The sequence below is a fragment of the Aminobacter sp. NyZ550 genome (genome assembly GCF_025628925.2).
In the GTDB taxonomy this organism is placed as follows: Bacteria; Pseudomonadota; Alphaproteobacteria; order Rhizobiales; family Rhizobiaceae; genus Aminobacter; species Aminobacter ciceronei.
The window spans coordinates 3,895,425-3,950,203 of the sequence record NZ_CP114190.1; the positions used below are offsets into that span (position 1 = coordinate 3,895,425).

A 54,779-nucleotide genomic window follows, 5' to 3' on the forward strand; every position below is an offset into this window, starting at 1 on the left:
AAAAAGGTCTCGAGAATGTCCTCGCGATGGTGGCCGAGCACCAGCGAGGAACAGCCCTCCTCACGCGCGATGCGGTAGAGGTGCCCTCGCCTGAGCCGCGAGCACAGTGAACAATAGGTGCTGCCCTCCGGCAGTTTCTCGGTAACGACCGAATAGGTGTCGCGATATTCGATGCGATGGGCGATGCCATTGGCATTGAGATAATCGGGCAGCACATTCTTGGGGAAGTTGGGCTGGCCCTGGTCGAGATTGCAGGCGAGCAGATCGACCGACAGCAGGCCGCGCCATTTGAGATCCATCAGGACCGCGAGCAGGCCATAGGAATCCTTGCCGCCCGACAGCGCCACCAGCCAGCGCTCGCCTGACCTGGCCATGGCATAGTCTTCGATCGCCTGGCGCGTCTGGCGCAGCAGTCGCTTGCGCAGCTTGTTGAACTCGACCGAGGACGGGGCATCGCGATAGAGCGGGAATGCACCCTCCGCAGGCTCGGCCAGCGCGTCCTGTTCGTGAATGCCCATCGGTCTGGTCCTTCAATCCACGGCGCGCAGATACGGGACAGCGCTGCCGTCAGCGGTATTCCGCAAATTCAGGCGGCGCGCAAGACATGCCCCCCAAACGAAAAGAGCGGCCGTTGCCGGCCGCCCTTTGAAATTCGATGCTATCCCGTCGCATCGCCAAGATGCGCCCAAGGCAGCGAGATTGAACGCGGCGCGAAGCACCGCGCTCTGGGGATTAGCGTGAATAGAATTCGACGACGAGGTTCGGTTCCATCTGCACTGCGTACGGAACGTCCGACAGGCCGGGAACGCGGGCGAAGGTCGCGACCATCTTGTTGTGATCGACTTCGATGTAGTCAGGAACGTCACGCTCGGCGAGACCAACCGACTCGAGAACGATGACCAGCTGCTTCGACTTCTCGCGGACTTCGATCACGTCGCCAGCCTTGCAGCGGTAGGACGAGATGTTGGTGCGCTTGCCGTTGACGTTGACGTGGCCGTGGTTGACGAACTGACGGGCAGCGAAAATGGTCGGCACGAACTTGGCACGGTAGACGACCGCATCCAGACGCGACTCGAGCAGGCCGATCAGGTTCTCGGAGGTGTCGCCCTTGCGGCGGTTTGCCTCTTCATAGGTCTTGCGGAACTGCTTTTCCGAAACGTCGCCGTAGTGACCCTTCAGCTTCTGCTTGGCGCGCAGCTGCAGACCGAAGTCCGAGAGCTTGCCCTTGCGGCGCTGGCCGTGCTGGCCGGGGCCGTATTCACGCTTGTTGACCGGGGACTTCGGACGGCCCCAGATGTTCTCGCCAAGACGGCGATCGATTTTGTACTTAGCGGATTCGCGCTTGCTCATCGCATTTCCCTTCAAAACGTTGCACCCGGAACTTCACGTTCCAGGCGAGGAAAACGCGCCCTCCTCTGGCCCCCGTTTTCGGAGCCTGACAGGATCTTCCACGCACGCATTGCGGAAAAGGTCCACGGGACACGTCAAATGAAACACCGGGCGTTTCGGCCCGGCGTTGGCGGCTAACTAGGCGAAACCGGCTGCAATGTCAACGCTTCCAAGGCAGCCGGCTCACTTCGCATCATGGAAGATGATGCCGAGCGTGAAGCGCTCGCCAGAGCGGATGCGGCTGACGCCGTGGCGCATCTTTACCCGATAGTCGCCGCGCGAACCAGCCTTGGGCCGGTCGTTGACGGCGAACAGAGCGCCATGGCCGATGCCGAGCGGAACCACCTCGGCGCGCGACTGCATGCGCGGACGCTGCTCGGTCATGACGAATTCGCCGCCTGCGAATTCGGATTGCGGGTCGGAGAGCAGAATCACCAACTGGACCGGAAACAGGTGCTCGCCATAGACGTCCTGGTGCAGGCAGTTGTAGTCGCCGGCACCGTATTTCAGGAGAAGCGGCGTCGGCCTGGTCTGGCCGTCGGCGTGGCATTCGGCAAGGAAAGCGTCAAGTTCGCAGGGATAACGCCTGGCGAGCCCCATGCGCTCGTTCCAGCCATTGGCGAAGGGCGCAAGGTGCTCATAGAAGCCGTGGCGCAGGCCCGAGATCACTTCAGGAAGCGGGTTGGCGAAGTATTTGTACTCCCCCGCCCCAAAACCATGACGCTGCATGACGATGCGGCTGCGGAATTGCGCGTCGCGGTCATAGAGCGCGCGCAAGGCCTGGCAGGTCTCGTTGTCGAGCAGCGGACCGGTCGGCGCGACACCAAACTCGTCGAGCTCACTGAGGATTCGCGTCCAGTCCAGGCGCGAAACGATAGGGCTTGGCTTCATGGCGGCGCTCCGTTGTTGTTGGAGGCCGACGCTATGCGCTCAATCCGGGCGCCGCATTCCGATTCCTGCGCGGCTCAGGTACCGAGATCGAACGCCTCCCGCGCCTGGCGCATGTTGTCACGATTGCTTGCGGCCCAGCCGCCGAGCGACGCGATCGGCACGGCAAGCGACTGGCCGAGCTCGGTCAGCCCGTATTCCACCTCCGGCGGGGTTGTCGGCCGCACCGTCCGGGTGACCAGCCCGTCACGCTCCAGCGAACGCAGGGTGACCGTCAGCATGCGCTGCGAGATGCCTTCGATCGCGCGCTTGAGCGCGTTGAAGCGCACCGGCTGCTCCTGGAGATTGATGATGACGAGGATGCTCCAGGTGTCGCCGACACGGTCGAGCACCTCGCGGATCGGGCATGTGCTGCGGCCGTCGGTTTCGAAGCCGGGGGTGGTGTGAAGCAGCGGCACCGCGGTTGTGGGTTTTGTCGGGGCGTTCATGTGGTTCCTCTGACGTAACCTGGGCACGAAATCATGCGTTCTTTTCGCCCTCTTCGGTTCGATCTATATGGTTATCGTTGGTAACCTGATTACAGATCATACCTGCATTCGCCTGAAATGGCAAAGCAGGCGAACAAGGAGAAGATCATGAAACTCGCTCTCATCGGCGCATCCGGCTTCGTCGGCAACGCGGTGCTCAAGGAAGCCGCTTCGCGTGACCACGAGGTCACGGCCATCGTGCGCACCCCGTCCAAGGTCGCCGCCCTCGACGGCGTCACCGCTGTCAAAGCCGACGTCAACGACATCGACGCGCTGAAGGCCGCGATCTCGGGCAGCGACGTCGTCGTCTCCGCCTTCAATGGCGGCTGGGGCGATCCGGAGATCTATGCCAAGCATCTCGCCGGCTCGAAGGCGATCGTCGCAGCCGCAAAGGCCGCCGGCAAGCGCGTCATCGTCGTCGGTGGCGCTGGCAGCCTCGAAATCGACGGCAAACAGCTGGTCGACGGCCCGCACTTCCCCGAAGCCTACAAGGACGGTGCACGCGCCGCGCGCGACGCCCTTGCGGCCCTGCGCGGCGAGACCGGTCTGGAATGGTCGTTCCTGTCGCCGGCAATCATGATGGCCCCGGGCGCACGCACCGCAAAATTCCGCACAGGTGGCGACCAGCCGGTGTTCGATGCCAATGGCGAAAGCCACATCTCGGTGGAAGACCTGGCCGTCGCCATCGTCAACGAGGCCGAAACGCCTGAGCATACGGGCAAGCGCTTCACCGTCGGCTACTGATCGGCTCGCCGAGGCTCAGTGCCCGACGGGTTTGCCGGACCTCAGTGCTTTGTCCTGTGCTCCGGCAAACCCTTGTGGCTGGTCTCGGCGAACTCCTCGAGTTCCTTTTCGGTCATCGATTCGTACATTTCCTTCGATGCGCCGACGAGTTCGCTCTTCTTGATCTCGCCGCGCTTGGCGGCGAGGGCTGCTCCAGCGGCTTTCTGCTGGGCTTTGGATACGGCTGGCATGGCGTTTCTCCTTACCTCTGGGCCTTTGGACCTCTGGGCCTTTGGACCTCTCGGGTTTGGAAAACGCCTGCCGGGCCGTCATGTTCCTTCGACCGTCAGTCCAAAGCCCTGCATCAGCCGGCGCGTCGCAAAATCGGTGCGCTTCGAGGTGAAGACGGCGATGTCGCGGCCGGCGTCGTCGCGCCACTCGCGCGAACCGTCGAGCAAGGACAGCGCGCGGCGCGCGATCGCCTCGGCCGGATCGATCCAGTCGACCGGCCAGGGCGCTGTCTTGCGCATGCGGTTGACCAGGAAAGGATAATGCGTGCAGGCAAGCACGACGATGTCGGTGCGGCGGCCGTCCTGCTCGACGAAGCACGGGGCGATTTCCTCGGCTACCGCCTGTTCATCGACGAAACCCTCGCGCATGTAGGTCTCGGCCAAGGCTGCCAGCCTGTGGCTGCCGACGAGGCGGACATGGCACTTCGACGCCCATTGGGTAATGAGGTCGCGCGTGTACTGGCGCTTCACCGTGCCCGGCGTGGCCAGCACCGAAACCAGGCCCGAACAGGTGCGCTCGGCCGCCGGCTTGATGGCCGGCACTGTGCCGACGAATGGGTGGTCGGGAAAACGCTCGCGGATCGCCTCGATGACCAGCGTCGAGGCGGTATTGCAGGGAATGACCGACAGCTCGGGCTTGAAGCGCTCGAGCAATTCGTCGAACAGGCCAAGGATGCGCTGCTTGAGCGCCGGCTCCTCCCAGTTGCCATAAGGAAATGCCGCATCATCGGCGACATAGACAAAGCGGCGGTCGGGCATCAGCACACGCGCCTCGCGCAGCACGGTCAGCCCGCCAATGCCGGAATCGAACATCAGGATCGGGCGGTCAGTCATTGTCGAGCCCTCTGCCGCCGACCGGCGGCGTGTCGTCCTCGTCGCTGCCGGCGCCACCCGAATGGGCGGCGAGGTCAACCCTGGCCTTGCGTTCGGGATAACCCTTGCCGCGCGGCTCCTTGGGCGAGAAATAGTCGAGCGAGGCAACGACGCCGCGCAGCACCTTGAGCTCGGGGGAGAAGAAGCCGGCCCGGGTCAGCACCGAGCGCAGATTGTCGACCATCTTCGGCTTCTTGGTCGCCGGGCGGAAATAGCCGCGCGCCTCGAGGGCGGATTCGAGGTGATTGAACAGGCCGTGCAACTCGTCCTTGGTCGCCGGCTTCATTTCCGGGCCAGAGAAATTGGTCTGGGTCTCATCTTCCAGACCTGATTTCATCCACTCATAGGACATCAACAGCACCGCCTGGGCGATGTTGAGCGAGGCAAATCTGGGATCGACCGGGAAGGTGACGATCTCGTCGGCCAGGCTCACTTCCTCGTTGTAGAGACCGAAACGCTCGCGCCCGAACAGTATGCCGGTGCGAAGACCTGACGCGGCGCGGCCGCGCAGCATGCGGCCGGCCTCGACGGGACCGCGCACTTCCTTGAAGCCGTCACGCTCGCGCGCGGTGGTGGCGAAGACGAAGTTGAGGTCGGCAACCGCCGATGCGAGGTCGGGGAAGACCACGACGGCGTCGATGACGTGATCGGCGTTGCTGGCAGCGGAGCGCGCCTTCTCGTTCGGCCAGCCGTCGCGTGGATTGACCAGGCGCAGTTCGCCGAGGCTGAAATTGGCCATGGCGCGCGCCACCATGCCGATGTTCTCGCCGAGCTGCGGCTCGACGAGGATGATCACGGGGGCCGCTGTTGGCATGGGGTTTTCTGACATTGTTGCGATTGAACCGAGAATTGCGCCTTTTGCGCGTCCCTGACATATTCGCGCGCGAAAATGAAGTTCCGGTAAGGGCGAGCCATGGCGGACGATCTCGCGGAACAGATCCTGGCCTTTGTCGGCGACGATCCCAATGTCGGCGAAATCCGTATGTTCGGCGGCACCTGCTTCACGCTCAACGGCAACATGATGGTCGGCACGCTGAAGGACGGCGCCTTGCTGGTGCGCGTCGGTGAGGAACAGGAGCCCGCGGCTCTCGCCTTGCCGGGCGCCAGGCGAATGGACTTCACCGGCCGCGAGATGAAAGGCTTCATCATGGTGGCGCCTGATAAGCTGGACGACCGGGCGATCGAGAGCTGGATCGCCATGGCGTCGCGCTTCGTCGGGCCGATGCCGCCGAAGACGGGCTCAGCCAGGCAAAAATGACCTGCGGCACCAGCGACGGCCAACGTCGCAGCCAGGCATTTCATACAATGTCAGCAAACAGGCCGAAGGTCGCAATCGCAATCATTTGCGCCGTCCGATTCGCTTTGGTATAGGGGCCGCACTCCCAATCGTGAACCCTCCGGGACCGGCTGGTTCCAGGCAAAAAGAGGCAATTTCCTATGGCGAAGATCAAGGTGGCCAAGCCCGTCGTCGAACTCGACGGCGACGAGATGACCCGCATCATCTGGCAGTTCATCAAGGACAAGCTGATCCACCCCTATCTCGACATCGACCTCGAATATTACGACCTCGGCATCGAACACCGCGACGCCACCAACGACCAGGTGACCATCGACGCTGCCAACGCCATCAACAAGCACGGCGTCGGCGTGAAGTGCGCCACCATCACGCCTGACGAGCAGCGCGTCGAGGAGTTCAAGCTCAAGAAGATGTGGAAGTCGCCCAACGGCACGATCCGCAACATCCTCGGCGGCACGATCTTCCGCGAGCCGATCATCATGAAGAACGTGCCGCGCCTGGTTCCGGGCTGGACCAAGCCGATCATCGTCGGCCGTCATGCCTTCGGCGACCAGTACAAGGCAACCGACTTCAAGTTCCCGGGCAAGGGCAAGCTGTCGATCAAGTTCGTCGGCGACGACGGCCAGGTGATCGAGCACGACGTGTTCGACGCCCCGGGCGCCGGCGTGGCGATGGCCATGTACAACCTCGACGAGTCGATCCGCGAATTCGCCCGCGCCTCGCTGAACTACGGCCTGCTGCGCAACTATCCGGTCTATCTGTCGACCAAGAACACCATTCTCAAGGCCTATGACGGCCGCTTCAAGGACATCTTCCAGGAGGTCTACGAGAAGGAATTCGAGGCCGAGTTCAAGGCGCGCAAGCTCTGGTACGAACACCGCCTCATCGACGACATGGTGGCTTCGAGCCTGAAGTGGTCGGGCGGTTATGTCTGGGCGTGCAAGAACTATGACGGCGACGTGCAGTCCGACACCGTGGCCCAGGGCTTCGGCTCGCTCGGCCTGATGACTTCGGTGCTGATGACCCCGGATGGCAAGACGGTGGAAGCTGAAGCTGCCCACGGCACCGTCACCCGCCACTACCGTCAGCACCAGAAGGGCGAGGAAACCTCGACCAACTCGATCGCCTCGATCTTCGCCTGGACCCGTGGCCTCGCCCACCGCGCCAAGCTCGACGACAACGCCGATCTGAAGCGTTTCTCCGAGACGCTGGAACGCGTCTGCATCCAGACGGTTGAAAGCGGCTTCATGACCAAGGACCTGTCGCTGCTGATTGGCCCCGACCAGCCCTGGCTGTCGACCACCGGTTTCCTCGACAAGATCGACGAGAACCTGCAGAAGGCGATGGGCTGATCTGCAAAAAGACAAGGCCGAACCCAGTGCATGCCGTTCATGTGACGTTTGCGACCGCGAACTATTCACAGGCCAGCAAATTGCTAGCAAAGACGGCATGCCGGTTCGGCCTTGATACCGTTGTCTACACACCGGACCATCCTGTGCTGCGCGATTTGGCGCAACGTTACCCGGCCATAATGAGCGCACGACGCGGTGCGGGCTATTGGCTCTGGAAGCCATTTGTCATCATGGATGTACTGAACAGCGTGCCGGATGGCACGCTGGTTCTCTACACCGACATCGCCATGACATTCATCGCCGACCCCGCGCCGCTCATCGCGCTGGCTGAAAAACACCCTGTTTGTCTCTTCCAGATGGGCAGCGCGATGCTGCAGTCGACATGGACAAAGCGCGATTGCTTTGTCGAGCTGAACGCCGACACCGATGAGTTCTGGTCGCTGCCGCAACTCGTAGGCGGCATTCAGCTTTACCGGGCTGGGCCGGAAGCAAGGCAGTTTGTGTCACGCCTTTCCGAAGCCATGACAAGCGAGGCATGTCTCACTGATGCCCCGAACATACACGGGCTTCCGAACCTGCCTGGCTTCGTCGACCATCGACATGACCAGTCGGTGCTGACGATCCTTGCGAAGAGACACAACGCAGCGCTGTTTCCCGATCCGTCGCAGTTTGGTCCATGGCAGAACGAGCCAGGCGAACAGCCATTCGGCGAGACAGTCTTTCTCCATCGCCGGCGGAACCAGCCGCTCCACAAGTGGGTGATCCGGCGGCTTCGCCGTCAATATACCGGTGGCCGCGAGTTTATCTGACGACCGCCGGATTTCCCTGCGCCCCCAACTCAGGCCAACGGCAGGTGGATGTCGGTCAGGAGCTCTGATGGCGCCACGTCGCGCGGGTTGTTGAGGTATTCCTCGAACATCAGCGCGTCGCGCAGTTGGCGACCCGATTTCGGCAACCATTCGGCATAGAGCCATTTGTAGGCCATGTGCATCTCGGCATACGGCCCCTTGTGGCGCAGCACGGCGTATTCGCCGCCCTGGATGGCGCGGCGCTCGAGCGGTGCGGCGGCAGGTGCCGACGCATCGGCGCTGACGCAGGCGACCGAGCGCAGTCTGTCCTCGGCAACGAGATCGGGGTCGTCGAGATAGATACCGATCATGCGCATGTCGGGCCGCGCCTGGCCGCGGGCGTAGAGCGTGCCGAACAGCTGCTCGAAGGCCTTGCCGATCTGCATGTAGGAGCCCTGATGGGGAACGCCGACGAGGCTGGTGTCGGATATGGTGCGGATCTGAACGTCGAACATGTGGGAAGCCTTTCCTCTGTGGGTTTCGAAGAGCTTGTGGCTTCCCTCCCTCCGGTAGCGCGCCGGCGGCATGCCGTAGACGGCCTTGAAGATGCGGTTGAACGACTGGACGTTGGGATAGCCGGACCGTTTCGCAATCTCCAGGACAGTCAGATCCGTCCCCACGATGTCGCCGGCGGCGCGGTGCAGCCTGAGGCGCTTGACCGTGGCGGCAGCCGTTTCACCGTAGATGGCGCGGTAGATCCTGTGCCAGTGGTAGCTCGACATGCAGGCGATGTCGGCCAGGCAGTCCATATCCAGCTCCTCGTCGAGATGCGCGTGGATGTGAGCCGAAACCCTTCTCAGGCGGGTTTCATAGACTGCCCATGCCGTTTCACCGTTCATGCCAAACCCTTTGCAAATCGATCGGCCGGACAGAAACATAGCCTGATTTGACAAATCCTGCTGAGTTCAAACCGGAGGTCCCGCACGCCTGCCGCATGACAATCCCCCAGGCCAGTGGGATAGCGGATGAGGACTGGAAGCGATACAGCTTGAGATTGCAGGCAAACAGCGTTCAGGGGCCAAGCCGATGCTGCATCACGTCGAAATCTATGTGTCGAACCTGGAGAGATCGCATGCCTTCTGGGCGTCTCTTCTCGCGCAGATCGGCTATGAGGAAACCGGGCGCTGGAACGATGGCTTCACGCTCGCCCACGGCAACCATGCCTATTTGACCTTCGTCCAGGTGGCCGAGAAGCACGCCCATCGGCCCTATCACCGGTCCGGCGTTGGCCTCAATCATCTGGCCTTTCGCGTGGAAGACAGGACGACCGTCGACAGGCTCAGGCAGGTCTGCCGGGACAACGGCATTCCCTGCCTCTATGACGAGCGTTATCCCTTCGCCAATGGCGGCAGCGACTATTACGCACTGTTCATCGAGGACCCCGACCGGATCAAGGTCGAATTTGTCGCTGCTTTTGAAGACTGATCCGCTGAAGACTGATCCGCCGGCCAGCGACCTGGACGTCGAGACGGCCAAATGAAAAGGGCGGGTGCCGAAGCTCCCGCCCTGTCGATTCCTCAGCCTGATCCAGGATCAGCCGGCCATTGCCTGGGCGACAGCCTCGACAGCCTCGTCGGCCTTGGTGGCGTCGGGGCCACCGGCCTGGGCCATGTCCGGACGGCCGCCGCCGCCCTTGCCGCCAAGGGCTGCGGATGCGACGCGAACCAGGTCGACGGCACTGAGGCGGTCGACGAGATCGGCCGTGACAGCCACGACAGCGCTGGCCTTGCCATCTTCCGACACGCCGATCAGCGTCACCACGCCCGAACCGAGGCCGGCCTTGCTTTCGTCGGCCAAGCCCTTGAGGTCCTTGGGGTCGACGCCTGACACAACTTTGCCGAGATACTTCACGCCAGATATCTCGCGCACCGCATCGGCGGAACCGCCCTGCCCGCCACCCATGGCGAGCCGCTTGCGCGCTTCGGTCAGCTCGCGTTCAAGCTTCTTGCGTTCATCGACCAGGGCTTCGACACGCGTCAGCACGTCGGCGGGCGACACCTTCAGTGCTGCTGCGACCGTCTTCAGGCGGCGGTCCTGCTCGTCGAGGTGACGACGCGCCGCCTCGCCGGTCAGCGCCTCGATGCGACGCACGCCGGCAGCGACGGCGCTGTCGGAGACGATGCGCACCAGGCCGATGTCGCCGGTGGAGCGGACATGGGTGCCGCCGCACAGCTCGACCGAATAGGGACGGTTGGCCTTGGCACCATGCAGGCCGGTGCCCATCGAGACGACCCGAACCTCGTCGCCATATTTTTCGCCGAACAGCGCCATCGCGCCCTCGGCAATGGCATCGTCGACGCTCATCAGGCGCGTGGTGACGGGGCTGTTCTGGACCACGATCTCGTTCGACATGCGCTCGACTTCCTCGAGCTCCTCGGCCGAGATCGGCTTGTTGTGCGAGATGTCGAAGCGCAGGCGCTCAGGCGCAACCAGCGAGCCCTTCTGCGCGACATGAGTGCCGAGCACCTCGCGCAGCGCCTCGTGGATCAAGTGGGTTGCCGAGTGGTTCGACCGCAAACGCGTCCGCCTGTTGTGGTCGACCTTGAGCTCGACGGCAGCGCCCGTCTTGAGCTTGCCCTTGGTGACCTTGCCGTAATGAACGAACAGGCCGTCGGCCTTCTTCTGGGTGTCGGTCACCTCGACGGCGAAGCCTTCGCCTGAAATGGTGCCGGTGTCGCCCATCTGGCCGCCCGACTCGCCGTAGAACGGCGTCTGGTTGACGACGATGGCGACGATGTCGCCCTCGTTCACGGCATCGACAACGGCGCCGTCCTTGAGCAGCGACAGGATCACGCCTTCGGCCTGCTCGGTCTCGTAGCCGAGGAATTCGGTGGCGCCGGTCTTTTCGCGGACGGAGAACCAGACGACCTCGGTCGCAGCCTCGCCGGAGCCCGCCCAGTTGGCGCGCGCCTCGGCCTTCTGCCGCTCCATCGCATCGGTGAAGCCGGCGAGATCCACCGAAATGCTGCGCTGGCGCAATGCGTCCTGCGTCAGGTCGAGCGGGAAGCCGTAGGTGTCGTAAAGCTTGAAGGCGGTTTCGCCGTCGAGCATGTCGCCCGAGCCCAGCGTCTCGGTGGCGTGCGCCAGCAGGCCCAGGCCGCGGGCGAGCGTCTTGCGGAAGCGGGTCTCTTCGAGCTTGAGCGTCTCGGTGATGAGTGCTTCGCCACGGACGAGCTCGGGATAGGCCTGCCCCATCTCGCGGATGAGTGCGGGCACCAGTTTCCACATCATCGGCTCCTGCGCGCCGAGAAGCTGCGCATGACGCATGGCGCGGCGCATGATGCGGCGCAGCACATAGCCACGGCCCTCATTCGAGGGCAGCACGCCATCGGCGACGAGGAAGCAGGACGAACGCAGGTGATCGGCCATAACGCGGTAGGAAGCGACATTGCTGTCATCCGGGCCACGGCCGATCGCCGAGGACGCGGCATCGATCAAGGTGCGGAACAGGTCTGTCTCGAACACGGTCTCGACGCCCTGCAGGATCGAGGCCATGCGCTCGAGGCCCATGCCGGTGTCGATGGACGGGCGCGGCAGCGAGATGCGCTCTTCCTTCGTCACCTGCTCATATTGCATGAAGACGAGGTTCCAGAATTCGAGGAAGCGGTCGCCATCCTCCTCGGGGCTGCCGGGAGGGCCGCCCCAGATGTGCTCGCCGCGGTCGATGAAGATTTCCGAGCACGGGCCGCACGGGCCGGTATCGCCCATCGCCCAGAAATTGTCCGAGGTGGCGATGCGAATGATGCGGTCGTCGGTGAAGCCGGCGATCTTCTTCCAGTGGTCGGCCGCCTCGTCGTCGGTGTGATAGACGGTGACGAGCAGCTTGTCCTTCTTGAGCCCGTACTCCTTGGTGATCAGGTTCCAGGCAAGCTCGATCGCCTGCTCCTTGAAATAGTCGCCAAAGGAGAAGTTGCCGAGCATCTCGAAGAAGGTGAGATGGCGCGCGGTGTAGCCGACATTGTCGAGGTCGTTGTGCTTGCCGCCGGCGCGCACGCTCTTCTGCGCGGTTGCGGCGCGCGAATAGGAGCGCGTCTCGAGCCCGGTGAAGACATTCTTGAACTGCACCATGCCGGCATTGGTGAACATCAAGGTCGGGTCATTGCGCGGGACGAGCGGACTGGAGGCTACGACCTCGTGTCCGTTCTTCTTGAAGTAGTCGAGAAATGTCGACCTGATCTCGTTCACGCCACTCATATTGCCGCCTTTGATCGCCGCCCTGAACAGATGCACCCCGCCCTTTGCAGGCGGAAATTGGAACTGGCCTTTTAGCCGCCCACCTTAACCCTGTCCAGAAACACCGGACCGGCAATAGCCCGCAATCCGCCGCCCGATCAGCGAAGCAGTCTTCACAAACGCAAACCGCCGGCACAATGGCCGGCGGTCGCTCAGATCGTCTGTCTTGGGTCTGGTCCGACGTTCGCCGGACCGGCCCCGAATGCGCCTACATCGCGCCAGCTTCGTCGCCGTCGTCTTCCTCGCGCGAGCCGTTCTCGAGGAACTTCTCGGCGATCAGACCGGCATTCTGCCTGAGCAGCTGTTCGATCTCACGCGCCGCGTCGGGATTGTTGCGCAGGAACAGCTTGGCGTTCTCGCGTCCCTGGCCGAGCCGCTGCGAATTGTAGGAGAACCAGGCGCCCGACTTCTCGACAACGCCGGCCTTGACGCCGAGATCGACGAGCTCGCCGGTCTTGGACACGCCTTCGCCATACATGATGTCAAACTCGACCTGCTTGAAGGGCGGGGCCAGCTTGTTCTTCACCACCTTGACGCGGGTCTGGTTGCCGACGACCTCGTCGCGGTCCTTGACCGAGCCGATGCGGCGGATGTCGAGGCGGACCGAAGCATAGAACTTGAGCGCGTTGCCGCCGGTGGTGGTCTCCGGCGAGCCGTACATGACGCCAATCTTCATGCGGATCTGGTTGATGAAGATGACCATGGTGTTGGAGCGCGAGATCGAGGCCGTCAGCTTGCGCAGCGCCTGGCTCATCAGGCGGGCCTGCAGGCCGGGCAGCGACTCGCCCATTTCACCCTCGATCTCGGCGCGCGGCGTCAGCGCTGCAACCGAGTCGACGACCAGCACGTCGATGGCGCCGGAACGCACCAGCGTATCGCAGATCTCCAGCGCCTGCTCGCCCGTGTCGGGCTGCGAGATCAGCAGGTTCTCGAGATCGACGCCGAGCTTGCGGGCATAGACCGGGTCGAGCGCGTGTTCGGCGTCGACGAAGGCGCAGATGCCGCCCTTCTTCTGGGCTTCGGCCACGGTGTGCAAAGCGAGCGTCGTCTTGCCCGAGCTTTCCGGCCCGTAGATTTCGATGATGCGTCCGCGCGGCAGGCCACCGACGCCAAGAGCGATGTCGAGGCCGAGCGAGCCGGTGGAGACCGTTCCGATCTCGACAACCTGCTCATTGGCGCCCAGGCGCATGATCGAGCCCTTGCCGAAGGCGCGTTCGATCTGCGACAGCGCCGCGTCCAGAGCCTTGGATTTGTCCACCGAATTATCCTCTACAAGCCGCAATGAATTCTGAGCCATGATACATCACCCCGTGGTCGTCAATGAAGGCCGGCAGATCCGGTGCCGATATAATTTTGTATCTGTTTTGTTCTCATTTGGCAAGAGCAGTCAACTTACTGATATTTATGTTTAATCACATGCGTGTTCTTTTTTTGTTTTAAAGCTGCACGTGATGCGATGTCGCATATGGCGCGACACGCCGCCGTGAAAATCCGCCCGCGCCGCGATTCGGTTGCCGCCCGCCTCGCCAGACACTAAGTTCCACGCCCGAAACCTCTGCCGGACACCTGCATCATGACGTCACCCAAGATCCTTGCCATCGGAGGCGCACATGTCGACCGGCGCGGCCGCATGACGGCACCGTTCGTGGCGGGCGCCTCGATCCCCGGCTCGATGAGCGAGGAGGTTGGCGGCGGCGCTTTCAATGCGTTGCGGGGTGCAGTGCGTCGCGGGGCGACCGGCGCCTTGATGTCGGTGCGCGGCGGCGACGCGGCCGGCGACGCCGTGGCGTCGGAGATCGCGACCAACGGCATCGAGGACCTGTCGGCCATCTTCCTCGACCGGGCGACGCCGAGCTACACCGCCCTGCTCGACCGCGACGGCGACGTGGTCGCGGCACTGGCAGACATGAGCCTCTACGAACTTGCCTTCGCCAAGCAGCTCAGGCGCGCCAAGACGCGTGAGGCGATCGCAGGCACGGATGCCGTGCTGTGCGACGCCAACCTGCCCGAAGCAGCGCTGGCCAAGCTCGGCGAGATTGCCGACAAGCCGCTGTTTGCCATTGCGATTTCGCCCGCCAAGGCGGTGCGGCTGGCGCCGATCCTCGGCAAGCTCTCCTGCCTCTACATGAACCGGCGCGAGGCGGCGGTGCTGGCTGATGTCGCTGCCGATTCCACGCCCGACGCCTTCGCCCGCGGCCTGCGCGCCACGGGGCTCAAGCGCGGGGTCGTCACGGCAGGCGGAAGCTCGGTCTTTGCCTATGACGCCGCCGGCCTGATGGAGATCACACCGCCTGCCCCACGCTGGATCGTCGACGTGACCGGCGCCGGCGACGCGCTGGCGGGGGCAACGACGGTGGCGCTTCTGCGCGGGCTGCCGCTCGAGCGGGCGCTGCGCGAGGGCATTGCCGCAGCCGTGCTGGCCATAGAAAGTGCCTCGGCGGTGCCCGATCTCGCCCAGGCAGACTTTGACGCGGCGCTGGCCCTTGTGCCGCAAGCCCGGGAAATGGCATGACGCGGACCAAGGAGACCAACATGACGCCTGAAACCGCCCGCCCCTTCATCGACATCCACGCGCCCGTCGCCGCAGCTCTTGCCGCCGGCAAGCCGGTTGTCGCGCTCGAAAGCACCATCATCACCCACGGCATGCCCTATCCCGACAATTCGGCTATGGCGGCCAATGTCGAGAAGATCATCTCGGACGAAGGTGCGGTGCCCGCAACGATCGCCGTCATCGGCGGCCGCATCAAGATCGGCCTGTCGGACGGCGAGCGCGAATCGCTGGCCATGACCGGCGGCGCAATGAAGCTGTCGCGCGCCGACATCGCCTATGCAGTTGCCGAAGGCCGCACCGGCGGCACGACCGTGGCAGCGACGATGATCGCGGCCCATCTCGCCGGCATCAAGGTGTTCGCGACCGGCGGCATCGGCGGCGTGCATAAGGGCGCCGAAAAGAGCTTTGACATCTCGGCCGACCTCGACGAGCTGGCGCGCACGCCTGTCATCGTGGTCTCGGCCGGCGCCAAGGCGATCCTCGACATCGAAAAGACGTTGGAAGTGCTGGAGACGCGCGGTGTGCCTGTTGTCGCCTACGGCTCCGACATCGTGCCGGCCTTCTGGTCGCGCAAGTCGCCCTATGCGGCGCCGCTGCGCCTCGACACAGCTGACAAGATCGCCCGCCTGCATGCGACGCGCGCAGCACTCGGCCTCGACGGCGGCCTTTTGGTCGCCAACCCGGTGCCGGAGAGCGACGAGATCCCGACTGAAACAATGGCCGGCTACATCGAAGCGGCCCAGAAGGCGGCCGAGGCGCAAAACATCTCGGGCAAGGCGGTGACGCCGTTCCTGCTGGCCAAGATTCTCGAACTGACCAACGGCGCCAGCTTGAAGACCAACATCGCCTTGGTCGAGAACAATGCGCGGCTGGCGGCCAAGGTGGCGATCGCGCTGGCCAAGGCGTGAACCGCATTCGCAATACACATTAATATTAGCTAGGCACAATATACATTCCGGACAGGCAGGCTTAAGCTGCGGCGCGGCCAGCCTGCCGTCCGGGATTGCCCGGCGGCATCATCGGGGTTTGCGTGATGTCCGACAGTGGCGGGCGTTGCCGACTTCTCAGCATGCAGGTATTCGCGCGCTGCTGCGCTGCCGTAGCGTTTGCGTTGCTGGCATTGTCTGTCATGACCGCCCCGGCTTCGGCGCATCGGGCGGCTTCAGGCTGGAACTATCCGCCGGCCTGCTGCCATGGCGACATCGAACATGGCGAGTGCCAGGCCATTCCCGAGAAGTCAGTCAAGGAGAATGGCGGCGGCTGGTCGATCGTGCTGGAGCCCGGCGATCACCGCAAGGTGACGCACCACAACCGCTATTTCGTACCCTATGGCTCGGAAATCCCCTCGGGCGACGGCAACTATCACATCTGCCTGCATCCGACCGAAGAGCACGAGAACTGCTTCTTCGTGCCGCCCGGCGAGATGTGAGGTTATTTCTTGCTGCGCAGTGCCGCCTCGAACGCCTTGCGCGCCCACACGGTCATTTCATCAGGATCGTCGACAGCGCTTTCGGGGATTGTCCAGTAGGGCATGTTGACCGGTCGCCCGCCGGCATCGGTCCAGCGCGTTGCCCCCGCCGCCTCGAAATCGGGCGCGCTCACCGCATCGGCCTTGAGCAGGATTTCGCCACGCACCTCGACGCCGACGATCAGGCCGTCGTGATAGATGCCCTTGCCGCCGAACATCTTGCGGATGGTGACATCGCCAAGGCCGGAGAAGGTCTCGCGGATGGCTTCGTCGCTCATTGGCTGATGCCTCGCTGAGGATCAGGCCTGCGCGCGCGCTTCGGCGAGCGCCTTGAGGTCGGCGGGCTTCAGCTCGACCGACTCACCGCAGCCGCAGGCCGAGCTCTGGTTCGGATTGTTGAAGGTGAAGCCGGTGCGCAGGGTGGTGACCTCGAAGTCCATCTGGGTGCCGAACAGGAACAATGCCGCTTCAGGAGCGACATAGACATGGGCGCCGTCGCGCTCGATGTGGTCGTCCTTGGGGTTCGGCTCGGTCACCAGGTCGACCGTATATTCCATGCCGGCGCAGCCGCCCTTCTTGATGCCGAGGCGGATGCCCTTGGCATTCTCACGGGTGGCCATGATCTCGCGCACGCGGTCGGCGGCCCGGTCGGTCATTGAGATGACGGCGAAGCGTCCCATGTTTCTTCCTGCTCCATTCCTTGCAGGTTCAAGGCCTGCCGGATGATTCTTCCTTAAGATGGTGAAATGTCTCGCGTGATGCAAGGCATCCAATTTCCAGTTGTTCGGCTAGATTCTGACAAGCTGCACCTTATCGGCGTCGGTTCCAAAATGTGATGCGAACTCCAACACATCCTCTACCGCTTCGCCCTGATGCGCCGTGGTCACAACGAAACGACTTGAATCTGAACCATCGCCGACAACGAGTGCGTCGATCTGATCTTCTACGTCTTTTGCATTCTCTCCCACGACCGCGATGAGGGAGACGCCGTCTCGCAAGCACTGCTCCACAAAGGGCCCAATTGCCTGTGGTCGGCTGACCGGCAGCTGCAAGACGATCTTGCGGGCATAGGTCACAGGTCCACCAATCCGAAAGCGGCGACCAGCTTGTCGTAAGTATGCGTGTCTTGCGTTTCGCCGTGTGGAGCGACGAGCTGCCAAATGTCATCGCTGTACAGGAGCAGCATCTCCTCGGTCGGAGCGACGACTTGCACGTCGCCTGCGCCCAGATAGAGCGAGTACCCCTCTATCCCGTGGCGAGACAGAATGGCGTAGTGAGCGCGAAACTCTCCCGTACGGATGCGAAGCCCATCGTCCGACGTACCTTCGTACGGCTCCACAATTCGACATATGCGACCGATCGCAGTTTTCCGAAAGGCTTCCTCGTCAGAGCCATAGCGGATTCCGTCAGCAGGCAGCGACAAGACACGAACATAGCAGCCGACGAACACGCCGTTCGCGGCTGCCAACTCGCTCATCAATACCAGCCCACCGCGACCTGGGCTTCCTCCGACATGCGGTCGGGCGTCCATGGCGGATCGAAGGTCATATTGACCTCGACGCCCGACACGCCCTCGACGGCGCCGACGGCGTTCTGCACCCAGCCGGGCATTTCGCCTGCCACCGGGCAGCCCGGAGCGGTCAGCGTCATGTCGATCTTGACGGTGCGGTCGTCCTCGATGTCGATCTTGTAGACGAGGCCGAGTTCGTAGATGTCGGCAGGGATTTCGGGGTCATAGACCGTCTTCAGCGCCGAGACGATGTCGTCGGTCAGCCGCGCCAGTTCGTCCGCCGGAATGGCCGAGGCCGACACGACGCCGTTGCCGCCGGTTTCGGGAGCGGTCTCGTCGGTGGTCGCTGCGATAACGTCTTCCATGGTGCTCATCCGAAGAATTTCCGTGCTTTTTCAAGCGCCTCGGCCAGGACGTCGATCTCGGCCTTGGTGTTGTACATGCCAAAGGATGCCCTGCATGTGGAGGTGACGCCGAAGCGTTTCAACAGCGGCTGGGCGCAGTGGGTGCCGGCGCGCACGGCAACGCCCTGGCGGTCGATGACCATCGACACGTCATGGGCGTGGATGCCCTGCAGCTCGAAGGAAACGATGGCGCCCTTGCCGGGCGCGTCGCCGAAGATGCGCAGCGAGTTGATCGAGCGCAGCCGCTCATGGGCGTAATCGCGCAGCATCGCCTCGTGTGCTGCGATGCGCTCGCGGCCGATGCCGTCGATGTAATCGAGCGCGGCACCGAGGCCGATCGCCTGGACGATCGGCGGCGTGCCGGCCTCGAAGCGATGCGGCGGCTCGTTGTAGGTAACTATGTCCTCGGTCACTTCGACGATCATTTCGCCGCCGCCATGGAACGGGCGCATGCGCTCGAGCAGTTCGCGCTTGCCGTAGAGCACGCCAATGCCAGAGGGGCCGTAGAGCTTGTGGCCAGTCATGACGAAGAAGTCGCAGTCAAGATCCTGCACGTCGATCGGCATGTGGACGGCACTCTGGCTGCCGTCGACCAGAACCGGGATGCCGCGCGCATGCGCGATGCGGCAGATCTCCTTGATCGGCGTCACCGTGCCGAGCGCGTTCGACATATGGGTGATCGCAACCAGCTTGGTCCGGTCGGTCAGGCGCTTCTCGAATTCCTCGACATGGAACGCGCCGAGGTCGTCGACCGGCACCCAAACCAGCTTGGCGCCCTGGCGTTCCCTGATGAAATGCCAGGGCACGATGTTGGAGTGGTGCTCCATGATCGACAGAACGATCTCGTCGCCCTCACCGATATTGGGCATGCCGTAGCCATAGGCAACGGTGTTGATCGCCGAGGTGGCGTTGGAGGTGAAGACGATCTGGTCGACATTGGGCGCGTTGAGGTAGCGGCGAACGCTCTCGCGCGCCTTCTCATAGGCATCGGTCGCGGCATTGGAGAGGAAATGCAGGCCGCGATGGACGTTGGCGTATTCGTTGGAATAGGCGTGGGTGATGGCGTCGATGACGACCTGCGGCTTCTGGGCCGAAGCACCATTGTCGAGATAGACGAGCGGCTTGCCATAGACTTCGCGCGACAGGATCGGGAAGTCCCGGCGGATCGCCTCTACGTCATAGGTGCTGGCTTCGACTTTGTTGTCCATCTTCATGCCCTTGCCGTCATCAGCTGTGCCGGACCTTCTCCCCTGGCAAGGGGAGAAGGATCAGGCCTCAGCCATGCGTCGCAAACCAGTTGCTCAGCAGCTCTTCCAGCGGATCGACGACGCTTTCGTCCTCGAGTTCCTCGATGACCTCGGCCAGGAAGGCGCGGATCAGCAGGCCCCGGGCCGACTTCTCGTCGATGCCGCGCGCCATCAGATAGAACAGATGGTTGTGGTCGATCTCGGTGACGGTGGCGCCATGACCGCAGGCGACGTCGTCGGCGAAGATCTCCAGCTCCGGCTTGGTCGAAAACTCGCCGTCGTCGGACAGCAACAGCGTGTTGCAGGCCATGCGGGCGTCGGTCTTCTGGGCGATCTGGTGCACGTTGATACGGCCCTGGAACACGCCCTTGGCGCGGCCGGTGACGACATTGCGCACCACTTCGGTCGAGGAGGTGTGCGGCACGGCGTGGTCGAGCACCATGGTGACGTCGACATGGCTGTCGCCGGCGAGCAGGTTGACGCCGCGCAGCTTGAAGTCGGCGCCTTCACCTGACGCCTTGACGATGACCTCCTGGCGGACGAGCTTGCCGCCGGCATTCATCACGAACAGGGTCAGCTTGGCGTTCCTGCCGAGTTCGGCCTTGAACTGGGCGAGATGGGTCGCCGTCTCCGGCTGGTCCTGGACGATCAGCCACAGCACCTCGGCATCGTCGCCGACCAGAAGCTGGCTGACGGAGCTGACGAGGCCAGCGCCCTCGCCCGTCTGGCGCTCGACGATGGTCGCCTTAGCGCCGGCACCGACACGCACCGGTAGACGCACATGGCTCTGGCCGCCGGCCTGGAGGTTCTGCAGTTCGACCGGCTTGTCCAGCTGGACGCCTGCTTCGATGTCGACGAAATAGCCGTCAGCCACAAAGGCGGTGTTGATGGCGCCGATGGCGTCATCGGTACCGTAGGTGACGAGCGCCGCGGCATAGCTGCCGTCGGTGAGCTTGTCGGCAAGACGCTGGAGGGTAACGCCCTCGATGCTCGACACCGCCTGCGACACGCCATTGGCAAGCGACAGCACGGTCGAACCTTCGATCAGCGGGGCGACCGACTTGGCCTTGACGCTGGCGTCGAAGGCGGGAACGGTAGCCAGAAGGCGGCGCAGATCGGTGTAGTGCCAGGATTCGACGCGGCGCGTCGGCAGGCCGGCCTTGACCTGCTCGATGGCGTCGTCGCGCTTGACCATAATGGCGCCATCGCCGGGAAGCAGCGACAGCCGCTCGCCGAAGGCGTCGACAAGCGCCGCCTCCGCGGGGGTGCGCTGGATTTCAGCACGCATGTTCATGGTCGACACCTCAAGCCGCCTCTTCGATGATCCCGGCGTAGCCGTTCTCTTCGAGTTCGAGCGCCAGCGACTTGTCGCCCGACTTGATGACCTGGCCCTTGTAGAGCACATGGACGGTATCGGGAACGATGTGGTCGAGCAGGCGCTGGTAGTGGGTTATGACGACCACCGCGCGGTCGGGCGAACGCAGTGCGTTGACGCCGTCGGAGACTATCTTCAGCGCATCGATGTCGAGCCCGGAGTCGGTCTCGTCGAGCACGCAGAGCTGCGGCTCGAGCAACTTCATCTGCAGGATCTCGGCGCGCTTCTTCTCACCGCCGGAGAAGCCGACATTGACCGGACGCTTGAGCATGTTGATGTCCATGTCGAGCGAGGCAGCGGCTTCCTTCACGCGCTTGAGAAAGTCCGGGATCTTCAGCGGCTCTTCGCCACGCGCCTTGCGCTGCGAGTTCATCGCCACCTTGAGGAACTCCATCGTGGCAACGCCCGGTATCTCCATCGGATACTGGAAGGCCAGGAAGATGCCCTTGGCGGCGCGCTCGGCCGGGTCCATCTCGAGGATCGACTCGCCGTTGTAGAGGATCTCGCCCTCGGTCACCTCATAGTCGTCGCGGCCGGCGAGGATGTAGGACAGTGTCGACTTGCCCGAGCCGTTGGGGCCCATGATGGCTGCGACTTCGCCTGCCTTCACCGTCAGGTTCAGGCCGCGGATGATCTCGATGCCGCTGTCGGCGATACGGGCATGCAGGTTCTTGATCTCAAGCATTTTCGTTCAGCTTTCTTCACTTCAGGCGCCGGGCGGGCGGCGCAATTCCTGTCAAAGACGTTGCCGGCGCGCCGGTCAGATTCCGAATGCGCGCCGCAGCAACGGCAAGAGAGTTGCAGCGATGATGCCGGTGACGGTGCCTACGACCAGCCGCGCGGCGCGCGACTGGAACGACGGTGCCATTGCGGCGAGCCCGCCGCAAACAACTGCGTAGAAGACCGTCGACACCGGATCCATCAGCCGACGCTTCCTTCCAGGCTGATGCCGATGAGCTTCTGCGCCTCGACGGCGAATTCCATCGGCAGTTCCTGGATGACTTCCTTGACGAAGCCGTTGACGATCAGCGCGATGGCCTCCTCCTCGGGAATGCCGCGCTGCATGACGTAGAACTTCTGGTCGTCAGAAATCTTCGAGGTGGTCGCTTCGTGCTCGAACTGCGCCGACGAGTTCTTCGCCTCGATATAGGGCACGGTATGCGCGCCGCACTGATTGCCGATCAGCAAGCTGTCGCACTGGGTGAAGTTGCGCGCGTTGGTCGCCTTGCGGTGGGCCGAAACCTGGCCGCGATAGGTATTCTGCGAGAAACCGGCGGCAATGCCCTTGGAGATGATGCGGCTCGACGTGTTCTTGCCGAGATGAATCATCTTGGTGCCGCTGTCGACCTGCTGGTAGCCGTTCGACACCGCGATCGAATAGAACTCGCCGCGGGAGTCATCGCCGCGCAGGATGCAGGACGGGTACTTCCAGGTGATGGCCGAACCGGTTTCGACCTGGGTCCACGAGATCTTCGAACGGTCGCCACGGCAGTCGCCGCGCTTGGTGACGAAGTTGTAGATGCCGCCCTTGCCCTGGGCGTCGCCCGGGTACCAGTTCTGCACGGTCGAATATTTGATCTCGGCATCGTCGAGCGCAACCAGTTCGACCACGGCGGCGTGAAGCTGGTTCTCGTCGCGCTGGGGTGCGGTGCAGCCCTCGAGATAGGAGACATAAGCCCCTTCCTCGGCAATGATCAGCGTGCGCTCGAACTGGCCGGTGTTCTTCTCGTTGATGCGAAAATAGGTCGACAGCTCCATCGGGCAACGCACGCCCTTGGGCACGAACACAAACGATCCGTCGGTGAAGACGGCCGAATTCAGCGTCGCATAATAGTTGTCGGAGGTCGGAACGACCGAACCGAGATACTTCTTCACCAGTTCCGGGTGCTCGCGGATGGCTTCCGAGATCGAGCAGAAGATGACGCCGGCCTTGGCCAACTCGTCCTTGAAGGTGGTGACGACGGAAACCGAATCGAACACGGCGTCGACGGCGACGCGGCCCGATTTGTAGACGTTGTCGCCAGCCTCTTCATCCGCCAGTTCGTCGACCGGGGCCGCTTGCTTCTGCACGCCGGCGAGGATTTCCTGCTCGCGGAGCGGAATGCCGAGCTTTTCGTAGACCTTCAGAATCTCGGGATCGACTTCGTCCAGCGAGGTCGGTCCGGGCGTGCTCTTGGGAGCGGCATAGAAGTAGATGTCCTGGAAGTCGATCTTGGGATAGTCGACGCGCGCCCAGTTCGGCTCTTCAAGCGTCAGCCAGCGGCGATAGGCACCGAGGCGCCATTCGAGCATCCATTCCGGTTCGCCCTTCTTGGCCGAGATGAAGCGGACAATGTCTTCGCTCAGGCCCTTGGGGGCCTTGTCCATCTCGATGAACGATTCGAAGCCGTATTTGTATTGGTCGACGTCGATCTTGCGGACCTGCTCGATCGTTTCCTGCACAGCAGGCATAAGCGTTCTCCATCCACGCCGGGGTCAAGGCCCGACAGTTTTCAAACTATGGCACCGCTGGAGCGGCGTAAGTTCCATATAGTGTGTTTTTGCCCGGAATTCACCCGGAAGGATGCCTTTGGCGTCCCTGACACACCCGTTCACTGGCCGTTGGGCCAAATTTCCGCCGATCAGGCGGCCTTGGTACGGTCCGTGCGGCGCGAAAGAAGCGCCGCCAGGGCCGTTTCGAATTTCTCCACGTCCGCCTCGGACGTCTGCCGGCCAATCGACACGCGCAGCGCACCCAGATTGTCGGCAAAGCCCATCGCCTTCAGCACATGGCTGGGGCCGACCTTGCCCGACGAGCACGCGGAACCTGCCGAGAGCGCAACGCCTGCGAGATCGAAGGCGATCTGTGCCGTCTCAGCCTTGACGCCCGGAATAGCGAAGAATGTCGTGTTGGCAAGCCGTTCGACTGCCTTTCCGAAGATTTCCGCATCGGAAACAAGCCGCAGAACCGTCTCTTCGAGGCGATCACGCAGGGCCCGGACCTCGCCGATCCCGGCCAGCCCGTCCAGAGCGGTGCGCGCGGCAGCGCCAAATCCAGATATCGCTGGCAGGTTCTCGGTGCCGCCGCGATGGCCCTTTTCCTGACCGCCGCCCGTCACCAGAGGTGCCGGCATCATCAGATCGGCTTGGGCGACGATCGCGCCGGCACCCTTGGGGCCGCCGATCTTGTGCGAGGAAAGAATCAGATAGTCGGCATAACCCTCTGACATATCGAGAGGAATGCGGCCCGCAGCCTGGACGGCGTCGAGCACCAGCACCCCGCCAGCCACCTTCACCAGTTCAGCAATGGCGCGGATGGGCTGAATGACGCCGGTCTCGTTGTTGGCGGCGTGGATCGCCACCAGTGGCAGGCCTTCCGACTTGTCGTGGGCGGCGAGTGCGGCTTCCAGGCCAACGAGGTCGACGATGCCGTCGCCATCCACGCCAAGTCGCGTGAGCCGCTCCGCCGGGAAACGGCCGCCATTCAGCACGCAAGGATGATCGGCCTCGGTGACATAGAGACGCGACATGCGCACTGCGCCGCGCCCCATGCGCCAGTCGGGCGACAAAAGCGTTGTCGCGGCTTCGGTGGCACCGGAGGTAAAGACGACATGTTCAGGCCTGGCGCCAACGAGGGCGGCGACATCGCGCCTGGCATCCTCGATGATCTTGCGGGCGGCCCTGCCCTCGCTGTGAACCGACGACGGGTTGGCCCCGACTTCGAGCGCCGCGACCACGGCCGCACGCGCTGCGGGCAACAGCGGCGCACTGGCATTGTAGTCGAGATAGGCGCGCGGTCCGGCCATTTTCCTGGTTTTTGCCCTGTCAAATCATGTTCGGATGGGAGGACGCGCAATTTCCTTGAAATTCCAAGGCCAGCCGTCCTATCTACCCGCTTTGCCAAATGGGCGGTTTCGCCACCCAGTTTTGAACAGTTCTAAACTAGCTTCTAAGAAGACGCGTCCCTCGCGTCAAGGCTGGGCACAGGATTGTTTCATCGGCCTTGCGTCAAGTGGAGTAGTTTATGCCAGAGGTCATTTTTACCGGTCCGGCGGGTCGCCTGGAAGGTCGCTATCAGCCGTCCAAGGAAAAGAACGCGCCGATTGCCATCATACTGCATCCGCACCCGCAGTTTGGCGGCACGATGAACAACAAGATCGTGTACGACCTCTTCTACATGTTCCAGAAGCGCGATTTCACCACGCTGCGCTTCAACTTCCGCGGCATCGGCCGCAGCCAGGGCGAATTCGACCACGGCACCGGCGAACTGTCGGATGCGGCTGCCGCACTCGATTGGGTGCAGTCGCTGCATCCTGACTCGAAGAGCTGCTGGGTCGCCGGTTATTCTTTCGGCGCCTGGATCGGCATGCAGCTTCTGATGCGCCGCCCGGAGATCGAAGGTTTCATCTCGGTGGCGCCGCAGCCCAACACCTATGATTTCTCGTTCCTGGCACCCTGCCCATCGTCGGGCCTGATCATCCATGGCGACGCCGACAAGGTGGCGCCGCCGAAGGACGTGCAGGGCCTTGTCGACAAGCTGCACACGCAGAAGGGCATCACCATCACCCAGAAGACGCTCCCCGGCGCCAACCACTTCTTCGGCAACGACCCGGAACTGGTGATCGACGAGTGCGCCGAGTATCTCGACCGCCGTCTCGCCGGCGAGCTTTCGGACCCGCGTCCGAAGCGCCTGCGCTAAGAGGAGTTCCGCGCATGTACCAGCCGCCGCTGTTTCGCGAGACCAGGCTGGACGTTTTGCATGCGCTGATCCGCAACCATCCGCTCGGCCTTCTGATCTGCAACGGATCGGAAGGCCCGGTGGCAAATCCGCTGCCATTTCTGCTCGACGCCGACATCGGCCCGAATGGACGGCTGCGAGCGCATCTCGCCCGCGCCAACCCGCAATGGCAGTTGTTGGCTGAAACGCCTGACATGCCGGTGCTGGTGGTGTTCCAGGGCGAGGACGCATACGTCACCCCATCCTGGTACGAAACCAAGCGCGAAACCGGCAAGGTCGTTCCGACCTGGAACTATGCGACCGTGCAGGTGCGCGGCATGGCGCGTGTCATCGACGACAAGGACTGGCTTGCCGGGCAGATCGCCGCGCTCACCGCCAGCCAGGAAGCCGGGCGGACCGAGCCCTGGCAGGTCTCCGACGCGCCTGATGCCTACATCGCAGCCCAACTGAAGGGCATCATCGGGCTCGAAATCGACATCACCGCCATCGACGGCAAATGGAAGGTCAGCCAGAACCGGCCCGTCGGCGACCGCATCGGCGTCGCTGAAGGCATAGAGGCCGAGCAGAAGCCGGCCGGCGGCATGGCGCAACTGGTCCGCCAGTATGGCGGGCTCGCGGGCGAATAGCCCTTTCGACCTGGAGCCTCTCATGAACATCCGTCCCCGCGTCGCGGCCGACAATGCCGTGCTCGTCGCCATCTGGGAGGATGCCGTGCGTGCCACACATCACTTCCTCGGCGAAGACGACATTCAGTTCTTCCGTCCGCTCGTCCGCGACGACTATCTGCCCGCCGTCGAGGTGCTGGTGGCGGAGGACAGCGATGGCAAGCCCGTCGGCTTCATCGGCCTGGACGGCCCAAAGGTCGAAATGCTGTTCGTCAGCACCAGCCAGCATGGCAAAGGCATCGGCAAGGCGCTGATCGAGCATGTCGGCCGGCTGAAGGGGCCGCTTGCGGTCGACGTGAACGAGCAGAACCCGGGTGGCGTCGCCTTCTATCTGAAATGCGGCTTCAGGCAGGTCGGGCGCTCCGAACGCGACGGCCAGGGAAAGCCATTTCCTCTGCTGCACCTGGCGCAGGCGTCCTGAGGCATGAACGGGATCAGCTTCCGGCCGTTTCGCAGCTACGAGCTAGCAGCTTATGTGGCGTGGTTCGATGATGCCGAGGTGGCACGGCGCGTCGACTTCCCCGGCACGGACTGGTTCGCCTATGTCACGGATCCGGCAAGTCCGGCCCATCTTGTCGTGGCCACGCATGGTGCGAGCGACACTCCGCTTGCCGTGTTGCAATATGACGAGCAGGACGACGGCGGCATCAGCCTGCTGATCGTGCTCGACCCCAGCCAACGCGGCCGAGGGCTTGGCAAACGTGTGCTGGCGGCCTTGGTCGCGCATGTCAGCGGCCGTTACACCCATATCGACGGCCAAATCGAAAACGACAATCTCGCCTCCATCGCCTGCGTCGAAAGCTGCGGCTTTGTCCGTCAGGCCGAGAAGCCGGACGACGGATTCCTGTTGTACCGAAAGCCACTTGGGGTCGGAATCTCATAGAATGAATCCGGGCCGCCAAGGCGGCCCGGATGTTGCCTTACTTGGCCTTCAGGAAGTCGCCAACTTCAAGCAGGACGAATTCGTTGTCGTCAGCCTTGTCGAGCGAGCGGCCGGCCGAGAACGGCAGGTTGTTGTCGTTGCCGACGACGATGTGGCTCTCGTCGACGAGATCGACATTCTCGATGGTGACGAAGGGCATATCATAAAAGCCCTCGCCGCCGCCCTGGCGCTTCTTGTTGTCGGGGTCGGCAATCTTCATGAGGTCGATGTAGCCGACCTTGCGCACGGCCTTGCCGACATTGTCGTCAGTCATCTCGATCTTGTAGATGCGCTTGACCTTGGCCGCGCGAGCGAAGCAGTCGGGCTTAGGGGCGTTGGCGTCTGCGCAGGCCTTGTCGGCGGTGCCGGCGCCGTTGTCGCGCTCGATGACGAGTGCGTCGGTGGCGCTGATCATGTTGAAATCGCCGATCGCCTCGCCGCCGTCGGCCAGCGGATAGAGCCAGCTACGGCCGGTCCATTCCTTCTTGGCGGCATCGAACTCGATGACGCGCAGCGCCGTCTTGCCGTCGACCTTCTCGACTTCGCCGTCGGCCATGTAGCGCGGCCCTTCGAGCATGCCGAAAAGCCTGGAGCCGTCCTTGGACATGGCAAGGCCTTCATAACCACCCGAACGCTTGAGGTTGAAGACCGGATTCTTGGCGACCGGATTGCCCGGCAGGGTCAGCGTCGGATGGTCGGGCGAACGGACGGGCTCGCCTTCGGCAACGGTGTCGATGACGTCGGTCAGCTTGCCGTCGAGATCGAACTTCAGCAGATACGGGCCGAACTCCTCGCCGACCCAGAAGCCATCAGCGACCGGCTGGATCGATTCGACGTCGAAATCACCACCGGTGAGGAAGCGGGTGTCGGAGCCTTCGAGCACGATCGGGAACGGCGCCTTGCGGTCGGGATCGGTCAGGAACAGGGTCTTGATGCGGTTCATCGTGCCCTTGTCCCAATCGAATGAGACGTGGTGCAGCATCAGAGCAGCGTCGGTGGAGTTCAGCTTGTTGCCGAAGCCGTTGTCCGACAGCGACCAGAACGTGCCGTCGCCGACGGCCTTGATGCCGGAGAAGCCCTGGACGGGCTGGCCGTCGAAAGGCAGCGACAAGCCGGTCGGGCGCACGCCGTCCTTGCCCGGCACAGTGCCGAGGCCTTCGGCGCGCTTGCGGTCGGGCGTGGTGAACTTGCCCGAGCTGCGCAGGTGCTCCGGCGCGTTTTCGGGTGAAGCAATGATCGTGTTCGCCGGCAGGATGGCGTGACCGGCAAGCGTTGCCTTGAATTCCGTCTCCTCCGCGAAGGCGGAGGCGGTGGTAAGCGCGAGAACAGCCGCAGCCAGATAGAGAGAGCGTCGCATGTTGGACCCCGATTGGTTGAAGGAACGCCCTCCAGCTAGGTCCGGGCCATGTCGGGCAGGTGACGCCTCGGTGAAACTTTGATGAAGTCCCCTGACGCTGGCGGCAGGACCGCCTAGCGCTTCCGCGGGTCGGTGCTGCTCATGGTGTAGACGTGGGCCTCAAGCCCGTTCATCGGTCCGGTGTGCTGGAAGCGCATGCCGATCTTTTCCAGCACGTTCAGCGACGTCGCGTTGTCGACATGGGCAAAGGCGATGAAGTGATCGCCTATCCTGCGGTCGAAGAAGAAGTTGGCCAGGGCTGCGGCTATCTCGGTGGCGTAGCCATTGCCCCAGAATTGCGGGGCAATGGCATAACCGAGTTCGAACTGGCCGGTAGCGGCGAACATGGAGAAACCGGCGCGACCGACGAAGCGCGCGTCCTCGCGCCGCTGCAGCTTGAGTTTGGTGATGCCGTGCAGCCGGTATTCCTCGGCCCAGCCCCTCATGCGGCCGGCAGCCTCGTCGCGTGTCCAGGGCTGGCCGGTGATCGACAGATAGCGCGACGCCTGCACCTGCGAATGCAGCCAGACGAGATCGTCCAGGTCGGTGTCGCGCCACGTCCGGAGCAACAGCCGTGGTGTCTCGAGAACCGTTTCATCCGTCATGTTGGCGTCCATCCATGCACCGCAGTCGTTTCCGGCACCACAAGGGACGCCGCTGACGGTTGGCAATCCTTGTGATTCTGGCACTTCAGATGCTAAAGCGCTGGCGTCGCCGATCCAAAGCCGGATCTGCCGTACCAATCGTCCGCCGAGAGAGAAACCATGTCCGCCTTCAAGTCCGATTTCCTGCGCACCCTTTCCGAGCGCGGCTTCATCCACCAGACCTCGGATGACGCCGGCCTCGACGATCTGTTCCGCAAGGAAACCGTGTCGGCCTATATCGGCTTCGATCCGACGGCGTCGAGCCTGCATGCCGGCGGCCTGATCCAGATCATGATGCTGTACTGGATGCAGAAGACCGGCCATCGCCCCGTGCCGCTGATGGGCGGCGGCACCGGCATGGTCGGCGACCCGTCCTTCAAGGACGAGGCGCGCAAGCTGATGACGCCCGAATTGATCCAGTCCAACATCGACGGCATCAAGCAGGTGTTTTCGAACTACCTGACCTTCGGCGACGGTCCGCGCGATGCGATGATGGTCAACAACGCCGAGTGGCTGCTGCCGCTCAACTATCTCGAATTCCTGCGCGATGTCGGCCAGCATTTCTCGGTCAACCGCATGCTGAGCTTCGATTCCGTCAAGCAGCGCCTCGACCGCGAGCAGTCGCTGTCGTTCCTCGAATTCAACTACATGATCCTGCAGGCTTACGACTTCGTCGAGCTCAACAAGCGCTACGGCCTGCGCCTGCAGATGGGCGGCTCCGACCAGTGGGGCAACATCGTCAACGGCATCGACCTGGGCCACCGCCTCGGTACGCCGCAGCTCTACGCGCTGACCTCGCCGCTCTTGACGACCTCGTCCGGCGCCAAGATGGGCAAGTCGATGAACGGAGCCGTCTGGCTCAATGCCGACATGCTGTCGCCTTATGATTTCTGGCAGTACTGGCGCAACACCGAGGACGCCGATGTCGAGCGCTTCCTGAAGCTATACACGGCGATGCCGCTCGACGAGATCGCGCGCCTGGCAGCCCTTGGCGGCTCGGAGATCAACGACGCCAAGAAGGTGCTGGCGACCGAGGTGACCGCGATGCTGCACGGCCGCGCGGCAGCCGAACAGTCGGCCGAGACGGCGCGGAAGACCTTCGAGGAAGGCGCGCTCGCCGATACGCTGCCGACGGTCGAGGTGCCAGGCGACGAGCTGAAGGCCGGCATCGGGCTGCTGTCGCTTGTCGTTCGCGCCGGGTTGGCCGCTTCGAACGGCGAAGCACGCCGTCACGTCCAGGGCGGTGCTGTGCGCATCAACGACCAGTCGGTCAGCGACGAGCGTCGCGCGGTGACGACCGCCGACCTGACGCCGGAAGGCGTGGTCAAGCTGTCGCTCGGCAAGAAGAAGCACATTCTGGTGCGCCCGGCGTAATCAACGCCTGGCGTAATCAACGCCCGGCGTAACGCCCCCCGCAGGAACCGAGATGGCCGGCAATGCCGGCCATTTTCATGTCTGGGGACAGGTGCCGCCTGCGTGCTCAGTATTCGAAGATCGACCGGAAGATACCGGGCGCGATCGCGGACAGCGGATTGACGTGCAGCTTGGGCGCGTTGGCATCGCCCGAGAGTTTGTAGGTAACGCCAATCAGGCCGCCGTCGCGTCCGTTGCCCAAAATGACCCCGACAAGCGGCAGCTCGCCAAAGATGCGGTTGAGGCCATAGGCCGGCATGAAGGTGCCGGTCATGTTCATCTGGCCCTGCTGGTCGTAGAGCGTGCCCTGGAACGTCGTCCCGATCAGCGGCCCGCGCAGGACGCCTTTGTCCAATGCCAGGTACTTCGAGCGCTTGTCGATCTGGGCGAAACCGCGTTCGAACCTCACCTTGGAGACGTCGATGTCCTTACGCATCGCCTGGTTAAGGCTGCGATTGTCGCCGGCCGGCTTGCTGGCGACGATCGAGGCCAGCCTCGGTTCATCGACGACGACGAATTCGCGCACATCGACCTGGCCCTTGAGTGGCCCGTCGCCTGAGGATTCCAGCGCGAGCGCCAGCGATCCGCCCTGCATGCGGGCATAGACGTCAAGGAAGCGCAGGATGGCGCCGGCGTCAGCGGATCGCACGTCGAGGCGGCGGCCACCGCCCTGAAGCACGTTGCTGACGGTGATCTGGCCACCGGAACTGGCTGTCGCGTCGACCTTGAGCCCGCCGACCTTTGAGCCGGAGCCCGAATACTCGAGCGTAACGCCCGAAAGCTTCTCGCCGCTGAAGCCGACCAGAGTGTCGACATTGGCAGTGACCGAAATGGAGTTTGAACCGGCTGATTTCGTCGCACTGTCGACGTCGGACATGAACTGCTTGATCAGCGCGCGCGCATCGAGCGAGTTGCCCTTGACCTGGACCGCAAAACCCTTGCCCGAGCGCTTGATGTTGACCGCGACGTCGTCGCCGCGGTTGAGCTGCACCTTGTTGAAGCGCGCCGAAGACAGGCTGCCATTGGCGAGCGCGACGTCGCCCGTGATGGTGAATGTCTTTCCGTCGAGGTTGAAGTCGGACAGCGTCGACCTGTCGCCATCCGACGTCATGGTGAACGACACCTCGGCTGATATGCCCGGCCCCTTGCTCCAGCCGACCCATGGCAGATCGAGCCTGGCCGCGGTCAGGTCGGCCACGATGTGGCGCTTGCCGGGTTCGGGCTGTTCGACATCGACCTTGATGGTTCCCGAGAGCATGTCGGACAGGCCGGGAACAAGCGCGTTGCGTGCCTTGTCGTCGAGCACGAACTGGACATTGCGTTGCTTATCGATGCCATTGTCGCGCAGCGGCTCGACAAGGTCGAGTTCCGCCGGAACACCATTGAGCTTGCCCTTGGCAACGATGACGGCCTTGTCTGGTGTGACGGTGATGTTGCCGTCGGCGTCGGACAGCTTCTGGCCGTCGAACTCCTTGGCCACAGCCAGGCCGTCATAATCGAGCGCCACCTTCCAATCGAGCTTGTCGGTGTCGATGCCGCTGGTGAGCGGAATGTCGGCCTTGACGTTGCCGGTGACGTCGCCCGTCAGCTCCTCCGGCAGGATGCCGACGTGGCGCATGGCATTGATCGGCTCATAGGAAGCGAGTTCCGCGATTGCATCGGCGCTGCCATCGACATCGATATCGAGCGAGCCGATGACCGGCATGACATTGGCCTTGACGACCTTCAGCGTGCCGTTGCTGGCGGCGACGGTGCGGCCGCTGGGCATGAAGACGGTGCCCTGGGACAAGGACACGTCGACGTCGTTGCCGTGGAATTCGACGATGCCCCTGGCATCGCGAATGGGCGGAATGCGGCCGGCGACGTCGAAGCGCGAGCCGTCGATCTCGAAACGACCGAACACTTCCTGGGCGTTGAGCGGCACGCCGTTGCCGAGACGGTCGGGCCTGACGTCGAACTGCACGTTGCCGTCGACGACACGGCCGCCATAGAGATTGTGCAGCACCCAGAGCCGGGCATTGCGGGCCGAAAACCACGGCCACAGCTGCTTCACATGCGCGACCGACATGTCATGGATGGTGAAGGCGACAAAGATGCCGGGCGCCTTGCCGTCGACGAACTGCACCGACGCCTTGCCGAGCGCCTCGCCGCCCGGTCCTGATTTCAGGCCGATCTGCTCGGCAGCGAGCGTGTTGGTGACCACGTCGTAGGTGCCGGCGATCCGCGCCAGGAAACTGAGCGCCGGCTCGGGCGATTCATCAGGCGCCAGGCGCGAGTCGCGGCTGATCAGCTCGAAGCGATAGGCTGGATTGTCGGAAGCATTGCCGGTCGCCGGGCGCGGGCCGAAGCCGCCGGCGAAATCGAATGTCGAGCGGCCGGTCGAGACCAGCAGCTTGCGGATGTCGAGCTTGTTTTCGCCGCCGGCAAGGCGAAGGTCGACGGTGACGTCGCCGACAAGCTGGCCGCGTTCGTGCAGATCCAATGTGGATTTGCCGATCGAACCTTTGGCGATCAGTTCGGAACCGTCGCCGCCGATGCCCTCCTGTCCGGTGATCGTCAGTTCGGCAGAGCCGATGCGGCTTGCCTTGGCTGCCGGAATGTCGGCCTTGCCGGCGAAGGGGTCGGTCATCGACACGGTCGCATCGAGGGCTGCGACCCGATTGGCGGCGCTGTCGCGCCGGGCCGCGGCGGCCAATTCGACATCGCGGCCATCGACGTCGAAATTGGCAGCGATACGCAGCTCGCCAGAGCGGGTCTTGGCGAGCGAAGCGTCGATGACGCGCACGACCTTGACCTCACCGCCGGAAGGCAGGACGAAATCGACATTGCCGAGCGCGATTTCGCGCATCGCATCGAACTGGACCGCGTCAAAGCCGCGGCGAATGCCCCGGAACGTCTCGTCCAGCAGCTTCTGCGGATCGACGAGGCCCTGCTCGTTGCGCAGCACGGTACTCCAGTCCGAACCGCCGGCGGCCGGCATCGCATCGACGACGATCCTTGCATCGGAAATGCTGGCATTGCCGAGGCGGACATTGCCGGTGAGCAACGGCACGAGCCGGATGCCGAAGCGCATCAGGCCGGCTTCGGCCATGGGCGAGCCATCCGCGCGGGTGAGCCTGACGTCGGGAACCTCGACCGCGATCAGCCTGAGGCCATCGAGCGTCAGCCGCGCCTGCCCCATCGAGACGTCAACATCGACGCCGGCAAGTCCCTCGATGGCATGTTCAGCCTCTGCACGTAGCCTGTCCTGGCCGAAACCGGAGTAGCTGAGCGCTTCGATGGCGATGATTGCCAGAAGCACAAGCGAGCCAAGGACAGCCACTGCGGCAAGCACGCAATGGCCGGCACGCCGCCGCACGGAGATACGTGGACGCGGCAGTTCCTGGCCCGCAGCCGACGGCATGGCGCCGAGATCGGTAATCTCATCGCGCCTGAACCGGATTTTCTCGTGCCGGGGCACTTCCTGATCCACGCTATGTCCCGTAGTCGTTTCGGTCGTGGACGAATCCAAGTCCGGCATTCTTAACCTGACATCCTTGCCGGCTCACCCCGTAACTTCAAACAAGGGTATCGATATGTCTGAACTCGAGACAGGCCAAACCGCCCCGCAATTCACGCTGCCGCGCGACGGCGGGGGCATTCTGACGCTTTCCGACTTCGGCGGCAAACCTGTTGTCCTCTATTTCTATCCCAAGGACGATACCTCGGGCTGCACCGCCCAGGCGATCGACTTCACCCAACTCAAGCCTCAGTTCGAAAAGGCTGGAGCGGTGGTCATCGGTGTTTCGCCCGACAGCGCCAAGAAACACGACAAATTCAAGGCCAAGCACCAAATTGGCATCGATCTGGTTGCCGACGAAGAGCGAAAGGCGCTCGAGGCCTATGGCGTGTGGACCGAAAAATCCATGTATGGCCGAAAGTATATGGGCGTCGAACGCTCAACCTTCCTGATCGGTGCCGACGGCAAGATCGCGAGGATCTGGCGCAAGGTGAAGGTATCAGGCCATGCCGCCGAAGTGCTGGAGGCGGTGAAGGCGCTCTAGCGAAAATCGCGCGCTGCGGAACCGATGCCCGCTCCCGACGTTCTCATCCAGACGACCATCAACGGGAGAAGAAAGATGTTCCGCAGCGTCATCCTCTGGATGCTTGGCATTCCCATCCCCATCATCATCCTGCTCTGGCTTTTCCTACGTTAAATCGGGACCAGCCGACAATATCAAAATAAAGTCCGGTCGCGTATAGTCTCGCCTTATCAAATCCGGCGCAAGATTATCATCGCATGACTTGGACAGACAGGAACCCGCCATATCTTGTTGTGGCGGGTTTTTCTTGTCTTTGCCCATCCGGAAAGCAGGCCGCCGGGCCGATGCGGGCAAAGCTTTGTTAACCCTAATAATGTGTAATCGGATCGTCGCTGTTCGTGATGAGAGTTCGGTCCGGTGAAAGCAGCAAATCAGGCCGCCGTTTTCGGCAGGCGCAAAGAGCCCCATACCGTCATCATTGCACGCGGCAACGAGATCCGGCACTTCACAATACGCCCATGGGTGGCCGCAGCAGCCGGTTCGGCGCTCGCCGCGATCGCCATTGGCTACCTCACGGCCACGTCCTATCTCGTGCTGCGCGACGACCTGATCGGTGCCGCGACCGCCCGCCAGGCGCGCATGCAGCACGCTTACGAAGACCGTATCTCGGCCCTGCGCGCCCAGGTCGACCGCATCACCAGCCGCCAGTTGCTCGACCAGCAATTGATGGAAACCAAGGTCAGCGAGCTGCTCGAACGACAATCGCAGCTCAGCCAGCGCAATATCAGGCTTGGGCCGGTCCTCGACAAGGCGGCAGCCTCAGAGGTGACTGACGCCGCGCCCGCCGGCAAGACAGACGAACGCGCCGACATCACGCCCACGATCGATCACCCCCTCGCCTACGCGGCGGCCGACACTGCTGCGGTGCGCCCGTTCTCGTTCTGGTCGACACGGACCGCCGAGCCCGATGGCGAAAGCCGGGCCGACCGGGCCGACAAATTGTTCGTCGCCATCAACAAGTCGCTGCGCAGCATCGAGGACGATCAGGCAAAGCGCATCGGCGCACTTGCCGATAACGCCTACCAGACCGCAGGTGCGATCACCGACGCGCTGGAGAATGCCGGCCTGCCCGTATCCACGGAAAAATCGGGGGAAATCGGCAAAACGGGCGTGGGTGGCCCGCTGGTGCCGCTCGACAACCCGATGGCCTTCGACAGCCCAATCGCCTTCGAAAGCAAGGTCAAGGAGCTCGACGCAGCGCTCGACATGCTGGACCGCCTCAAGACGGAAGCGCGCAAGCTGCCGCTCGCCAATCCGGCCGCCGGCCGCTCGATCTCTAGCACCTTCGGGGTCCGCACCGACCCGCTGATCGGCACGCCCGCCCTCCATTCCGGCATGGACTTCCGCGCACCCTACGGCTCGCCCGCGCGCGCCACGGCCGCAGGTATCGTCACCAAGGCGGGCTGGAACGGCGGCTACGGCCGCATGGTCGAGATCGATCATGGCGGCGGCTTCACCACACGCTACGCCCATCTCAGCAAGATCCTCGTCGCCCCCGACCAGAAGATCGCGGTTGGCGACGAAATCGGCGAGGTCGGCAGCAGCGGCCGCTCGACAGGCCCGCATCTGCACTACGAAGTGCGGCGCGACGGCGAGGCGGTCGACCCGCTGCGCTTCATCAAGATCGGCAAGAAGCTCGGCCAGTATCTCTGAGCCGAGGCAGCCGCCGGTCATCCACAGGCTCAGGCACCCCCCCTGTCGCGCTTCGTGCATCCCGTGCGGTGTGCTCGGCGAATCTGCCCGAAGCAGAGAATCATTCCGCAAAAAGGCGCGAGCGAAAAAACAGCCCACAGGGTGATTCTCCTGCAGGCACGAATCGCCGGCGATGGACCGTTCCATCGACGCGATTCGCAGCTGCATATCGACGACATGCGGCTGCGCTGATATGTGTGGAGATTGGGATGGATCCTCAGTTCCCGGCACCTTCAGGGAAGGCATTGAAACCTTGATTTAGAGGATCAGTCGGCAAAGGCTAAGCCTTTGAAAAACTGGCGCGAGTGACGGGGCTCGAACCCGCGACCTCCGGCGTGACAGGCCGGCACTCTAACCGACTGAGCTACACCCGCGCTCTGGACGTTGGCGCTGGGCGCCGCGTCGTTGGCGGTGAATTACGGGGTTCGATGGGGAGTGTCAAGCGACATCGAAGAGATAATCGACAAACTTTGTCGTCTATTTTTCGATGTCCACAAAACCGGGCTTTCCGACGCCTCGACCTGCCGCAACGGCATGCATTTGAACTTGCGGATCACAGGCGAACCGCTTATTGGTCCGCCCGGTTGGGGCGATTAGCTCAGTTGGTAGAGCGCTTCGTTTACACCGAAGATGTCGGCGGTTCGAGCCCGTCATCGCCCACCATTTTCCTTCTGATATTGCGATGATTTCTGGCCTCGCGGCTGGATGTGCAAAGTGCCGGACCTGACTAGACGGCAACTGCCGGCATGGCATCGCCCAGGCGACATCGGCATCTCAACTTTGCCTCCCCCAAACTTGGCGCTAGACTGCCGCCATGGGCTTTCTCCTCTATGCCTTCCTGCCGGTCATCATCATCACGCTTGCCATTGTCGGCGCGCTGGTGTGGCGCGGCATGCAGTTTGGCGAGCTGGCGCGTCATGGCCTGCCGGTGACAGGCATTGTGGTCAGGAAATTCCGCACCGGGGCGGGCAAGGCCGGATCAATGGGGCGGCGGATCGCCTTTTCCTATGTCGCAGCCGACGGGGTCGAGCATGGCCGGGCGGCCACGGTGGCCAGCAGCAAATGGGCAGAGCTTGAGGAAGGCGGGCCGATCCAGCTTGTCTACCTGCCCGCAAAGCCCGGCGTCAGCGCCCCGGCCTGGCTGGTCGAGGACGCACGCAAGGCCCTGGGCAAGGCAGCGTCATAGCCGGAATCGAAAGCCGTTGACGCGACATTGGAAAGACAGGCCGCGTCTCTTCGAAATGCGGCTTTGTCTGCCAAGCGACTGACTGTCTGATTGATCAGCCTTCCGCAATAGCCCCTGCAGATCCTTGATTCTTGCCGGGCGCATTCGCCTCGTCCGTGGAACGGTGCATTTCACAATCCACGGTGTGTGCATCGGCAGTTGGCAAGGCATGAACCGCAATGAACTCGCAATGTTGATGGCGCCATATGAGCAAATTGACGCTGTTTTACACCCTCGAACAACTCGACAGCATGAAGCAGCTTTGGCTGCCGCCGCAAGCTTTGGGAGAATTTCTGATGCCAGTTCAGTCGCCCTTCAAATCCGACGCGGCCAGGGACAGGGTTCTTGATGACTATGATGCACTGCTGGCGCGATGGCCGGTATCTTATGAAAGCCGTTTCATCGATACCGAATTCGGCAAGGCCCATCTCATCGCTTCCGGCAATCCGACGGCGTCTCCGCTGGTGCTGCTGCATGGCGGGGGTGGCAACGCGACGATGTGGTTTCACAACATCACTGCGCTCGCTGCGACGTTCCGCGTCTATGCTCTCGACATCATCGGCGACGTCGGCAGGAGCACAGGCGCGCGACCAGCCTATGCATCGGGCGGCCATGTCCGCTGGCTGGCGCAAGTGCTCGACGGCATCGGTCTTGGACAAACGGCGCTGGCGGGTGCGTCTTTCGGCTCATGGTTGGCCGCCGATTTTGCGCTCAAACACCCCGAACGCGTGTCAGGACTGGCATTGCTCGCGCCGCCCCATATCGAGCCGCTGCGTTTGAGCTTCATGCTGAGGGCGGTTGTGGCGACCATTGCTCCAACAGACTCCAGGATTCGCAGCTTTTATCGCCTGATCTCATCGCCGCACGCGCCGCAACCGACTGGGCTGGTCATGCAGGATTTCGCGTCACGCGCTGGCAGTCGCAGCGGCAGAGCCCACCGCCGCCGCCAAGGCTGTCAGCAGAGGATCTGCAACGTTTGCCGGCGCGAACCCTGTTCCTGCTGGGGCAAGATGATGCGCTCTACGACGTCAACAAAGCAGCGGCGCGTATCCGCGCCAATGCTCCAGCCTGCAAAGTTTCGCTGCTGGCACAGGCCGGACATACGCTGACAGTGGACAAGCCTCGCGAGGTCAGCGATCTGCTGGTTGCGTTCTTTGCTAGAACTTCAGCACCAGTTGCCCTGTAGCAAGGCGACATCAGAGCCCTGATGACTGCTGCGACCCAGGAACCAGCGCGCATATAGCCGTGATCGCGCGCCCACAATTCACCCTCGCAACGCTGCCCCCGCTTCCTATCTCTAGGCGATGTTTGCTGTCGTCGCCGTGATGTCCTTCGTCTCCCTCGCCGTGCCGCTCGCCTTTTGCTGGCGATTGTGGCGGCTCGACGAGCCCAGCCGACTGGGCTGGCTGCTGGTGCTGGTTGAAAGTGCTGTGCTGGTGACCTTGGTCGTGATCGTGGCGCGATGGGACATTGCCGGGATGTGGAGCCGCATCGCGCTGGTCGGCCTGTTCGCGACAGTGGCTGCGGTCTCGGCCTGGCGACACCTGCGCAAGCCCTGGCTGCCCGCGGACGGCTCCCCGATCTCCAGCAGGCATATCCCGGCATTGGCCTCAGTGGTGGTTTTCGGCACCGCACTCGCCTATGTCATGATCGGTGTTTTCGACCAGCACGATCCGCGCGACTTCACTTTTCCGCTCGAGGGCGGGCACTTCGTGGTCGCGCACGGCGGCACGATCGGCGTGCTCAACCATCACAGCGATCACGCCGCACAACGGCATGCCCTCGACATCACCGCCGTCAACGCACTGGGGTTCCGGGCGTCGGGGCTGCTGCCGGACGATCCCGCGCGTTATGTCGTCTTCGGCAAGACGGTGGTCAGCCCGTGCGAAGGCACGATCCTTGCCGCGGTGGACAGGCTACCCGACCTTGCACCACCGGCGGCCGACCGCGACAATGCCGCCGGCAACCATGTCGTGGTGTCCTGCGGCGATCTCAATGTCGAGCTTGCCCATCTGCGCAAGGGCAGCGTTGCGGTCGCGGCCGGCGACAGGGTCGTTGCCGGCGCTCCGATCGGCCAGGTCGGAAATTCCGGCAACAGCACCGAACCGCATCTGCACGTCCACGCCGTCGATGCGGGCTCCGGCACCGGCGTCCAGATGTCGTTCGATGACACCATCCCGGTGCGCAACACGCTCATCATCAGGTAGAAGGCAACCAGCAGAGGAAATCGTCGCCTCGGCGCGCGGGCAGAACCCTGGCTTGGCGCTCAGCGCACCAACGGCGCAACCGCGTTTTCGATCAGGCGCACAAGGCTGAGCGCAGTCATCTCGGAGGACTTCGGATTGGTCCTCAGCGGCTCGTTCTCCAGTCTCAGATCGAGCTTGCCGAAGGCGCCGGCGGCACTGATCTCGTGGATGTTGCGCGCGGCCGAGGGATCGGCGACCAGCACGACGCGCGTACGGTCCAGGCCGATGCCCGACAAGGCCGAGATGACGGCGACGTTTGCATTCTGCGGAAATGCCTCCGCAGCCTGGCGCGCCGTGCCGGCAAAGAACTCGGTGCGTCTGGCCAGCCTGTCCAGGTCGATCATCTCGGCGGCCCGGGTGCCCTTCCAGGCAAGCGGCGGCTTGACGATCGTGTGCCTGACCTCGTCCAGCGGCAGCGCCGAGGCAGCAGCGAGCGCGCCAAGTTCGCCGAGCGCGCCCGAGGGAACGACGATGCGGCTGCCCGTTTTCTCGGCGACAGCCAGGAGAAGGCCAAGCAGCGCGTCATCGGTGAATGCGCTTGCCGAGGACACGACGAAACTTGACGCATGGCGCAAGGCCGCCTCGCCCCAGATGGCGACCGCCGGGCGGCCGGCCACCTCGATCACCATGTCGACGTCGAGCCCGGCGAGCTCGTCCGGCCCGCCGATCAGGCGCGCACCTTGCGGCAGCGCGGTGCGCTGGCGCTGGGGATCGCGCACGGCAACCGCCACGATCTCCACGCCCGCCGGCTGCCGCTCGGCGAGCAGCTCGCCCACCCGCGAGGCGATCGCCCCCCAACCGACGAAGCACAGCCGCAACCGGCGAGACTCAGAGACCGACATAGCTCTGCACCAGCTCGGCATTGTTGGTCAGGTCCTCGCCGGTGCCGGACCAGACGGTGCGGCCCTTTTCGAGGATATAGTGGCGGTCGGCCAGGCGCTTCAGCACGTTGAGGTTCTTGTCGATCAAAAGGATCGACTGCCCTTCCGCCTTGAGCGCCTCGATGCAGCCCCAGATTTCGGCACGGATGACCGGCGCCAGGCCCTCGGTCGCCTCGTCGAGGATGAGCAGCTTGGGATTGGTCATCAGCGCGCGGCCGACGACAAGCATCTGCTGCTCGCCACCCGACAGGGTTCCGGCAGCCTGCCCGGCGCGCTCCTTCAGCCTTGGAAACAGCGCATAGACGCGTTCCAGCGTCCACGGGTCCTTGCGGCCGAGACGATTGGCGGCGGTGGCAACGAGATTTTCACGGACCGTCAGTGTCGAGAAGGTCTGTCGCCCCTCGGGCACCAGGCCGACGCCGAGCCGGGCGACCGTCTCGGGCGTGGCGCCGCAGACGTCGCGACCGGTGAATCGTACTTCGCCCGACAGCGGCTTGAGCAGCCCCATGATCGACTTGACGGTGGTGGTCTTGCCCATGCCGTTGCGGCCGAGCAGCGTCACCACCTCGCCATCGCCGATCTCGAGCGCGACGTCGAAAAGCACCTGGCTGCGGCCATAGGCCGACTGCAGTCCGGCGACGCTCAGCATAACTCGTCTCCCTCCCCCAGATAGGCAGTGCGAACCTCGGGATTGTCCCTGATTTCGTCGACGGTGCCGGTGGCGATGATGCGGCCATAGACCAGCACCGAGATGCGGTCGGCCAGCGCGAACACCGCCTCCATGTCATGCTCGACGAGCAGCATCGAGACCTGGCTCCTGAGACCCCGCAGCATCTCGATCATCTGCTGGCTCTCGACATGGCCAAGGCCTGCCATCGGCTCGTCGAGCAGCAACAGGCGCGGCTTTGTGGCCAGCGCCACGGCAAGCTCGAGCTGCTTCTGCTCTCCATGCGACAGGTTTGCGACAAGTTCGCCGGCCCGGTCGCCAAGACCGGCAGCATCGAGGAAGCCGCGGGCGCTTTCACCGAGCTGGTGCTCGTGGCGGACGTTGCCCCAGAAGCGGAAGCTGTGGCCCTGCCGCACCTGGACGGCAATGGCGACATTGTCGAGCACGGTGTAGTCGGGCAGCAGGCAGGTGATCTGGAAGGTGCGCGCCAGGCCCATCGACACGCGCCTGGCAGTCGGCAGCGTGGTGATCGGCACACCATCGAGCTCGATCGTGCCCTCGTTCTGCCTGAGCTCGCCCATCAGCTGCGAGATCAGCGTCGTCTTGCCGGCGCCATTGGGGCCGATCAGGGCGTGGATCTCGCCCGGCTTGACGGTCAGGTCGACGTGATCGGTGGCAAGCAGGCCGCCGAAACGCTTGACCATGCCCTGGACGTTGAGGACCGGAGTCATGCGCGCCTCCCGAAAAGCCTGGTGCCCAGCCCCTGGACGCCGCCTTGTGTGTAGAGCACGACGAACAACAGGATCAGGCCGAGGCCGAGCTGCCAGTTCTCCGTCCATGAGGCGAGGATCGATTCGAGCACGATGAACACGGCGGCGCCGAGCAGCGGGCCGAACAGCGTGCCGACGCCGCCGAGGATGACCATCACCATCAGTTCGCCCGACTTGGTCCAGTGAATCATGTCGGGGCTGGCATAACGCAGGAAATTGGCCATCAGCGCGCCGGCAAGGCCGCAGCCCATGCCCGAGATGACGAAGGCCATCAGCTTGTAGCGGTAGGCCGGCAGGCCGATCGCGGCCATGCGCTTTTCGCTCTGGCGCAGGCCGACGATGACGTTGCCGAAGCGCGAATTGACGATGCGCCACAGGACGAAGAAGAACGCCACCGTGACCGTAAGGCAGACATAATAGACGGTCTGCTTGTCGCGCATGTTGAGGCCCGGCAGTTCGTTGGCCCGGCGGATGATCAGGCCGTCGTCGCCGCCATAGGTTTTCAGCGAGACGAACAGGAAGAACAGCATCTGCGCGAAGGCGAGCGTGATCATGATGAACTGCACGCCGCCGGTGCGCAGAGAAAGTGCGCCGATGAGCGCTGCCATCAGGCCTGATATCACCAGCGCGACCGGAATGGTGATCAACAGCTGGTTGGTGCCGGGGATGAAGCCGAACAGCGGCTCGCCCAGCGAATAATGCTGGTAGAGGATGCCGACGACATAGCCGCCGATGCCGAAGAACGCGGCGTGGCCGAAGCTGACCATACCGCCATAGCCGAGCACGAAATTGAGGCTGGCGGCGGCAATGCCGTAGATCAGCACGCGGGTTGCGAGCGACGTCAGCGCGGCATAGCCGGTTGCGTCGGCGACCGCGGGCAGTGCGATCAGTGCGATCAGCACGCCGGCAAGCAAGGCGGGTCGCTTGAGTGACTTTTCCATGGGCATGTCGGCGCCTGGTTCAGGAATTTCGGATGAACAGGCCCTTCGGCCTGATGAGGAGGACGATCGCCATCAAGAGATAGATGCCCATCGACGAGATGCCGGCGCCGAGCGCATCGGCTTCCGGGCCGACCATGACCTGGCGCAAAAGGCCCGGCAGATAGGCGCGCAGGCCGGTGTCGACGACGCCGAGGATGAGGCTGGCGAAAAAGGCGCCGCGGATCGAGCCGACACCGCCGATGACGACGACGACGAAGGTGGTGATCAGTATCTGCTCACCCATGCCGACCTGGACGGCGAGGATCGGACCGGCCATGAAGCCGGCGAGACCGGCCAGAAGCGCGCCAAGGCCAAAGACCAGCGTGTAGAGCAGACGGATGTCGACGCCGAGCGCGCGCACCATCTCGCGATTGGTCGAGCCGGCGCGGACCAGCATGCCGATGCGGGTCTTGTTGATCAGCAGATAGAGCCCGAGCGCCACCAGCAGGCCGACGGCGATGATCGCCAGGCGGTACACCGGATAGACCAGCCCGGGCAGAAGCTCGACCGACCCGCCGAGCATTTCGGGCATCGACACGAACAGCGGCTGGCGCCCGAACAGGATGGTGATGGTCTGGTTGAAGATCAGGATCAGGCCGAAGGTCGCCAGCACCTGGTCGAGATGGTCGCGCTGGTAAAGCCTGCGCACGACGAGGAATTCGATCGCGGCACCGGTGACGGCTGCGGCCGCAAGCGCTGCCGGAATGCCGAGCCAGAATGAGCCGGTCTCTGCGGCCGCCCATGTGCCGGCATAGGCGCCGATCATGTAGATCGAGCCATGCGCCAGATTGATCACGCCCATGATGCCGAAGATCAGCGTCAGGCCGGCTGCCAGCAGGAAAAGCATGACGCCGAATTGCACGCCATTCAGCATTTGTTCGAGGAAGAGCGTCATCGCCTGTCGCTTCGATTGGAAAAACGGGGAAACTGGCGGACGGCACTGCTGCCGCCCGCCGTCGCGAGCCGATAGAGGTTACAACTTGCACTCGGCGGCATAGGCGTCGCCATGGTCCTTGAGGACCTCGCCGACGGTCTTCAGCATCGGCTTGCCGTCATCGCCCTTCTCGACCTTCAGCGCGTACCAGTTCTGCACCGGGTGCTGGTTGGGGCCGAAGGCGAACTTGCCGCGCACGGATTCGAAGTCGGCCTTGCGCAGGGCATCGCGGAAGGCGTCGGCATCATCGAGGCTGCCGCCGGTGGCCTTCAGCGCCGAGGCGTAAGCCAGGGCGGCATCGTAGCCTTGCGATGCGTAATAGGTGACGGGACGGTCGTAGGCCTTGTTCCAGGCGTCCATGAACTTCTTGTTGGCGGCGTTGTCGAAGTCCGCGTTCCAGTGGCTGGTCACGTTGAGGCCGATGGCGGCATCGCCAACGGCGGCAAGAGTGACGCCATCCATCGACGGCTCGGCCACGACCATCGGGATTTCCTTCATCAGGCCCGACTGCTCGTACTGGCGCAGGAAGGTGATGCCGAGGCCGCCGGGGTGGAACTGGAACACCACGTCCGGCTTGGCGGCGCGAACCTGCGCGAGTTCAGCGGCGAAATCGGTCTGGTCGAGGCGGGTGTAGATTTCGCCCGCGATCTCGCCCTTGAAGTAACGCTTGAAGCCGGCGATGGCATCCTTGCCGGCCTGGTAGTTCGGGGCCAGCACGAAGGCCTTCTTGTAGCCGAGATTGGTGGCGTTCTGGCCGGCGCTCTCATGCAGGCTGTCGTTCTGCCAGGAGACGACGAAATAGTTCGGGTTGCACTCCTTGCCGGCCATGTTCGACGGCGCGGCGTTGGGGCTGACATAGAAGGCGTCGTTGTCGACGATGTCGGGAACGGTGGCGCCGGCGACATTGGAGAAGACGATGCCGGTGAACAGCTTGATGCCTTGCTCGCCCATGAAGCGCTCGGCGATCTGCTTGCCCTGGCCGGGCTTCAGCCCGTCATCCTCGACAACCAGCTCGACCGGCACGCCACCAAGCTTGCCCTCCTCCAGCGCCAGCATGAAGCCGTCGCGGATGTCCTGGCCGAGATAACCGGCAGGGCCTGACAGCGTGGTGATCATGCCAATCTTGACGGGATCGGCAGCCATTGCCGGAAACGTCGCAAAGGCTGCGATCGATGCGGCAAGAAGTGTTGTCCTCACGTTCATCCTCAGTTCTCCTCTGATCGGCGCATTTCAGCGCGCATTGTTGATTGCCAGGTCGGTCGCAAGCCGGTCGGTTGCCTCGATGTCGAGAGGCACGAACAGGAACGAAGCCGCCTCTGCCTTGAGCCGGCCGAAGACAGGGGCGGGAAAGTGGTAGGGCGCAAGCACGGTCGCGTTGGCGGCGGCCTCGGTGAGCAGGCCGATCCGCGTCGTCCGCGCCTCGACCGGATCCTCACAGAAGTTGCAGACGATGCCGTCGTCACCGAGCTGCAACGGATGATGCACGGCGTCGGCCAGGAACAGCACCTCGCACTCTTCAGTGTCGAGCGCGACCACCACCATGCCGGGCGAATGTCCCGGCGCCGGCTTCAGCCGCAGGCCTGCCGCCACCTCGGCGTCCGAAGCCACCGCCTCGAAGCCGACCGACCGGATGATGGGCAACACGCTATCCGCGAAGGCGCCATGCAGCGTATTGCCGTCGACCGAGGCCTCGTGGACCTTGGTCCAGTGGGTTAGTTCGGTCTGGGCGACGACGTAGCGCGCATTTGGAAAGGTCGGCCGCCAGGTTTCGCCTTCCCGCCTCGTGTTCCAGCCGACATGGTCGGCGTGCAGATGCGTGTTGATGACGATGTCGACGCGCTCGGGCGAAATGCCGAGCGCAGACAAGGTCTGGAGGAACTGGGTTTCGCGGCGATGCCAGGCCGGCCGGTGCGGCCGCTCCTTGCCGTCACCGATGCCGCCGTCGATCAGCGCGACGTAATCAGACGTCTCGACGACATAGCAGTTGAAGCTGAGCGCCACTGTCTCGGCTTCCGGATCGACAGTGCCTGCGGGCGAGCGCCTGGCAGCGGCTTCCAGATCCTCGCGGGAAAGCCCCGCGAAGATCGCCTTTGCCGGCCAGGCGACATTGGCCATGTCGGGAATGCAGGTCACCGTGACTGGACCAGCGTGAAGCTGTTCCAGTTCGATGCCAAGTTCACCTATGCGCTGACGCGTGACCTTCATGCCGCAAGCCGCCTCAAAGGTCGCATTCGCCGGCGAACGGATCGCCATGCGCGCTCATCAGCTTCTTGCGGGTCTTGAGAGTCATCTCGCCGGCGGCGTCCTTGACCACCTGCATGGCGTACCAGTCCTGAACCGGATGCTGGTTCTTGCCGAAGCTGAAGCTGCCGCGTGTAGTTTTGAACTCGGTCTTGAGCAGCGCCGCACGGAAGGCCTCGATGTCCTCGACATCGCCTTCCGTCTGCTTGAGCGCCGAGGCGATGGCGAGCGCCGTATCATAGCCCTGCGCCGCATACATGGTCGGCGTGCGCTTGTAGGTGTCTGCGAACTTGGCGACGAACTCGCGATTGGTCTCGTTGTCCAAGTCGGTGTTCCATGAACCCGATACGTTCAAACCTGCAGCCGCCTCACCCACGGCCTTGAGGATGGCGTGGTCCATCGACGGCTCGGCAATGACCATTGGCACGGCACCGAGCAAACCCGACTGCTGGTATTGACGCAGGAAGGCGATACCCAGGCCGCCAGGCTGGAACTGGAACACAACGTCCGGATTAACCGCCTTGATCTGCGCCATCTCGGCGGCAAAGTCAGTCTGGTCGAGACGCGTATAGATCTCACCCGAAATCTCGCCCTTGAAGTAGCGCTTGAAACCGGCGATGGCGTCCTTGCCGGCCTGATAGTTGGGTGCCAGCACGAAGGCCTTGGTGTAGCCGAGATCGGTGGCATTCTGGCCTGCACTGCCCTGCATCGTGTCGGTCAGCCACGAGAGAACGAAGTAGTTGGGGTGGCATCCCTTGCCGGCGAATTCGGACGGGCCCGCATTGGGGCTGACGAAGATCGCGTCAGCGTCGACGATCTCGGGCACCGTCGCACCAGCTACGTTCGAGAAGACGATGCCGGTGAACAGCTTCACGCCCTCGTCGTTCAGAAACTTGTCGGCGATCTGCCGGCCATTTCCTGGCTTGAGGCCATCGTCCTCCACCAGCACGGTGACAGGCACACCACCAAGCTTGCCGCCTTCCATGTCGATCGCCAGCTGAAAACCGTCGCGCACGTCCTGGCCGAGATAGCCAGCCGGTCCGGAAAGCGTCGTGATCATACCGATCTTGACCGGGTCTTGTGCAAGTGCCCCCGGGGCGAAAAGCGACGCAGCCGCGAAGGCCATGAGCGAAGACTTCAGTTTCATGCCTGGATCCTGAGCTGGAGCGGCCCACTCCTGGGCGAACCGTTGTGACAATGCGGTCGGATTAGAGCTTCACCCAGCCTTCCGGCGGGGTCTTGCCCGGATGCAGCGCGCCGCATTGCGGGCAGGTGCGCGCCTTCTCGTCGGCGTAGAACGCCTGATAGATCGGCGGCAGGTCGCGGACGATGCTCTTCAGCGTGACCTCGACGCGCTTGACCAGCCCGTTGCACTCGAAGCAGTACCATTCGAAGGCGTCGAGCAGGCCGTCATTGCGCTTGGGCTCGACGACCAGGCCTATGGAGCCTTCCTGCGGACGCTGCGGCGAGTGGCGCACATGCGGCGGCAGCAGGAAAATCTCGCCCTCGCGGATCGGCACGTCGTAGAAATTGCCGTTGTCCACCACCTTGAGCATCATGTCGCCCTTGAGCTGGTAGAAGAACTCCTCGACCGGATCGTCGTGATAGTCGGTGCGCTTGTTGGGGCCGCCGACGACAGTCACCATCAGGTCGGCGTCTTCCCAGATCTGCTGGTTGCCGACCGGCGGCTTGAGCAGGTGGGCGTGCTCGTCGATCCACTTCGAGAAGCTGAAGGCCGAAAGGCGTCTGGTCATTGTCGTTCCTCCTTTGGGTCGGCGCGCGAGCGTCGGATTGATCGGTCAGGCTGAAGTCTTCAGCCCACATGCCTCGAAGGCGGCGCGGGTGGCGCGCTTTTCGTCCTCGGTCAGTTCGAGCAGCGGCGGACGCACGCGTCCACCTGCCTGCCCCAGAAGCTCCTGCCAGTACTTCTGGTGCGAATGCGGCTTCTCGGCCGGGCGCGTGTTCTTGAGTGCTGCGCGCACCGGGTCGAGGCTGTCGCGGATGCGGCGTGCTTCCTCGGCTTTGCCTGACAAGGCAAGGTCGGTGTATTCGCGCATGCGCCTGTCGTGCTTGGTCTGGATCAGATAAGGCGGCGACGAGCAGAGATAGAGCTGCCAGTTGAGCTCGAGGATGTTGTCCAGCCACTCCTCCTCTGAGGCGGTGCTGACGAGGATGCGGTCGCCGGCAAGCCGGGTCAGTTCGGAATACATCGGCCGCGGCACCGAATACTTGATGGCGACCACGTTCTCGATGTCGGCGAGCTTGTTGCACAGTTCGGGGCTCATCAGATAGCCGCTGTCGGGATGGCTCCAGAGGGCTATGCCGATGTCCACCTTGTCGGCGATGGTGCGATAGTAGTTGAGCAGCGTCTCGTCCTGCTCCTTGAAGAAATGCAGGATCGGCGCGTGCACGACGATGTAGTCGGCGCCGCATTTCTGGGCGTGCTTGGCGAGGTCGATGACGACGTCCATGTTCTGGTCGGAGCAGGACATGATGGTCTGGGCGCGGCCGGCGCAGGCGTCGACGGCGAGGTCGAAGCAACGCTTGCGCTCGTCGAGCGACATCGAGAAGAACTCGCCCTGCTTGCCGGCAATGAAGAAGCCGTCAATACCGAGGTCGCCGATCCAGTGATCGACATTGCTGCGGAAACCGTCCTCGTCGATCGAGAGGTCGTCCTTGAACGGCATCAGGGCGGCAGCCCAGATGCCCTTCATCGTCGCCCTCGAATGGGCCTTGGCGGTCTTCTTGTCGTACTTCATCGAATGCGAACCTTTACGAGGCGATTGCGGGCTTCGGCTAGATTGCCATGCGGTGCGAAACGTTCTTGATCACGGTGTAGTGCAGGATGCCTTCGGCGCCGCCTTCGCGACCGAAACCGCTCTCCTTGACACCGCCGAACGGCGTCTCGGCGACCGAGGCCTCCAGCGTGTTGATCGAGACGTTGCCGGCTTCCAGATCGTCGGTGATCTGGTCGACATTGGCGGCCGAATTGGTGAAGGCGTAGGCGGCGAGGCCGAAAGGCACGCCATTGGCCTTCTCGATCGCCTCTTCGAGCGAGGAGACGGGATTGATCACCGCCAGCGGGCCGAACGGCTCCTCGCGCATGACACGGGCATCGCCGGGCAGATCGGCGAGGACCGTCGGCGGATAGAAATAACCGCTGTTGCGCGGCCGCTCGCCGCCGAGCAGAAGCTTGGCGCCCTTCGAGACGGCGTCGGCGACCAGCATTTCCATCGCCTCGACGCGGCGATGGTTGGCCACCGGGCCCATTTCGACACCCTCTTCCAGTCCGTTGCCGACCTTGACGGCGCGGGCGCGCTCGATGAAGGCCTCGGTGAACGGCTTGTAGACGCTCTCATGGACGAAGAACCGCGTCGGCGAGGTGCAGACCTGGCCGGAATTGCGCACCTTTCGGATGGCCGAGGCAATGCCGGCCTTCACCGGATCGGCGTCGTCGCAGACGATGACAGGGGCGTGGCCGCCGAGCTCCATCAGCGTCGGCTTGACATAACGGGACGCAAGGCCGGTCAGCGTCCTGCCGACGGCGGTCGAGCCGGTGAAGGCAATCAGGCGCACCTGCTCCTGCGGGATGAGATATTCGGAAATCTGCGCCGGAATGCCGAAGACGAGGTTGAGCACGCCAGCCGGCAGGCCAGCATCATGGAAGGCGCGTGCGATGTGCAGGCAGCCTGCCGGGGTCTCCTCGGCGGCCTTGATGATGATCGAGCAGCCGGCGGCCAGGGCGCCGGCGATCTTGCGCGCCGGCTGGCTCATCGGGAAATTCCATGGCGAGAACGCCGCCACAGTGCCGATCGGCTGGTGATGGACGATGTAGCGGATGCCCGGTTCGCTCGGGATAACGCGACCATAGGTGCGCTGCGCTTCGCCGGCATCCCATTCGAAGAACTCGGCGCCGCGAATGACTTCGAGGCGCGCCTGCTGGAACGGCTTGCCGTGCTCGCGGGTGATGTCGGTGGCAACCTCGTTGATGCGCTCGCGCAGAAGTGCAGCCGCCTTGCGCAGCACCTCGGCGCGGCGGGCGGGCGAGGTCTTGCGCCAGACGGCAAAACCGCGCTCGGCGGCTTCGAGCGCAGCGTCGAGATCTCCGGTGGATGCGACGGGAACAGCGCCGATCACGCTCTCGTCAGCCGGGTTGATGACAGGCAGCGTTTCCGCCGTCCGCCGCCAGGCGCCGCCGATGTAAAGCTGGAGATCGGGGTAGTTGGACATCGGGCGCCTCGGCTTCGCAATTGGCATCAGTTCGACGGTTCCGGGCAGCGGCCCGTGCGTCTTGGTGCCAACATCGACGGAAACCATTATATCGACAAGATGGATTTATCTGATAAATTAAGACTGTTTTCTGTATAAGTTTGCGACGCAAGAGGCCGGCCGCCGGAGCCGTGCGCGGAGACATCAGTGAAGATCACCATCAAGCAGATCCAGCAGTTCCTGGCGGTCGCCGAGCTCGGCAGCTTTTCGCGCGCCTCGAAGCGGCTGGGCACGGCGCAGCCGGCGCTGTCGCAGGCAATCCGCGATCTCGAGGCGGAACTGTCGGTGCGCCTGTTCGACCGCACCACGCGGCGGGTCGAGCTGACCGATGCCGGCCGCGAGTTCCAGAACTCTGCAACCAAGGTGATCGAGGAACTGGAGCATGCGGTGGAAGGCGTGCACATGCTGGCCGAACGCCGGCGCGGACGCCTGCGCATTGCCGCGCCGCCGCTGCTCGCCTCGGTGGTGCTGCCGCAGGCGATTGCCGAGTTCCAGAAGAGCTATCCCGGCATATCGGTGCAACTTGCCGACGTCGGCACCGAGCAGATTGTCGACAGCGTGCGCAGCGGCCAGGCCGATTGCGGCCTCGGCACCTTTTCTCCGGCCGAGGACGGCATAGAAAGGCTGTCTTTGGTGCGCGACAGCCTGATGCTGTTCTGCGACCACCGCAGTCCGTTCTTTGGCGCGGAGACGGTCAGATGGGCGGCCCTGGCGGACCAGCCGCTGATCACGCTGACGCGCGACAGCGGCATCCGGCTCTTGGTCGAGGTCGGCTTCGAGATGGCGCAGATGCCGTTCAAGCCGGCCTTCGAGGTGACGCAGGTGACGACGGCCATCGCGCTTGTCGAAGCCGGCCTCGGCATCGCCGTTCTGCCCACCTATGCGCTGGCGGCGGCGCGGTTCAGGAAGGTCGCCGGCAAGCCCTTGGCCGAACCGACCATCTCGCGCGAGGTGTCGCTGATCCACGCCACCGGGCGCTCGGTGTCGCCTGCCGTCTCGGCCTTTGCCAGTGTCGTGCGCCGCTACGCGCAGCAATTGACGCCGCGCGACGCCAGCTAAGGCTCAGCCCTTGATCAGGCGGAGCAAGGCCTGAGACAGGACCGTGTCCTCCGAGGCAAGGTCGAGCAGGACATCGAAATGATTTCGGCCGGGGATTTCCATCAGCTCGGAGGCAAAACCAGCCTCGCGCCACATCTGGTCATATGCGGTCGATTGCCGCCGGAAGCCGTCGGGCTCGCCATCGGCATAGGCAACGACGATCGGGCAGCCGACCCTGGGCAGGTTGGCGGCGGGGCTCAGCCGTTTCACCGCCGCGTCGTCCAGCTTGATCCAGTCCTGCACGAAGGATCTCGAGATCGGCGCGAGCTGGAACAGGCCGCTGATCGGCAGCGCGCCCTTGATGACGTTCTCCGGCACACCTGCCTCGTCATGCCAGCCGCGCGAGAGCACCGCTCCGGTCAGATGTCCGCCGGCCGAGCTGCCGCCGACATGGATGCGTGCAGGATCGATGCCGAACGCACGGCCATTCTTCCACAGGAAGCTGATCGCCGCCCTGACCTCGCGCACGATCTCGTCGAGCGACGCCTCGGGCGCCAGCCGGTAATCGACCACGGCGGTGGCGATGCCGTTCGTCGCCAGCATATCAGCCATGAAGGCGGAATCGTGCTTGGAGAGCATGCGCCAGTAGCCGCCATGGATGAACACGAACACCGGCCGCGCCTCGCCTGAGGTGCCGTAGATGTCGATCGTCTGGCCGCTCTCTTCGTCGTAGACGACGTCGAGATGCGTGGCATGGTCCCGCATCTCCTCGGAACGGCTTCGGTAGTCACGCATTGCCGCCTCGAAGACCTCGGGCGTCACGGACGCCCGCGCGCCATAGTCGCGGTCGAGGACGTCACGCGGCCAGTTGGCTTCTTCGGCAAGCACGCTCATGCACACCTCCTGTCAGGCGACGAAGGCACGGATGGTGTCGGCCACCACCTTGGGCTGCTCGAGCGTAGGGAAGTGCGTTCTCCCGGGCAGCTTGTTGGGCTTGTACCAGTCGTTGCCGGCAGCGAAATCGAGCTGCGCCTCAGCATATTCCGGCTCGAAAGGCTGCGAATAGATGTGGGTGATCGGACGCTTGTCCTTCAGTGCCGCCATGCGCTGCATCGGGTTGCCCCATTTGCGGTAGGCCTTGCCGATCTCGCGGCCGGACCGCGCCCACATTTCGAAGCTGTATTTGGCCATCTCGTTGTTGACGTGATTGACGATGTCCTGGTTCTCGGTGTCGCCGATCCAGTAGTTGAAGAAATCGCCGCGGCCGTTTTCCCAGTTGGTGCGATCCTGGATGTGGTCGATCATACGGAAGAAGTCTTCGTTCGGCGTGGTCTGGATCCAGTCGATGACGACGGTGCGCGGGATGCGCGCCACATCAAGACGATCGGTCACCTCGATATTGGCCCAGCCGCCATGCGAGGTCGACACCGGCACCAGCCTGTCGATGTTCATCTTGTCGAGGAAGGCTGCGACGTCGGACGCCTGGTCGTCGACGGTGAAGTCGCCGTCATGCTCGCGATGCTCGCCATGGCCGCGCCAGTCCAGGCGGATGACGCGATGGGTCTTGGCGAGTTCGGGCGCCAGCGTCTTGAACAGGCGGTGGTCCTGGCACCAGCCCGACAGCAACAAGAGAACCTCGCCCTCGCCTGCCTCGTCGTAGGACAGCGTGTTGGCGCCGATCTGGATGGATTTCATCTGAAGTCTCCGAAGTCTGGGGCGCACAGCACCCGATGTTTGCTGGTCAGGCGAGCGGCTCGGTGGCGGTCGGCTGATAACGCGCCGTCTTCATGCGCTCGGCGCCGAGTTCGCGGCTCTTGCCGGTGATCTTCATCACCTCGGAGCGCAATTCGTCGGGCCAGAAATTCATGTCGCCGAGCCGCTCGGCGGTGTCTTGCGTATGTTCGGTGATCGGGCGTTCGCGCTCTTCCCAGGCAGCAAGCGCCTGCTCGATGTCGGGCGCATCGGCCACGGCGGCGGCAAGCCCGAGGCCGTTCATCAGGGCGCAACCGCCGCCCTGGCCGAGATATGGCGGCATGGCGTGTGCTGCGTCACCCAGGATCGCCGTGCGGCCCTTGCTCCACTTCTTGAGCTTGACCACCTCGAAGGCGTCCCAGCGGCCGGCATCGCCGAAGCGCGAGACCAGATGGGCGAGATGCGGGAAGGATTGGGTCCACAGCGCGCGGTCGGCCGGAACCTTGAGCGCTGCCGCATCGTCGGCGGCGCAGCACAGCGCGACATAGAGATCGGTGGCGCTGGCCGGCGTGTAGAGTATGCGGCGGGTGCCGGTGAAATATTCGATGTAGCGGTCGCGGTCCTCTGCCGGCACGTCGGCGTCGTCGCGGCCGATCAGCATGCGGATGGCGCCATAGCCGAGATGCTTGCGGTACATCATCAGGTCGAGCGAGTCGCGCAGCTTCGAGTTGATGCCGTCGGCGCCGACGACGAGGTCGGCCTTGCGCCTGGAACCGTCGGCGAGCAGCAATTCGCCCTCCGGCGTCGCGCCGACCGCTTCCGAATTGGTCAGGATCTCGACGCCGCTGCGGCGGCAGGTATCGACCAGTGAATTGATGAGCTGCTCGCGCAGGATGGTGATCAGCCTGGCGTCGCCCTGGCCGTTGATGGGGATTTCCTCCATCGTCGTGTTGTCATGGTCACGGGTGTGGAACTGCGGGCCGATATGGGCGCCGACGACGGCCTGGTCATAAGCGCCGATGGCCTTCAACACGCGCAGGCCGTTGCTCCAGATGTAGATGCCGGCGCCAAAGGTGCGCAGGTTCGGCGCACGCTCGTGCACCGTCACCGACCAGCCGCGCTGGGCGAGTGCGGCAGCCGTGGTGAGCCCGCCAATTCCAGCGCCTGCGATCTCCGCATGGCGCCTGGTTCCGGTTTTGTCGGTCATGTCTGGATTGTCCTCCCCGTGCGGCAGATCCTGCCGACGTCTGGGGCCTGGCCGCAATGGGGCGCCTCAGGCCGAAAATGCCTCCGCGCGCTGGCAACGCCTTGCGCCGCCAACGCCTCCTCC

General features: G+C 63.6%; 57 protein-coding genes and 2 tRNA genes (1 of these 59 only partly in view). 20 read left to right on the plus strand and 39 right to left on the minus strand.

All coding sequences use genetic code 11. From position 1 onward, the window contains the following. The 4 genes from ttcA to N7E70_RS19375 all read right to left on the minus strand — a co-directional run. Positions 1-518, minus strand: partial view of a tRNA 2-thiocytidine(32) synthetase TtcA gene (gene ttcA / locus N7E70_RS19360; protein ID WP_154386084.1) — the 5' portion only. It extends 331 nt beyond the left edge of the window; 518 of the gene's 849 nt are visible here — the first part of the coding sequence; it begins with the start codon at positions 516-518; its stop codon lies beyond the left edge, outside the window. A gap of 214 nt (positions 519-732) precedes the next feature. Beyond that, positions 733-1,350 carry a 30S ribosomal protein S4 gene (gene rpsD / locus N7E70_RS19365; RefSeq protein WP_067962637.1) on the minus strand — a complete coding sequence of 206 codons (618 nt, stop codon included), beginning with the start codon at positions 1,348-1,350 and terminating at the stop codon, positions 733-735. A 222-nt stretch (positions 1,351-1,572) separates the two neighbouring features. After that, a complete protein-coding gene (locus N7E70_RS19370) occupies positions 1,573-2,280 on the minus strand; it encodes a 2OG-Fe(II) oxygenase (RefSeq protein WP_182573845.1) in 708 nt (235 codons plus the stop codon). A gap of 74 nt (positions 2,281-2,354) precedes the next feature. Beyond that, positions 2,355-2,765: a winged helix-turn-helix transcriptional regulator gene (locus N7E70_RS19375; protein ID WP_067962642.1), complete on the minus strand. Its 411-nt coding sequence runs from the start codon at positions 2,763-2,765 to the stop codon at positions 2,355-2,357. 147 nt (positions 2,766-2,912) lie between these two features. On the opposite strand from N7E70_RS19375, the gene N7E70_RS19380 reads away from it, so the two are divergent. Next, on the plus strand, positions 2,913-3,548 hold the full coding sequence (locus tag N7E70_RS19380; protein ID WP_154385523.1) for an NAD(P)-dependent oxidoreductase: 636 nt from the start codon (positions 2,913-2,915) through the stop codon (positions 3,546-3,548). 41 nt (positions 3,549-3,589) lie between these two features. Here the strand turns inward: N7E70_RS19380 and N7E70_RS19385 are convergent, their stop codons facing one another. The 3 genes from N7E70_RS19385 to N7E70_RS19395 all read right to left on the minus strand — a co-directional run bounded on the left by N7E70_RS19385 (position 3,590) and on the right by N7E70_RS19395 (position 5,504). Next, positions 3,590-3,778 (minus strand): DUF3008 family protein, encoded by a 189-nt coding sequence (locus N7E70_RS19385; protein ID WP_067962645.1) that lies wholly within the window; start codon positions 3,776-3,778, stop codon positions 3,590-3,592. A 78-nt stretch (positions 3,779-3,856) separates the two neighbouring features. Beyond that, positions 3,857-4,651 (minus strand): glutamate racemase, encoded by a 795-nt coding sequence (gene murI / locus N7E70_RS19390; RefSeq protein WP_067962648.1) that lies wholly within the window; start codon positions 4,649-4,651, stop codon positions 3,857-3,859. After that, a complete protein-coding gene (locus N7E70_RS19395) occupies positions 4,644-5,504 on the minus strand; it encodes an RNA methyltransferase (protein ID WP_246340630.1) in 861 nt (286 codons plus the stop codon). The genes murI and N7E70_RS19395 overlap by 8 nt, the downstream gene beginning before the upstream one ends. A gap of 99 nt (positions 5,505-5,603) precedes the next feature. Here N7E70_RS19395 and N7E70_RS19400 point away from each other — a divergent pair, with 99 nt between their 5' ends. The 3 genes from N7E70_RS19400 to N7E70_RS19410 all read left to right on the plus strand — a co-directional run bounded on the left by N7E70_RS19400 (position 5,604) and on the right by N7E70_RS19410 (position 8,148). Continuing rightward, a complete protein-coding gene (locus tag N7E70_RS19400; RefSeq protein WP_154385525.1) occupies positions 5,604-5,948 on the plus strand; it encodes a TfoX/Sxy family protein in 345 nt (114 codons plus the stop codon). Between the two features lie 179 nt (positions 5,949-6,127). Next, positions 6,128-7,339: an NADP-dependent isocitrate dehydrogenase gene (locus N7E70_RS19405; protein ID WP_067962660.1), complete on the plus strand. Its 1,212-nt coding sequence runs from the start codon at positions 6,128-6,130 to the stop codon at positions 7,337-7,339. A 26-nt stretch (positions 7,340-7,365) separates the two neighbouring features. After that, complete coding sequence (locus N7E70_RS19410) at positions 7,366-8,148, plus strand: hypothetical protein (RefSeq protein ID WP_067962663.1); 783 nt, start codon at positions 7,366-7,368, stop codon at positions 8,146-8,148. Between the two features lie 29 nt (positions 8,149-8,177). Here N7E70_RS19410 and N7E70_RS19415 read toward each other — a convergent pair whose 3' ends face one another. Next, complete coding sequence (locus N7E70_RS19415) at positions 8,178-9,026, minus strand: AraC family transcriptional regulator (protein WP_067962666.1); 849 nt, start codon at positions 9,024-9,026, stop codon at positions 8,178-8,180. Between the two features lie 187 nt (positions 9,027-9,213). On the opposite strand from N7E70_RS19415, the gene N7E70_RS19420 reads away from it, so the two are divergent. Next, positions 9,214-9,612 carry a VOC family protein gene (locus N7E70_RS19420; protein ID WP_067962669.1) on the plus strand — a complete coding sequence of 133 codons (399 nt, stop codon included), beginning with the start codon at positions 9,214-9,216 and terminating at the stop codon, positions 9,610-9,612. Positions 9,613-9,720: 108 nt separating this feature from the next. Here N7E70_RS19420 and alaS read toward each other — a convergent pair whose 3' ends face one another. Continuing rightward, positions 9,721-12,381: an alanine--tRNA ligase gene (alaS, locus tag N7E70_RS19425; RefSeq protein ID WP_263007323.1), complete on the minus strand. Its 2,661-nt coding sequence runs from the start codon at positions 12,379-12,381 to the stop codon at positions 9,721-9,723. Between the two features lie 247 nt (positions 12,382-12,628). Next, positions 12,629-13,717 carry a recombinase RecA gene (recA, locus tag N7E70_RS19430; protein ID WP_067962672.1) on the minus strand — a complete coding sequence of 363 codons (1,089 nt, stop codon included), beginning with the start codon at positions 13,715-13,717 and terminating at the stop codon, positions 12,629-12,631. A gap of 276 nt (positions 13,718-13,993) precedes the next feature. Between recA and N7E70_RS19435 the strand changes: the two genes are divergently transcribed. The 3 genes from N7E70_RS19435 (at position 13,994) to N7E70_RS19445 (ending at position 16,400) form a co-directional block, all read left to right on the plus strand. Continuing rightward, a complete protein-coding gene (locus N7E70_RS19435; RefSeq protein WP_263007324.1) occupies positions 13,994-14,932 on the plus strand; it encodes a carbohydrate kinase family protein in 939 nt (312 codons plus the stop codon). A gap of 20 nt (positions 14,933-14,952) precedes the next feature. Next, the gene (locus N7E70_RS19440; protein ID WP_263007338.1) at positions 14,953-15,879 is read left to right on the plus strand and encodes a pseudouridine-5'-phosphate glycosidase; all 927 of its coding nucleotides are present in this window, start codon (positions 14,953-14,955) and stop codon (positions 15,877-15,879) included. A 221-nt stretch (positions 15,880-16,100) separates the two neighbouring features. Then, positions 16,101-16,400: a hypothetical protein gene (locus tag N7E70_RS19445; protein WP_154385528.1), complete on the plus strand. Its 300-nt coding sequence runs from the start codon at positions 16,101-16,103 to the stop codon at positions 16,398-16,400. 2 nt (positions 16,401-16,402) lie between these two features. On the opposite strand, the gene N7E70_RS19450 is transcribed toward N7E70_RS19445, so the two are convergent. From N7E70_RS19450 to N7E70_RS19500, 11 genes are all read right to left on the minus strand, one after another. Then, positions 16,403-16,717, minus strand: coding sequence for a TfoX/Sxy family protein (locus N7E70_RS19450; RefSeq protein ID WP_154385529.1), 315 nt, complete (start codon positions 16,715-16,717; stop codon positions 16,403-16,405). A 21-nt stretch (positions 16,718-16,738) separates the two neighbouring features. Next, the gene (gene sufA / locus N7E70_RS19455) at positions 16,739-17,119 is read right to left on the minus strand and encodes a Fe-S cluster assembly scaffold SufA (protein ID WP_067962685.1); all 381 of its coding nucleotides are present in this window, start codon (positions 17,117-17,119) and stop codon (positions 16,739-16,741) included. 108 nt (positions 17,120-17,227) lie between these two features. Next, positions 17,228-17,515, minus strand: coding sequence for a hypothetical protein (locus N7E70_RS19460; protein ID WP_157097096.1), 288 nt, complete (start codon positions 17,513-17,515; stop codon positions 17,228-17,230). Next, a complete protein-coding gene (locus N7E70_RS19465) occupies positions 17,512-17,916 on the minus strand; it encodes a hypothetical protein (RefSeq protein WP_067962688.1) in 405 nt (134 codons plus the stop codon). Before N7E70_RS19465 ends, N7E70_RS19460 begins: the two co-directional genes overlap by 4 nt. Then, positions 17,916-18,314: an SUF system Fe-S cluster assembly protein gene (locus tag N7E70_RS19470; protein WP_263007325.1), complete on the minus strand. Its 399-nt coding sequence runs from the start codon at positions 18,312-18,314 to the stop codon at positions 17,916-17,918. The genes N7E70_RS19465 and N7E70_RS19470 overlap by 1 nt, the downstream gene beginning before the upstream one ends. Before the next feature lie 5 nt (positions 18,315-18,319). Continuing rightward, on the minus strand, positions 18,320-19,561 hold the full coding sequence (locus N7E70_RS19475; protein WP_263007326.1) for a cysteine desulfurase: 1,242 nt from the start codon (positions 19,559-19,561) through the stop codon (positions 18,320-18,322). 67 nt (positions 19,562-19,628) lie between these two features. Beyond that, positions 19,629-20,894: a Fe-S cluster assembly protein SufD gene (sufD, locus tag N7E70_RS19480; RefSeq protein ID WP_263007327.1), complete on the minus strand. Its 1,266-nt coding sequence runs from the start codon at positions 20,892-20,894 to the stop codon at positions 19,629-19,631. A gap of 10 nt (positions 20,895-20,904) precedes the next feature. Next, on the minus strand, positions 20,905-21,660 hold the full coding sequence (gene sufC / locus N7E70_RS19485; protein WP_067962691.1) for a Fe-S cluster assembly ATPase SufC: 756 nt from the start codon (positions 21,658-21,660) through the stop codon (positions 20,905-20,907). A gap of 75 nt (positions 21,661-21,735) precedes the next feature. Further along, entirely contained in the window at positions 21,736-21,897 is a 162-nt protein-coding gene (locus tag N7E70_RS19490; protein ID WP_154385534.1) for a hypothetical protein, read from the minus strand. Next, positions 21,897-23,426 (minus strand): Fe-S cluster assembly protein SufB, encoded by a 1,530-nt coding sequence (gene sufB / locus N7E70_RS19495; protein ID WP_067962692.1) that lies wholly within the window; start codon positions 23,424-23,426, stop codon positions 21,897-21,899. Before sufB ends, N7E70_RS19490 begins: the two co-directional genes overlap by 1 nt. 170 nt (positions 23,427-23,596) lie before the next feature. Then, a complete protein-coding gene (locus N7E70_RS19500; protein WP_067962695.1) occupies positions 23,597-24,760 on the minus strand; it encodes a cysteine desulfurase family protein in 1,164 nt (387 codons plus the stop codon). A 218-nt stretch (positions 24,761-24,978) separates the two neighbouring features. Here N7E70_RS19500 and N7E70_RS19505 point away from each other — a divergent pair, with 218 nt between their 5' ends. The 4 genes from N7E70_RS19505 to N7E70_RS19520 are packed head-to-tail and all read left to right on the plus strand — an operon-like array spanning position 24,979 to position 27,240. Further along, complete coding sequence (locus N7E70_RS19505; RefSeq protein WP_067962698.1) at positions 24,979-25,653, plus strand: alpha/beta hydrolase; 675 nt, start codon at positions 24,979-24,981, stop codon at positions 25,651-25,653. Positions 25,654-25,667: 14 nt separating this feature from the next. Continuing rightward, positions 25,668-26,318: an FMN-binding negative transcriptional regulator gene (locus tag N7E70_RS19510; RefSeq protein WP_067962699.1), complete on the plus strand. Its 651-nt coding sequence runs from the start codon at positions 25,668-25,670 to the stop codon at positions 26,316-26,318. Positions 26,319-26,340: 22 nt separating this feature from the next. Continuing rightward, the gene (locus N7E70_RS19515) at positions 26,341-26,778 is read left to right on the plus strand and encodes an acetyltransferase (protein WP_067966674.1); all 438 of its coding nucleotides are present in this window, start codon (positions 26,341-26,343) and stop codon (positions 26,776-26,778) included. A 3-nt stretch (positions 26,779-26,781) separates the two neighbouring features. Then, positions 26,782-27,240, plus strand: a complete 459-nt coding sequence (locus N7E70_RS19520; protein ID WP_067962701.1) for a GNAT family N-acetyltransferase — start codon at positions 26,782-26,784, stop codon at positions 27,238-27,240. 37 nt (positions 27,241-27,277) lie between these two features. On the opposite strand, the gene N7E70_RS19525 is transcribed toward N7E70_RS19520, so the two are convergent. Together N7E70_RS19525 and N7E70_RS19530 are read right to left on the minus strand one after the other, a co-directional pair. Next, entirely contained in the window at positions 27,278-28,636 is a 1,359-nt protein-coding gene (locus N7E70_RS19525; protein WP_154385537.1) for an esterase-like activity of phytase family protein, read from the minus strand. Between the two features lie 113 nt (positions 28,637-28,749). Then, complete coding sequence (locus N7E70_RS19530) at positions 28,750-29,280, minus strand: GNAT family N-acetyltransferase (RefSeq protein ID WP_154385538.1); 531 nt, start codon at positions 29,278-29,280, stop codon at positions 28,750-28,752. 159 nt (positions 29,281-29,439) lie between these two features. Here N7E70_RS19530 and tyrS point away from each other — a divergent pair, with 159 nt between their 5' ends. Then, positions 29,440-30,693, plus strand: a complete 1,254-nt coding sequence (gene tyrS / locus N7E70_RS19535; RefSeq protein WP_154385539.1) for a tyrosine--tRNA ligase — start codon at positions 29,440-29,442, stop codon at positions 30,691-30,693. A gap of 106 nt (positions 30,694-30,799) precedes the next feature. Here the strand turns inward: tyrS and N7E70_RS19540 are convergent, their stop codons facing one another. Further along, entirely contained in the window at positions 30,800-34,204 is a 3,405-nt protein-coding gene (locus tag N7E70_RS19540; protein WP_263007340.1) for a DUF3971 domain-containing protein, read from the minus strand. Between the two features lie 103 nt (positions 34,205-34,307). On the opposite strand from N7E70_RS19540, the gene bcp reads away from it, so the two are divergent. Next, positions 34,308-34,775, plus strand: coding sequence for a thioredoxin-dependent thiol peroxidase (gene bcp / locus N7E70_RS19545; RefSeq protein ID WP_067962714.1), 468 nt, complete (start codon positions 34,308-34,310; stop codon positions 34,773-34,775). 396 nt (positions 34,776-35,171) lie between these two features. Beyond that, a complete protein-coding gene (locus N7E70_RS19550; protein ID WP_263007341.1) occupies positions 35,172-36,467 on the plus strand; it encodes a M23 family metallopeptidase in 1,296 nt (431 codons plus the stop codon). 336 nt (positions 36,468-36,803) lie between these two features. Here the strand turns inward: N7E70_RS19550 and N7E70_RS19555 are convergent. Then, positions 36,804-36,880: transfer RNA gene (locus N7E70_RS19555), tRNA-Asp, on the minus strand. A gap of 213 nt (positions 36,881-37,093) precedes the next feature. On the opposite strand from N7E70_RS19555, the gene N7E70_RS19560 reads away from it, so the two are divergent. The 4 genes from N7E70_RS19560 (at position 37,094) to N7E70_RS19575 (ending at position 39,938) form a co-directional block, all read left to right on the plus strand. Continuing rightward, positions 37,094-37,169, plus strand: a tRNA-Val gene (locus N7E70_RS19560). 151 nt (positions 37,170-37,320) lie between these two features. After that, positions 37,321-37,692, plus strand: coding sequence for a DUF3592 domain-containing protein (locus N7E70_RS19565; protein ID WP_263007342.1), 372 nt, complete (start codon positions 37,321-37,323; stop codon positions 37,690-37,692). A 245-nt stretch (positions 37,693-37,937) separates the two neighbouring features. Continuing rightward, entirely contained in the window at positions 37,938-38,840 is a 903-nt protein-coding gene (locus tag N7E70_RS19570) for an alpha/beta fold hydrolase (RefSeq protein WP_263007343.1), read from the plus strand. Between the two features lie 216 nt (positions 38,841-39,056). Beyond that, positions 39,057-39,938 (plus strand): M23 family metallopeptidase, encoded by an 882-nt coding sequence (locus N7E70_RS19575; RefSeq protein ID WP_185910150.1) that lies wholly within the window; start codon positions 39,057-39,059, stop codon positions 39,936-39,938. 59 nt (positions 39,939-39,997) lie between these two features. On the opposite strand, the gene N7E70_RS19580 is transcribed toward N7E70_RS19575, so the two are convergent. From N7E70_RS19580 to N7E70_RS19630, 11 genes are all read right to left on the minus strand, one after another. Beyond that, complete coding sequence (locus N7E70_RS19580) at positions 39,998-40,819, minus strand: aspartate dehydrogenase (RefSeq protein ID WP_154385546.1); 822 nt, start codon at positions 40,817-40,819, stop codon at positions 39,998-40,000. Continuing rightward, positions 40,806-41,507: an ABC transporter ATP-binding protein gene (locus tag N7E70_RS19585; RefSeq protein WP_154385547.1), complete on the minus strand. Its 702-nt coding sequence runs from the start codon at positions 41,505-41,507 to the stop codon at positions 40,806-40,808. The genes N7E70_RS19580 and N7E70_RS19585 overlap by 14 nt, the downstream gene beginning before the upstream one ends. Continuing rightward, entirely contained in the window at positions 41,501-42,256 is a 756-nt protein-coding gene (locus N7E70_RS19590) for an ABC transporter ATP-binding protein (protein WP_154385548.1), read from the minus strand. The genes N7E70_RS19585 and N7E70_RS19590 overlap by 7 nt, the downstream gene beginning before the upstream one ends. After that, positions 42,253-43,236, minus strand: coding sequence for a branched-chain amino acid ABC transporter permease (locus N7E70_RS19595; protein WP_182573828.1), 984 nt, complete (start codon positions 43,234-43,236; stop codon positions 42,253-42,255). Before N7E70_RS19595 ends, N7E70_RS19590 begins: the two co-directional genes overlap by 4 nt. Positions 43,237-43,255: 19 nt before the next feature. Beyond that, positions 43,256-44,170, minus strand: a complete 915-nt coding sequence (locus N7E70_RS19600; RefSeq protein WP_067962766.1) for a branched-chain amino acid ABC transporter permease — start codon at positions 44,168-44,170, stop codon at positions 43,256-43,258. A gap of 78 nt (positions 44,171-44,248) precedes the next feature. Next, positions 44,249-45,412 (minus strand): ABC transporter substrate-binding protein, encoded by a 1,164-nt coding sequence (locus N7E70_RS19605; protein WP_154385550.1) that lies wholly within the window; start codon positions 45,410-45,412, stop codon positions 44,249-44,251. 27 nt (positions 45,413-45,439) lie between these two features. Then, entirely contained in the window at positions 45,440-46,462 is a 1,023-nt protein-coding gene (locus tag N7E70_RS19610; protein WP_154385551.1) for an MBL fold metallo-hydrolase, read from the minus strand. Next, positions 46,428-47,597, minus strand: coding sequence for an ABC transporter substrate-binding protein (locus N7E70_RS19615; RefSeq protein WP_067962776.1), 1,170 nt, complete (start codon positions 47,595-47,597; stop codon positions 46,428-46,430). The genes N7E70_RS19610 and N7E70_RS19615 overlap by 35 nt, the downstream gene beginning before the upstream one ends. A 61-nt stretch (positions 47,598-47,658) precedes the next feature. Further along, positions 47,659-48,204 (minus strand): 3-hydroxyanthranilate 3,4-dioxygenase, encoded by a 546-nt coding sequence (locus tag N7E70_RS19620; RefSeq protein WP_067962779.1) that lies wholly within the window; start codon positions 48,202-48,204, stop codon positions 47,659-47,661. Between the two features lie 45 nt (positions 48,205-48,249). After that, the gene (locus N7E70_RS19625) at positions 48,250-49,209 is read right to left on the minus strand and encodes a dihydrodipicolinate synthase family protein (protein WP_154385552.1); all 960 of its coding nucleotides are present in this window, start codon (positions 49,207-49,209) and stop codon (positions 48,250-48,252) included. Between the two features lie 37 nt (positions 49,210-49,246). Next, positions 49,247-50,680 (minus strand): NAD-dependent succinate-semialdehyde dehydrogenase, encoded by a 1,434-nt coding sequence (locus N7E70_RS19630; protein ID WP_154385553.1) that lies wholly within the window; start codon positions 50,678-50,680, stop codon positions 49,247-49,249. Between the two features lie 186 nt (positions 50,681-50,866). Between N7E70_RS19630 and N7E70_RS19635 the strand changes: the two genes are divergently transcribed. Then, positions 50,867-51,778: a LysR family transcriptional regulator gene (locus N7E70_RS19635; RefSeq protein WP_067962785.1), complete on the plus strand. Its 912-nt coding sequence runs from the start codon at positions 50,867-50,869 to the stop codon at positions 51,776-51,778. Between the two features lie 3 nt (positions 51,779-51,781). On the opposite strand, the gene N7E70_RS19640 is transcribed toward N7E70_RS19635, so the two are convergent. Genes N7E70_RS19640 through N7E70_RS19650 form a run of 3 tightly spaced genes read right to left on the minus strand, consistent with a single transcriptional unit; the run spans position 51,782 to position 54,656 of the window. Then, the gene (locus tag N7E70_RS19640; protein WP_154385554.1) at positions 51,782-52,651 is read right to left on the minus strand and encodes an alpha/beta hydrolase; all 870 of its coding nucleotides are present in this window, start codon (positions 52,649-52,651) and stop codon (positions 51,782-51,784) included. A gap of 12 nt (positions 52,652-52,663) precedes the next feature. Further along, positions 52,664-53,452, minus strand: coding sequence for an alpha/beta fold hydrolase (locus N7E70_RS19645; protein ID WP_182573826.1), 789 nt, complete (start codon positions 53,450-53,452; stop codon positions 52,664-52,666). A 46-nt stretch (positions 53,453-53,498) separates the two neighbouring features. Then, positions 53,499-54,656, minus strand: a complete 1,158-nt coding sequence (locus N7E70_RS19650) for an FAD-dependent oxidoreductase (RefSeq protein WP_263007344.1) — start codon at positions 54,654-54,656, stop codon at positions 53,499-53,501. Positions 54,657-54,779: the final 123 nt, after the last annotated feature.

Bases quoted from the DNA above. Each gene is read 5' to 3' on its own strand.
- N7E70_RS19465 (WP_067962688.1), bottom strand. From the start codon at position 17,916: ATGAGCGAGTTGGCAGCCGCGAACGGCGTGTTCGTCGGCTGCTATGTT.
- sufB (WP_067962692.1), bottom strand. From the start codon at position 23,426: ATGCCTGCTGTGCAGGAAACGATCGAGCAGGTCCGCAAGATCGACGTC.
- N7E70_RS19645 (WP_182573826.1), bottom strand. From the start codon at position 53,452: ATGAAATCCATCCAGATCGGCGCCAACACGCTGTCCTACGACGAGGCA.
- N7E70_RS19630 (WP_154385553.1), bottom strand. From the start codon at position 50,680: ATGTCCAACTACCCCGATCTCCAGCTTTACATCGGCGGCGCCTGGCGG.
- N7E70_RS19490 (WP_154385534.1), bottom strand. From the start codon at position 21,897: ATGGATCCGGTGTCGACGGTCTTCTACGCAGTTGTTTGCGGCGGGCTC.
- N7E70_RS19595 (WP_182573828.1), bottom strand. From the start codon at position 43,236: ATGGAAAAGTCACTCAAGCGACCCGCCTTGCTTGCCGGCGTGCTGATC.
- N7E70_RS19440 (WP_263007338.1), top strand. From the start codon at position 14,953: ATGACGCCTGAAACCGCCCGCCCCTTCATCGACATCCACGCGCCCGTC.
- N7E70_RS19375 (WP_067962642.1), bottom strand. From the start codon at position 2,765: ATGAACGCCCCGACAAAACCCACAACCGCGGTGCCGCTGCTTCACACC.
- N7E70_RS19380 (WP_154385523.1), top strand. From the start codon at position 2,913: ATGAAACTCGCTCTCATCGGCGCATCCGGCTTCGTCGGCAACGCGGTG.
- N7E70_RS19395 (WP_246340630.1), bottom strand. From the start codon at position 5,504: ATGCCAACAGCGGCCCCCGTGATCATCCTCGTCGAGCCGCAGCTCGGC.
- N7E70_RS19515 (WP_067966674.1), top strand. From the start codon at position 26,341: ATGAACATCCGTCCCCGCGTCGCGGCCGACAATGCCGTGCTCGTCGCC.
- N7E70_RS19415 (WP_067962666.1), bottom strand. From the start codon at position 9,026: ATGAACGGTGAAACGGCATGGGCAGTCTATGAAACCCGCCTGAGAAGG.
- N7E70_RS19385 (WP_067962645.1), bottom strand. From the start codon at position 3,778: ATGCCAGCCGTATCCAAAGCCCAGCAGAAAGCCGCTGGAGCAGCCCTC.
- N7E70_RS19605 (WP_154385550.1), bottom strand. From the start codon at position 45,412: ATGAACGTGAGGACAACACTTCTTGCCGCATCGATCGCAGCCTTTGCG.
- N7E70_RS19565 (WP_263007342.1), top strand. From the start codon at position 37,321: ATGGGCTTTCTCCTCTATGCCTTCCTGCCGGTCATCATCATCACGCTT.
- N7E70_RS19600 (WP_067962766.1), bottom strand. From the start codon at position 44,170: ATGACGCTCTTCCTCGAACAAATGCTGAATGGCGTGCAATTCGGCGTC.
- tyrS (WP_154385539.1), top strand. From the start codon at position 29,440: ATGTCCGCCTTCAAGTCCGATTTCCTGCGCACCCTTTCCGAGCGCGGC.
- N7E70_RS19370 (WP_182573845.1), bottom strand. From the start codon at position 2,280: ATGAAGCCAAGCCCTATCGTTTCGCGCCTGGACTGGACGCGAATCCTC.
- N7E70_RS19640 (WP_154385554.1), bottom strand. From the start codon at position 52,651: ATGAGCGTGCTTGCCGAAGAAGCCAACTGGCCGCGTGACGTCCTCGAC.
- N7E70_RS19615 (WP_067962776.1), bottom strand. From the start codon at position 47,597: ATGAAACTGAAGTCTTCGCTCATGGCCTTCGCGGCTGCGTCGCTTTTC.
- N7E70_RS19530 (WP_154385538.1), bottom strand. From the start codon at position 29,280: ATGACGGATGAAACGGTTCTCGAGACACCACGGCTGTTGCTCCGGACG.
- N7E70_RS19500 (WP_067962695.1), bottom strand. From the start codon at position 24,760: ATGGCCGGACCGCGCGCCTATCTCGACTACAATGCCAGTGCGCCGCTG.
- N7E70_RS19570 (WP_263007343.1), top strand. From the start codon at position 37,938: ATGAGCAAATTGACGCTGTTTTACACCCTCGAACAACTCGACAGCATG.
- N7E70_RS19610 (WP_154385551.1), bottom strand. From the start codon at position 46,462: ATGGCGATCCGTTCGCCGGCGAATGCGACCTTTGAGGCGGCTTGCGGC.
- N7E70_RS19445 (WP_154385528.1), top strand. From the start codon at position 16,101: ATGACCGCCCCGGCTTCGGCGCATCGGGCGGCTTCAGGCTGGAACTAT.
- alaS (WP_263007323.1), bottom strand. From the start codon at position 12,381: ATGAGTGGCGTGAACGAGATCAGGTCGACATTTCTCGACTACTTCAAG.
- N7E70_RS19405 (WP_067962660.1), top strand. From the start codon at position 6,128: ATGGCGAAGATCAAGGTGGCCAAGCCCGTCGTCGAACTCGACGGCGAC.
- N7E70_RS19620 (WP_067962779.1), bottom strand. From the start codon at position 48,204: ATGACCAGACGCCTTTCGGCCTTCAGCTTCTCGAAGTGGATCGACGAG.
- sufC (WP_067962691.1), bottom strand. From the start codon at position 21,660: ATGCTTGAGATCAAGAACCTGCATGCCCGTATCGCCGACAGCGGCATC.
- N7E70_RS19435 (WP_263007324.1), top strand. From the start codon at position 13,994: ATGACGTCACCCAAGATCCTTGCCATCGGAGGCGCACATGTCGACCGG.
- N7E70_RS19420 (WP_067962669.1), top strand. From the start codon at position 9,214: ATGCTGCATCACGTCGAAATCTATGTGTCGAACCTGGAGAGATCGCAT.
- N7E70_RS19520 (WP_067962701.1), top strand. From the start codon at position 26,782: ATGAACGGGATCAGCTTCCGGCCGTTTCGCAGCTACGAGCTAGCAGCT.
- sufA (WP_067962685.1), bottom strand. From the start codon at position 17,119: ATGGGACGCTTCGCCGTCATCTCAATGACCGACCGGGCCGCCGACCGC.
- murI (WP_067962648.1), bottom strand. From the start codon at position 4,651: ATGACTGACCGCCCGATCCTGATGTTCGATTCCGGCATTGGCGGGCTG.
- N7E70_RS19510 (WP_067962699.1), top strand. From the start codon at position 25,668: ATGTACCAGCCGCCGCTGTTTCGCGAGACCAGGCTGGACGTTTTGCAT.
- N7E70_RS19505 (WP_067962698.1), top strand. From the start codon at position 24,979: ATGCCAGAGGTCATTTTTACCGGTCCGGCGGGTCGCCTGGAAGGTCGC.
- N7E70_RS19470 (WP_263007325.1), bottom strand. From the start codon at position 18,314: ATGGAAGACGTTATCGCAGCGACCACCGACGAGACCGCTCCCGAAACC.
- N7E70_RS19585 (WP_154385547.1), bottom strand. From the start codon at position 41,507: ATGCTGAGCGTCGCCGGACTGCAGTCGGCCTATGGCCGCAGCCAGGTG.
- bcp (WP_067962714.1), top strand. From the start codon at position 34,308: ATGTCTGAACTCGAGACAGGCCAAACCGCCCCGCAATTCACGCTGCCG.
- recA (WP_067962672.1), bottom strand. From the start codon at position 13,717: ATGGCTCAGAATTCATTGCGGCTTGTAGAGGATAATTCGGTGGACAAA.
- rpsD (WP_067962637.1), bottom strand. From the start codon at position 1,350: ATGAGCAAGCGCGAATCCGCTAAGTACAAAATCGATCGCCGTCTTGGC.
- sufD (WP_263007327.1), bottom strand. From the start codon at position 20,894: ATGAACATGCGTGCTGAAATCCAGCGCACCCCCGCGGAGGCGGCGCTT.
- N7E70_RS19450 (WP_154385529.1), bottom strand. From the start codon at position 16,717: ATGAGCGACGAAGCCATCCGCGAGACCTTCTCCGGCCTTGGCGATGTC.
- N7E70_RS19625 (WP_154385552.1), bottom strand. From the start codon at position 49,209: ATGAAGTACGACAAGAAGACCGCCAAGGCCCATTCGAGGGCGACGATG.
- N7E70_RS19590 (WP_154385548.1), bottom strand. From the start codon at position 42,256: ATGACTCCGGTCCTCAACGTCCAGGGCATGGTCAAGCGTTTCGGCGGC.
- N7E70_RS19475 (WP_263007326.1), bottom strand. From the start codon at position 19,561: ATGGACAACAAAGTCGAAGCCAGCACCTATGACGTAGAGGCGATCCGC.
- N7E70_RS19575 (WP_185910150.1), top strand. From the start codon at position 39,057: ATGTCCTTCGTCTCCCTCGCCGTGCCGCTCGCCTTTTGCTGGCGATTG.
- N7E70_RS19400 (WP_154385525.1), top strand. From the start codon at position 5,604: ATGGCGGACGATCTCGCGGAACAGATCCTGGCCTTTGTCGGCGACGAT.
- N7E70_RS19580 (WP_154385546.1), bottom strand. From the start codon at position 40,819: ATGTCGGTCTCTGAGTCTCGCCGGTTGCGGCTGTGCTTCGTCGGTTGG.
- N7E70_RS19650 (WP_263007344.1), bottom strand. From the start codon at position 54,656: ATGACCGACAAAACCGGAACCAGGCGCCATGCGGAGATCGCAGGCGCT.
- N7E70_RS19525 (WP_154385537.1), bottom strand. From the start codon at position 28,636: ATGCGACGCTCTCTCTATCTGGCTGCGGCTGTTCTCGCGCTTACCACC.